At 59.7% G+C, this 54,838-nt stretch carries 46 protein-coding genes (1 of these 46 only partly in view); 17 read left to right on the top strand and 29 right to left on the bottom strand.

Annotated elements, in window-relative coordinates; genetic code table 11:
* Both cysS and PseuLF5_RS17915 read left to right on the top strand, forming a co-directional pair.
* On the top strand, positions 1 to 147 hold the 3' end of the coding sequence (gene cysS / locus PseuLF5_RS17910) for a cysteine--tRNA ligase (RefSeq protein ID WP_128614803.1). 1,236 nt of this gene lie to the left of the window's left edge; the window shows 147 of its 1,383 coding nt (coding positions 1,237–1,383); its start codon lies off the left edge, out of view; its stop codon occupies positions 145 to 147.
* Between the two features lie 472 nt (positions 148 to 619).
* Positions 620 to 1,837, top strand: coding sequence for an MFS transporter (locus tag PseuLF5_RS17915; RefSeq protein ID WP_340134183.1), 1,218 nt, complete (start codon positions 620 to 622; stop codon positions 1,835 to 1,837).
* Between the two features lie 189 nt (positions 1,838 to 2,026).
* Here the strand turns inward: PseuLF5_RS17915 and PseuLF5_RS17920 are convergent, their stop codons facing one another.
* Positions 2,027 to 3,877 carry a sigma-54-dependent Fis family transcriptional regulator gene (locus PseuLF5_RS17920; RefSeq protein ID WP_340134185.1) on the bottom strand — a complete coding sequence of 617 codons (1,851 nt, stop codon included), beginning with the start codon at positions 3,875 to 3,877 and terminating at the stop codon, positions 2,027 to 2,029.
* Between the two features lie 372 nt (positions 3,878 to 4,249).
* Here PseuLF5_RS17920 and PseuLF5_RS17925 point away from each other — a divergent pair, with 372 nt between their 5' ends.
* Genes PseuLF5_RS17925 through PseuLF5_RS17950 form a run of 6 tightly spaced genes read left to right on the top strand, consistent with a single transcriptional unit; the run spans position 4,250 to position 10,200 of the window.
* Positions 4,250 to 5,344 carry an ABC transporter ATP-binding protein gene (locus tag PseuLF5_RS17925; RefSeq protein ID WP_123462433.1) on the top strand — a complete coding sequence of 365 codons (1,095 nt, stop codon included), beginning with the start codon at positions 4,250 to 4,252 and terminating at the stop codon, positions 5,342 to 5,344.
* Positions 5,344 to 6,453, top strand: a complete 1,110-nt coding sequence (locus PseuLF5_RS17930; protein WP_340134187.1) for an ABC transporter ATP-binding protein — start codon at positions 5,344 to 5,346, stop codon at positions 6,451 to 6,453. The genes PseuLF5_RS17925 and PseuLF5_RS17930 overlap by 1 nt, the downstream gene beginning before the upstream one ends.
* Positions 6,450 to 7,316 carry a carbohydrate ABC transporter permease gene (locus PseuLF5_RS17935; RefSeq protein ID WP_007912484.1) on the top strand — a complete coding sequence of 289 codons (867 nt, stop codon included), beginning with the start codon at positions 6,450 to 6,452 and terminating at the stop codon, positions 7,314 to 7,316. Before PseuLF5_RS17930 ends, PseuLF5_RS17935 begins: the two co-directional genes overlap by 4 nt.
* 10 nt (positions 7,317 to 7,326) lie before the next feature.
* The gene (locus PseuLF5_RS17940; RefSeq protein WP_123450806.1) at positions 7,327 to 8,127 is read left to right on the top strand and encodes a carbohydrate ABC transporter permease; all 801 of its coding nucleotides are present in this window, start codon (positions 7,327 to 7,329) and stop codon (positions 8,125 to 8,127) included.
* Positions 8,128 to 8,137: 10 nt separating this feature from the next.
* The gene (locus tag PseuLF5_RS17945; protein ID WP_007912485.1) at positions 8,138 to 8,410 is read left to right on the top strand and encodes a DUF2160 domain-containing protein; all 273 of its coding nucleotides are present in this window, start codon (positions 8,138 to 8,140) and stop codon (positions 8,408 to 8,410) included.
* Positions 8,411 to 8,457: 47 nt separating this feature from the next.
* Positions 8,458 to 10,200, top strand: coding sequence for an ABC transporter substrate-binding protein (locus tag PseuLF5_RS17950; protein ID WP_123462437.1), 1,743 nt, complete (start codon positions 8,458 to 8,460; stop codon positions 10,198 to 10,200).
* 130 nt (positions 10,201 to 10,330) lie between these two features.
* Here PseuLF5_RS17950 and PseuLF5_RS17955 read toward each other — a convergent pair whose 3' ends face one another.
* Together PseuLF5_RS17955 and PseuLF5_RS17960 are read right to left on the bottom strand one after the other, a co-directional pair.
* Positions 10,331 to 11,764 (bottom strand): heavy metal sensor histidine kinase, encoded by a 1,434-nt coding sequence (locus tag PseuLF5_RS17955; RefSeq protein WP_340134189.1) that lies wholly within the window; start codon positions 11,762 to 11,764, stop codon positions 10,331 to 10,333.
* A complete protein-coding gene (locus PseuLF5_RS17960; protein WP_128614809.1) occupies positions 11,761 to 12,435 on the bottom strand; it encodes a heavy metal response regulator transcription factor in 675 nt (224 codons plus the stop codon). Before PseuLF5_RS17960 ends, PseuLF5_RS17955 begins: the two co-directional genes overlap by 4 nt.
* A 590-nt stretch (positions 12,436 to 13,025) precedes the next feature.
* Between PseuLF5_RS17960 and PseuLF5_RS17965 the strand changes: the two genes are divergently transcribed.
* The 6 genes from PseuLF5_RS17965 to PseuLF5_RS17990 all read left to right on the top strand — a co-directional run bounded on the left by PseuLF5_RS17965 (position 13,026) and on the right by PseuLF5_RS17990 (position 20,257).
* Positions 13,026 to 14,273 (top strand): TolC family protein, encoded by a 1,248-nt coding sequence (locus PseuLF5_RS17965; protein ID WP_340134190.1) that lies wholly within the window; start codon positions 13,026 to 13,028, stop codon positions 14,271 to 14,273.
* A 49-nt stretch (positions 14,274 to 14,322) separates the two neighbouring features.
* On the top strand, positions 14,323 to 15,516 hold the full coding sequence (locus PseuLF5_RS17970) for an efflux RND transporter periplasmic adaptor subunit (protein ID WP_340134192.1): 1,194 nt from the start codon (positions 14,323 to 14,325) through the stop codon (positions 15,514 to 15,516).
* Between the two features lie 15 nt (positions 15,517 to 15,531).
* Entirely contained in the window at positions 15,532 to 18,681 is a 3,150-nt protein-coding gene (locus tag PseuLF5_RS17975; RefSeq protein WP_340134193.1) for a CusA/CzcA family heavy metal efflux RND transporter, read from the top strand.
* A gap of 106 nt (positions 18,682 to 18,787) precedes the next feature.
* A complete protein-coding gene (locus tag PseuLF5_RS17980; RefSeq protein WP_340134194.1) occupies positions 18,788 to 18,991 on the top strand; it encodes a co-regulatory protein PtrA N-terminal domain-containing protein in 204 nt (67 codons plus the stop codon).
* A 78-nt stretch (positions 18,992 to 19,069) separates the two neighbouring features.
* Positions 19,070 to 19,402 (top strand): DUF2790 domain-containing protein, encoded by a 333-nt coding sequence (locus tag PseuLF5_RS17985; protein ID WP_340134195.1) that lies wholly within the window; start codon positions 19,070 to 19,072, stop codon positions 19,400 to 19,402.
* A 474-nt stretch (positions 19,403 to 19,876) separates the two neighbouring features.
* On the top strand, positions 19,877 to 20,257 hold the full coding sequence (locus PseuLF5_RS17990) for a DUF6124 family protein (RefSeq protein WP_340134196.1): 381 nt from the start codon (positions 19,877 to 19,879) through the stop codon (positions 20,255 to 20,257).
* A 451-nt stretch (positions 20,258 to 20,708) separates the two neighbouring features.
* Here the strand turns inward: PseuLF5_RS17990 and PseuLF5_RS17995 are convergent, their stop codons facing one another.
* The 25 genes from PseuLF5_RS17995 to PseuLF5_RS18115 all read right to left on the bottom strand — a co-directional run bounded on the left by PseuLF5_RS17995 (position 20,709) and on the right by PseuLF5_RS18115 (position 49,582).
* Positions 20,709 to 22,034 (bottom strand): OprD family porin, encoded by a 1,326-nt coding sequence (locus PseuLF5_RS17995; RefSeq protein ID WP_340134197.1) that lies wholly within the window; start codon positions 22,032 to 22,034, stop codon positions 20,709 to 20,711.
* 174 nt (positions 22,035 to 22,208) lie between these two features.
* Positions 22,209 to 22,523: a helix-turn-helix domain-containing protein gene (locus PseuLF5_RS18000; RefSeq protein ID WP_123462457.1), complete on the bottom strand. Its 315-nt coding sequence runs from the start codon at positions 22,521 to 22,523 to the stop codon at positions 22,209 to 22,211.
* Complete coding sequence (locus PseuLF5_RS18005; RefSeq protein ID WP_123462954.1) at positions 22,513 to 22,863, bottom strand: toxin; 351 nt, start codon at positions 22,861 to 22,863, stop codon at positions 22,513 to 22,515. Before PseuLF5_RS18005 ends, PseuLF5_RS18000 begins: the two co-directional genes overlap by 11 nt.
* A 579-nt stretch (positions 22,864 to 23,442) precedes the next feature.
* Entirely contained in the window at positions 23,443 to 24,906 is a 1,464-nt protein-coding gene (nuoN, locus tag PseuLF5_RS18010; protein ID WP_007920173.1) for an NADH-quinone oxidoreductase subunit NuoN, read from the bottom strand.
* Between the two features lie 7 nt (positions 24,907 to 24,913).
* Entirely contained in the window at positions 24,914 to 26,446 is a 1,533-nt protein-coding gene (gene nuoM, locus PseuLF5_RS18015) for an NADH-quinone oxidoreductase subunit M (RefSeq protein WP_016986254.1), read from the bottom strand.
* Positions 26,447 to 26,485: 39 nt separating this feature from the next.
* Complete coding sequence (nuoL, locus tag PseuLF5_RS18020; protein WP_222832562.1) at positions 26,486 to 28,339, bottom strand: NADH-quinone oxidoreductase subunit L; 1,854 nt, start codon at positions 28,337 to 28,339, stop codon at positions 26,486 to 26,488.
* Positions 28,336 to 28,644, bottom strand: coding sequence for an NADH-quinone oxidoreductase subunit NuoK (gene nuoK, locus PseuLF5_RS18025; RefSeq protein ID WP_003180046.1), 309 nt, complete (start codon positions 28,642 to 28,644; stop codon positions 28,336 to 28,338). Before nuoK ends, nuoL begins: the two co-directional genes overlap by 4 nt.
* 3 nt (positions 28,645 to 28,647) lie before the next feature.
* On the bottom strand, positions 28,648 to 29,148 hold the full coding sequence (gene nuoJ, locus PseuLF5_RS18030; protein ID WP_340134198.1) for an NADH-quinone oxidoreductase subunit J: 501 nt from the start codon (positions 29,146 to 29,148) through the stop codon (positions 28,648 to 28,650).
* A gap of 9 nt (positions 29,149 to 29,157) precedes the next feature.
* A complete protein-coding gene (nuoI, locus tag PseuLF5_RS18035; protein WP_003223795.1) occupies positions 29,158 to 29,706 on the bottom strand; it encodes an NADH-quinone oxidoreductase subunit NuoI in 549 nt (182 codons plus the stop codon).
* Between the two features lie 11 nt (positions 29,707 to 29,717).
* Positions 29,718 to 30,725, bottom strand: coding sequence for an NADH-quinone oxidoreductase subunit NuoH (gene nuoH / locus PseuLF5_RS18040; RefSeq protein ID WP_007964859.1), 1,008 nt, complete (start codon positions 30,723 to 30,725; stop codon positions 29,718 to 29,720).
* Positions 30,722 to 33,436, bottom strand: a complete 2,715-nt coding sequence (gene nuoG / locus PseuLF5_RS18045) for an NADH-quinone oxidoreductase subunit NuoG (RefSeq protein WP_340134199.1) — start codon at positions 33,434 to 33,436, stop codon at positions 30,722 to 30,724. The genes nuoH and nuoG overlap by 4 nt, the downstream gene beginning before the upstream one ends.
* A 136-nt stretch (positions 33,437 to 33,572) precedes the next feature.
* Positions 33,573 to 34,928: an NADH-quinone oxidoreductase subunit NuoF gene (gene nuoF / locus PseuLF5_RS18050; protein WP_123462465.1), complete on the bottom strand. Its 1,356-nt coding sequence runs from the start codon at positions 34,926 to 34,928 to the stop codon at positions 33,573 to 33,575.
* Complete coding sequence (gene nuoE, locus PseuLF5_RS18055; protein WP_003223804.1) at positions 34,925 to 35,422, bottom strand: NADH-quinone oxidoreductase subunit NuoE; 498 nt, start codon at positions 35,420 to 35,422, stop codon at positions 34,925 to 34,927. The genes nuoF and nuoE overlap by 4 nt, the downstream gene beginning before the upstream one ends.
* Before the next feature lie 2 nt (positions 35,423 to 35,424).
* Positions 35,425 to 37,209, bottom strand: a complete 1,785-nt coding sequence (gene nuoC / locus PseuLF5_RS18060) for an NADH-quinone oxidoreductase subunit C/D (protein ID WP_123462468.1) — start codon at positions 37,207 to 37,209, stop codon at positions 35,425 to 35,427.
* A gap of 74 nt (positions 37,210 to 37,283) precedes the next feature.
* Positions 37,284 to 37,958: a NuoB/complex I 20 kDa subunit family protein gene (locus PseuLF5_RS18065; protein WP_003223809.1), complete on the bottom strand. Its 675-nt coding sequence runs from the start codon at positions 37,956 to 37,958 to the stop codon at positions 37,284 to 37,286.
* Positions 37,959 to 37,968: 10 nt separating this feature from the next.
* Positions 37,969 to 38,382, bottom strand: a complete 414-nt coding sequence (locus tag PseuLF5_RS18070; protein WP_003223812.1) for an NADH-quinone oxidoreductase subunit A — start codon at positions 38,380 to 38,382, stop codon at positions 37,969 to 37,971.
* Positions 38,383 to 38,949: 567 nt separating this feature from the next.
* A complete protein-coding gene (gene aceA, locus PseuLF5_RS18075) occupies positions 38,950 to 40,275 on the bottom strand; it encodes an isocitrate lyase (protein ID WP_003223815.1) in 1,326 nt (441 codons plus the stop codon).
* A 477-nt stretch (positions 40,276 to 40,752) separates the two neighbouring features.
* Complete coding sequence (locus tag PseuLF5_RS18080; RefSeq protein ID WP_123462470.1) at positions 40,753 to 41,514, bottom strand: secretin N-terminal domain-containing protein; 762 nt, start codon at positions 41,512 to 41,514, stop codon at positions 40,753 to 40,755.
* 215 nt (positions 41,515 to 41,729) lie between these two features.
* The gene (locus PseuLF5_RS18085) at positions 41,730 to 42,155 is read right to left on the bottom strand and encodes a GNAT family N-acetyltransferase (protein ID WP_095138930.1); all 426 of its coding nucleotides are present in this window, start codon (positions 42,153 to 42,155) and stop codon (positions 41,730 to 41,732) included.
* On the bottom strand, positions 42,148 to 43,317 hold the full coding sequence (locus PseuLF5_RS18090) for a ribosomal protein uL16 3-hydroxylase (protein ID WP_123462472.1): 1,170 nt from the start codon (positions 43,315 to 43,317) through the stop codon (positions 42,148 to 42,150). Before PseuLF5_RS18090 ends, PseuLF5_RS18085 begins: the two co-directional genes overlap by 8 nt.
* Before the next feature lie 86 nt (positions 43,318 to 43,403).
* Positions 43,404 to 44,774, bottom strand: a complete 1,371-nt coding sequence (purB, locus tag PseuLF5_RS18095; protein WP_016987412.1) for an adenylosuccinate lyase — start codon at positions 44,772 to 44,774, stop codon at positions 43,404 to 43,406.
* Between the two features lie 127 nt (positions 44,775 to 44,901).
* Positions 44,902 to 45,525: a high frequency lysogenization protein HflD gene (gene hflD, locus PseuLF5_RS18100; protein ID WP_123462474.1), complete on the bottom strand. Its 624-nt coding sequence runs from the start codon at positions 45,523 to 45,525 to the stop codon at positions 44,902 to 44,904.
* Entirely contained in the window at positions 45,522 to 46,646 is a 1,125-nt protein-coding gene (gene mnmA, locus PseuLF5_RS18105) for a tRNA 2-thiouridine(34) synthase MnmA (RefSeq protein ID WP_340134202.1), read from the bottom strand. Before mnmA ends, hflD begins: the two co-directional genes overlap by 4 nt.
* 59 nt (positions 46,647 to 46,705) lie before the next feature.
* Positions 46,706 to 47,152, bottom strand: a complete 447-nt coding sequence (locus PseuLF5_RS18110; RefSeq protein ID WP_128614942.1) for an NUDIX hydrolase — start codon at positions 47,150 to 47,152, stop codon at positions 46,706 to 46,708.
* 204 nt (positions 47,153 to 47,356) lie between these two features.
* Positions 47,357 to 49,582 carry an NADP-dependent isocitrate dehydrogenase gene (locus tag PseuLF5_RS18115; RefSeq protein WP_340134203.1) on the bottom strand — a complete coding sequence of 742 codons (2,226 nt, stop codon included), beginning with the start codon at positions 49,580 to 49,582 and terminating at the stop codon, positions 47,357 to 47,359.
* Between the two features lie 481 nt (positions 49,583 to 50,063).
* On the opposite strand from PseuLF5_RS18115, the gene icd reads away from it, so the two are divergent.
* Positions 50,064 to 51,320: an NADP-dependent isocitrate dehydrogenase gene (gene icd / locus PseuLF5_RS18120; protein ID WP_034155137.1), complete on the top strand. Its 1,257-nt coding sequence runs from the start codon at positions 50,064 to 50,066 to the stop codon at positions 51,318 to 51,320.
* A 79-nt stretch (positions 51,321 to 51,399) separates the two neighbouring features.
* Here the strand turns inward: icd and cspD are convergent, their stop codons facing one another.
* Complete coding sequence (gene cspD, locus PseuLF5_RS18125; protein WP_340134206.1) at positions 51,400 to 51,681, bottom strand: cold shock domain-containing protein CspD; 282 nt, start codon at positions 51,679 to 51,681, stop codon at positions 51,400 to 51,402.
* A gap of 223 nt (positions 51,682 to 51,904) precedes the next feature.
* Between cspD and clpS the strand changes: the two genes are divergently transcribed.
* On the top strand, positions 51,905 to 52,288 hold the full coding sequence (clpS, locus tag PseuLF5_RS18130) for an ATP-dependent Clp protease adapter ClpS (RefSeq protein WP_016987405.1): 384 nt from the start codon (positions 51,905 to 51,907) through the stop codon (positions 52,286 to 52,288).
* A gap of 30 nt (positions 52,289 to 52,318) precedes the next feature.
* Entirely contained in the window at positions 52,319 to 54,589 is a 2,271-nt protein-coding gene (gene clpA, locus PseuLF5_RS18135; RefSeq protein ID WP_097088113.1) for an ATP-dependent Clp protease ATP-binding subunit ClpA, read from the top strand.
* Positions 54,590 to 54,838: the final 249 nt, after the last annotated feature.

Below are 54,838 nucleotides of genomic sequence, written 5' to 3' on the forward strand. Positions count from 1 at the left end.
GAGGTTGATGCACTGATTGCTGCACGTCTGGCGGCGCGGGCGGGGAAGGATTGGGCTGAGTCCGATCGTATCCGTGATCAGCTGACGGCGATGGGCGTTGTGTTGGAAGACGGTAAGGGTGGGACTACCTGGCGTCTGGCTGACTGATAGCTGTATTTAGCTTCAAAACAAAACCCGCCTTGTGCGGGTTTTTGTTTGGGCGCAAGAAAAGTCCCTCATCCTAACCCACCCGAAACGTCGGGCCGCCCGGAGGGAGAGGGGACCGATTGGGGGATGTTCAGGAAATACGCCGACTTGAACGTGCTGCTTTGAATCCACAATCGACTGGTTTTTTCAGGTCGATGTGCAACGCCAGACACCTCGGTCGGCTCCCTCTCCCGGAGGGAGAGGGGACCGAATGGGGGATGTTCAGGAAATACGCCGACTTGAACGTGCTGCTTTGAATCCATAATCGACTGGTTTTTTCAGGTCGATGTACAGCGCCAGACACCTCGGTCGGCTCCCTCTCCCTCCGGGAGAGGGCTGGGGTGAGGGTTGCTTTTGACGTTCGCGTAGGTCTTGATGTCGGCAACGCGTTCAGCCGGATGCTGAGCAGCGACGATCATGTAAGGGAAACACCATGGCCAATCACTATCGCGAACTGCTAACGACCCCAGGCGCCATCGGGTTAGTGCTCGCGAGTTCTATCGCGCGCTTGCCACAGGCAATGATCGGCATCGGCATCATCACCATGCTGGTGCAGCAAACCGGTGTGTACTGGCTGGCCGGTGCCGTCGCCGGGACTTTCACCCTGGCCAATGCGTTGCTCGGCCCACACATCTCCAGACTGGTTGATCAGCATGGCCAGAGCCGCGTGCTACCCGTCGTCACGGCGTTCAGCATTGCCATGTTGCTGGCACTGATCCTCGCGGTTTACATGCGGGCACCGGCCGCACTGCTGTTTGTTCTAGCGGCGCTGGCGGGGACGATGCCGAGCATGCCGTCGATGATCCGCGCCAGATGGACGCAGTTGTTCCGGGGCAAGCCGCAATTGCACACAGCGTTCTCGCTGGACACCGTCCTCACCGAGCTGGCCTATATCGTCGGCCCGCCACTGGCGATCGGTCTGAGCGTGAGTTTTTTCGCCGAAGCCGGGCCGCTGGTTGCGGTCGGGTTGTTGGCTATTGGGGTGACCGCGTTTCTGCTGCAACGCCAGACTGAACCTAAAGTTGTCGTGGGTCACGCCAGCCATAGCGGTTCAACCCTGCTGATCCCCGGCGTTCGCACCATTGTCCTCGCGTTGTTGGCGATGGGCGTCATTGGTGGCGCAATCGATGTCGCGGTCGTCGCCTTCGCCAATGCGCAGGGCTGGCCAGCGTCGGCGACCTTCATCCTTGCTGCCTATGCGTTTGGCTCATTGGTGGCGGGCCTGACGTTTGGTGCATTGCGGGTTTCCCTGGCGATTGAAAAACAGTTTCTGGTCGGGATATTGGTGACGGCGTTCACCGGTTTGCTGCCTGTTTTTGCAACGGATGTTTATGTGCTGACAGCGGCGCTGTTTATCGCGGGCATCTCGTTTGCTCCGACGATGGTCGTGGTGATGAAAATGGGGACGATCATTATTCCTCCGTCGCGGATCACCGAAGGGCTGACGTGGATGACCACGGGTATCAGCATTGGCGTTGCGCTAGGCGGCATGCTGGCGGGGCTGGTGATTGATGCGTGGGGCGCGCGGGCAGGGTTCGGCGTGGCGATTGGTGCAGGGTTGATGATGGTGGTGGTTGTGCTGGTGGGGTTGCGGACATTGGAGGCGGCTTCGGTTGCGCATGTTGAGCCAGAACTTTCGCCCTCACCCTAACCCTCTCCCCCAGGAGAGGGGACTGAATGGGGGATGCTCAATAGATACGCCGACCTGAACGTGCGGTACCGAATCCATAATCGCCACGATGTTTCAGGTCGATGTTCAGCGCCAGACACCTCGGTCAGCTCCCTCTCCTGGGGGAGAGGGCTGGGCGGGCGGCGTTCCGATGAGGGGAACGGGGTTCACTCAACCCTCAATCTGGCGCAGCCGCTTGTAAAGCGTATTCCGACTCACCCCCAACCGCCGCGCCAAATGGGAAATATTCCCCCCGGAAGCCTTCAGCTCCCGGTTCAAGGCTTCAACATCATTCAGAGCCAGCCCCAACGGCACCGCGCTCTCAACCGGCTCCATCTCCAGATCAACAAAAAAATCATCCGGTAAATGCTCAGGCCTCACCGGTTGCTCCTCAGCCATCGCCAGCGCCACTTGCATCACGCTGCTGACTTGCCGCAAATTCCCCGGCCACGGATGACGACTGAACAGCTCCAGCACTTCCTGGCTCAACCCCGCCCATTGCGTCGGCTCACGATGCTGTTCCCACAGTCGTTTAAACAATGCCTGCTTATCACTGCGCTCGCGCAGCGGCGGCAGTTCCAGGGTCAAACCGCCAATGCGGTAGTACAAATCCTCACGAAACCGGCCCAATTGCACCTGCTCGCGCAACGAACGGTTAGTCGCCGAGATAATCCGCAAATCCACCGGGAACAACTCGCTGCTACCCACCGGCTGCACGCAGCGCTCTTGCAGAACCCGCAATAACCGCGCCTGAGTCGGCAACGGCATATCGCCGATTTCATCAAGAAACAACGTGCCTTTATCCGCCTTGCGAATCAGCCCGATGCTGCCTTTCTGATTAGCACCGGTGAACGCGCCTTTCTCGTAGCCGAACAGTTCGGACTCCACCAGTTCGGCGGGGATCGCCGCGCAGTTGACGGCAATGAACGCCTGTTTGCTACGGGAGCTGGCCTGATGCAGGGCTTTGACGAAGACTTCCTTGCCGACGCCGGTCTCGCCGTGAATCAGCAGCGGAATATCCTTTTCCAGCAAACGCTCAGCCTGACGCACGGCTTTTTCCACGCGACTGTCGCCGAAGTGCAAGGTATTGAGGCTGATCGCGTTCGACGTTCTAACCGGTGGTTCCGCACGTTTCGGCTCGGCAAACACCCGCGGCTGGAGCGGCGCCTGTTGCGGCCGCTTCAACAGACACTGAAAACGGTTACGCCCGGAGGTGTGCAAAGCGAACGGCAAGCCATCCGGCTGATTGAGCAACTCCAGCAGCGACACCTTGAACAGGCTTTCGACGCTGACCCGCGACAGGCGCACACCGAGCAGATTGTCGGCGCGCCGATTGGCCGACAGCACCTGACCGTTCTCATCAAAGATCAACAACCCCGCCCACTGACTGTCGAGGTTGTTCAACCCGGTGTTGAAGGTCAGTTGAAAATGCTGGCCGTGGAACAGGTTGAGAATCAGCCGGTTTTCCACGGTCTGGCTCATCATCTTGACCATGCCCAGGGTGTGCGACGGCGGCAGGTAGCTGTCGCTGGACACGTCGAGCACCGCGATGACTTTGCGCTCGGCGTCGAAAATCGGTGCGGCGGAACCGGTCATGAAACGGTTGGCCTTGAGGAAGTGCTCGTCGTGCTCGATATGCACCGCCTGTTCGCAGGCCAGCGCGGTGCCGATCGCGTTGGTGCCGCTTGAGCGTTCCCTCCAGCTCGCGCCGGCCCGAAACCCCCGCGCCAGATTCGGTTCGATAAAGCGTTGCGTGCCCCACGACGTCAGCACCTGGCCCTGATTGTCGGCGAGCATGATCAGGCAATTGGAATTACTCAGGATGTTTTCGTAATAGGGCAGGACTTCCTGATGGGTGGTCTGCACCAGCGCATGGTGACTGTCGAGCAACTGCGCGATGCCGGCGGCAGGCAGTTGATCGAAGGCCGGGGTGCTGTGGTGGTCGAGACCGAAGGCACGGCAACGTTGCCAGGACGTCTGGACGATCGCGTCGTGGGACAGCGGCGGGGCAGGTGCGGCCATGGCGGGTCAGCCTCTGATGCAGCGTTTTTATTGTTGTTATGAACCCAAATCCCGAGAACCACACAGATCAACTGTGGGAGCGAGCTTGCTCGCGAAAGCGTCGTATCAGTCACCGAATCGGTTGAATGACACACCGCATTCGCGAACAAGCTCGCTCCCACAGGATCTCCGGTGTTCACCGAAATGAGTTCATAGAGTGTTGTTCACTATTGTTCATTGTCAATCGCTCAACTGTTCAAATGTGTTCAGCAATGAACGCCCGTTCGCCACGTTTTCGCCACTTTTCACGACAAATCAACCACTTGCCATTTCTGGCACGAATGTCGCTCTGATGCACAGGTCGCTTGACTCCAATAATAAAAAGGCCGAGCCATGTCACTCACCCTGGAGCACGTCAGCCGCACCGTCGAGGGCCAGACCTGGATCGACGATGCCTGCCTGAAATTCGAACCCGGTTCGTTCAACGTTTTGCTTGGGCGCACGCTGTCCGGCAAAACCAGCCTCATGCGGTTAATGGCCGGGCTGGACAAGCCCGACAGCGGGCGCATCCTGATGAACGGCGTCGATGTCACCCAGCGCCCGGTGCGGTTGCGCAACGTGTCGATGGTCTATCAGCAGTTCATCAATTATCCGACCATGACCGTGTTCGAGAACATCGCCTCGCCCCTGCGTCAGGCCGGGGTCTCGAAAGAAATCATTCAGAGCAAAGTGCTGGAAACCGCGAAGATGCTGCGCATCGAGAAGTTTCTGCAGCGCTATCCGCTGGAACTCTCCGGCGGCCAACAGCAGCGCACCGCCATGGCCCGCGCGCTGGTCAAGGATGCCGAGCTGATCCTGTTCGACGAGCCGCTGGTCAACCTCGACTACAAGTTGCGCGAGGAACTGCGTCAGGAAATGCGCGAGCTGTTCAAGGCGCGCCATACCATCGCGATCTACGCCACCACCGAACCCAACGAAGCGCTGGCACTCGGCGGCACCACAACCATTCTTCACGAAGGCCGGGTGATTCAGAGCGGCCCGTCGACTTCGGTCTATCACCAGCCGCAAACCGTGTTGGCGGCGGAATTGTTCTCCGAACCACCGATCAACCTGATGCCCGGACGCATCGCCGGCAACGAAGTCAGCTTCGCCAATTTTGTGCACTTCCCGTTGAACGTCGATCTGCGCCCGGTGGGTGAGGGCGAGTTCCGCTTCGGCGTGCGCCCCAGCCACATTTCGCTGGTGCCGAGCAACGATGACGATCTGGAACTGGCGGTCACCGTCGAAGTGGCGGAGATCAGCGGTTCGGAAACCTTCCTGCACGTGCGCAACGAGCATTTCCTGCTGGTGCTGCACCTGCCGGGTGTTCACGAATACGACGTCGATGCGCCGATCCGCATCTACATCCCGACCCATAAACTGTTTGTGTTCGATGCGCAGGGCCGTCTGGTGCAAGCACCGGGCCGGCGTGTCGCGAGGGTTGCCTGATGGCCGAAATCCGTTTGCAGCACCTCGCCCACAGCTACAGCAAAACCCCGAGCGGGGCGGAGGATTATGCCATCCGCGAGATGGATCACGTCTGGGAGCAGGGCGGCGCCTACGCTTTGCTCGGGCCGTCGGGTTGCGGCAAGTCGACGTTGCTCAACATTATTTCCGGCCTGCTCAGCCCCTCGCAGGGCCATGTGTTGTTCGACGGCAAAGCGGTGAATGACCTGACGCCGGAGAAGCGCAACATCGCCCAGGTTTTCCAGTTTCCGGTGGTGTACGACACCATGACGGTGTTCGATAACCTCGCCTTTCCGCTGCGCAATCAGGGCATGGCCGAGGCGAAAGTGCACAGCAAGGTGCAGGAAATTGCCGAAGTCCTCGACCTGCAAAACCTGCTGAGCAAAAAGGCCCGTAACCTCACCGCCGACGAAAAACAGAAAGTCTCCATGGGCCGTGGTCTGGTGCGTGACGACGTCTCGGCAATCCTCTTCGACGAACCGCTGACGGTGATCGACCCGCACCTGAAGTGGAAACTGCGGCGCAAGCTTAAGCAGATCCACGAGCAATTCAACATCACCATGGTCTACGTCACCCACGATCAACTGGAAGCCTCGACCTTCGCCGACAAGATTGCGGTGATGTACGGTGGCCAGATCGTCCAGTTCGGTACGCCAAGGGAATTGTTCGAGCGGCCGAGCCACACCTTTGTCGGCTACTTCATCGGCAGTCCGGGGATGAACCTGATCGACGTGCAGCCGCAACCCGGCGGCGTCGGTTTCGCCTCGACGCACCTGCCGTTGTCCGACGCCATGCAATGGCATATCGAGCACGGTCAGTGGAAAAATCTGAAGGTCGGCATCCGCCCCGAGTTCATTCATGTGTGGGACGAGCCGTTTGATGACGCGATGCAGGCCCGGGTCGTACACGTCGAAGACCTCGGCACCTACAAGATCATGACCCTCGACCTCGATGGCGCGCCGCTCAAGGTGCGCCTGACCGAAGACAAACCGGTGCCGCAGGGCACGGCGTACATCAGTTTTCCAGCGCAGTGGTTGATGGTCTATGCCGATGAATTTCTGCTTGAAGCCGGTGATGAGGTGCAGCCATGAACAAGGTGCAGAACAACAAGGCCTGGTGGCTGGTGTTGCCGGTGTTTCTGCTGGTGGCCTTCAGTGCGGTGATCCCGATGATGACCGTGGTCAACTATTCGGTGCAGGACATCTTCGACCAATCCAGCCGCTACTTCGTTGGCGCCGATTGGTACAAGCAAGTGCTGCTCGATCCACGTCTGCACGACTCGCTGCTGCGCCAGTTCATCTACTCCGCGTGCGTATTGCTGATTGAAATCCCGCTGGGCATCGCCGTCGCCCTGACCATGCCGACCAAGGGCCGCTGGTCGTCGGTGGTGCTGATCATTCTGGCAATCCCGCTGCTGATCCCGTGGAACGTGGTCGGCACGATATGGCAGATTTTCGGCCGCGCCGACATCGGTCTGCTCGGTTCCAGCCTTAACGCGATGGGCATCAGCTACAACTACGCGGCTAACACCATGGACGCCTGGGTCACGGTGCTGGTGATGGACGTCTGGCACTGGACTTCATTGGTGGCGCTGTTGTGCTTCTCGGGTCTGCGGGCGATTCCCGACGTGTATTACCAGGCGGCGCGCATCGACCGGGCGTCGGCGTGGGCAGTGTTCCGCCACATTCAGTTGCCGAAGCTGAAAAGCGTGCTGCTGATCGCGGTGATGCTGCGCTTCATGGACAGTTTCATGATCTACACCGAGCCGTTCGTGCTCACCGGCGGCGGGCCGGGTAACGCCACGACGTTCTTGAGCCAGACGTTGACGCAGATGGCGGTAGGGCAATTCGACCTCGGTCCGGCAGCGGCGTTTTCGCTGGTGTACTTCCTGATCATCCTGTTGGTTTCGTGGCTGTTCTACACCGCCATGACCCATTCCGACGCCAACCGCTGAGGGCCCGGCCATGAGCAAGAGAAAGCTGATTCCGCTGCTGGTGTACATCCTGTTCCTGCTGGTGCCGATCTACTGGCTGCTGAACATGTCGTTCAAGAGCAACACCGAAATCCTCGGCGGGTTAACCCTTTTCCCTCAGGACTTCACGCTGGCGAACTACAAGGTGATCTTCACCGATCCGAGCTGGTACAGCGGCTACATCAACTCGCTGTACTACGTCAGCCTGAACACGGTGATCTCACTGAGCGTGGCGTTGCCGGCGGCGTATGCGTTTTCGCGTTATCGCTTCCTCGGCGACAAGCACCTGTTCTTCTGGCTGCTGACCAACCGCATGGCGCCGCCGGCGGTGTTTCTGCTGCCGTTCTTCCAGTTGTATTCGTCGATCGGGCTGTTTGACACGCACATCGCCGTGGCACTCGCGCACTGCCTGTTCAACGTGCCGCTGGCGGTGTGGATTCTCGAGGGCTTCATGTCCGGCGTGCCCAAGGAAATCGACGAAACCGCCTACATCGACGGCTACAGTTTCCCCAAGTTCTTCGTGAAGATTTTTATCCCGCTGATCGGCTCCGGCATCGGCGTGACGGCGTTTTTCTGCTTCATGTTTTCCTGGGTCGAACTGTTGCTGGCGCGCACGCTGACCTCGGTGAATGCCAAGCCGATTGCCGCCGTGATGACGCGCACGGTCTCGGCCTCGGGCATCGACTGGGGCGTGCTGGCGGCGGCGGGGGTGTTGACTATCCTGCCGGGCATGCTGGTGATCTGGTTTGTTCGCAACCACGTGGCCAAGGGCTTTGCCCTCGGTCGGGTCTGAGGAGCTGATGATGGAATGGATGAGCTGGACTACACCTACCGCAGCTTTCTTCATCGTCATCGGCCTGATTCTGGTTGGTATGACGACATGGGAGTTGCGCTCGCCGAGCATCCTGCGGCGAGGTTTTCTGCCGATTGCCACCACCCGTGGCGATCGCTTGTTCATCGGTCTTCTCGGCAGCGCCTACCTGCATTTGCTGGTGATCGGCGCCACCGACTGGAGCATCTGGGTGGCGTCCGCGTTGTCCCTGGTGTGGCTGTTGGCTGTGATGCGTTGGGGCTAGTCGAGTCGTTCGGCAACGCGGCTCCACAACTTAAACAGGAGGTCTCTATGTTCGACAAAAACAATAAGCTGCGACATAGCATTTCATTGGCAGCCATGCTGGCACTCAGCGGTTTGAGCGCCGCCGCGTGGGCGGATGCCTACGAAGACGCGGCGAAAAAATGGATCGGCAGTGAATTCAAACCGTCGACCCTGACGGCGGAGCAGCAACTCGAAGAACTGAAGTGGTTCATCAAGGCCGCCGAGCCGTTTCGCGGCATGGAAATCAAAGTGGTTTCCGAGACCCTGACCACCCACGAATACGAGTCCAAGGTGCTGGCTAAGGCTTTCACCGAAATCACCGGGATCAAGCTGACCCACGACCTGCTGCAAGAAGGCGACGTGGTGGAAAAAATGCAGACGGTGATGCAGTCGGACAAAAACATCTACGACGGCTGGGTCAACGACTCGGACCTGATCGGCACGCACTTTCGCTACGGCAAGACCGAGTCGATCACCGACCTGATGGCCAACGAAGGCAAGAACTTCACCTCGCCGACCCTCGACATCAAGGACTTCATCGGCATCTCGTTCACCACCGCGCCGGACGGCAAGGTTTATCAGCTGCCCGACCAGCAGTTCGCCAACCTTTACTGGTTTCGCGCCGACTGGTTCGAGCGTGCCGATCTGAAAGCCAAATTCAAGGAAAAGTACGGCTACGAATTGGGCGTGCCGGTGAACTGGTCAGCCTATGAAGACATCGCGAAATTCTTCAGCGAAGACGTCAAGGAAATCGACGGCAAGCGCGTCTACGGGCACATGGACTACGGCAAGAAAGACCCGTCGCTGGGCTGGCGTTTCACCGATGCCTGGTTCTCCATGGCCGGTGGCGGCGACAAGGGCCTGCCCAACGGTTTGCCGGTGGACGAGTGGGGGATTCGCGTCGAGGACTGCCATCCGGTCGGTTCCAGCGTGACCCGTGGCGGCGACACCAACGGTCCGGCGGCGGTGTTCGCCACCACCAAGTATGTCGACTGGCTGAAGAAGTACGCGCCACCGGAAGCGGCAGGCATGACCTTCTCCGAATCTGGTCCGGTGCCATCGCAGGGCAACATCGCCCAGCAGATTTTCTGGTACACCGCGTTCACCGCCGACATGACCAAACCGGGCCTGCCGGTGGTCAACGCCGACGGCACGCCGAAATGGCGCATGGCGCCGTCGCCGCGCGGACCGTATTGGGAGGAGGGCATGAAGCTTGGGTATCAGGACGTGGGGTCGTGGACGTTCATGAAATCCACGCCTGAGAAACAGAAACTCGCGGCGTGGCTGTATGCGCAGTTCGTCACCTCGAAAACCGTTTCGCTGAAGAAAACCATTGTGGGCCTGACGCCGATTCGCGAGTCGGACATCAACTCGCAGGCGATGACCGATCTGGCGCCGAAGCTCGGTGGCCTGGTCGAGTTCTACCGCAGCCCGGCCCGCGTGCAATGGACTCCGACCGGGACCAACGTGCCGGACTATCCGCGTCTGGCGCAATTGTGGTGGAGCCACATCGCCGAAGCGGCCAGCGGCGAGAAGACTCCGCAGCAGGCGCTGGATGGCCTGGCCAAGGATCAGGACGCGATCATGACCCGCCTCGAACGCTCCAAGGCGCAAGCGGTGTGCGCACCGAAAATGAACCCGGAACGCGACGCGCAATACTGGTTTGATCAACCGGGTGCACCGAAACCGAAGCTGGCCAACGAGAAGCCGAAGGGCGAGACCGTGAGCTACAACGAACTGCTGAAATCGTGGGCGGATGCGCGCAAGTGATAGTGGCGCGGTGAAAGGCAAACGGCACCGCAAGGTGCCGTTTTCATTTGTGCTTGATCGACCGCCATCGCTGGCAAGCCAGGCTCCCACAGGTTTCTGTGGTGTGCACAAAACTCTGTGTACACGCAATTCACTGTGGGAGCTGGCTTGCCAGCGATGGGGCCATTGGTGTCGCCACAGGAAAGCCCAAGCGGAACACGGTCATGGCGCCGGGCAGGCTTTTCACCTCCGCCACCCCCTGATGCAGGCTCATGATCGAGCGCACAATCGCCAGCCCCAGCCCGGTGCTGCCCTGCGAACGCGAGCGGGCGCTGTCGACGCGGTAGAAACGATCGAACAGATGCGGCAGATGCTGCGCCTCGATCCCTGCCCCCGGATTGCTCACCAACAGCGAAGCCTGTGTCGCGCCTTGCTCGATCAGCAACGTCACGGTTTTCCCCTCCGGGCAGTGGCGCAGCGCATTCGACAGCAAATTGGAAACCGCCCGCTGAATCATCAACCGGTCACCCTGCACCGACGCGCTACCCACGACGTTCATGTGAATATTCTTTTCCTGCGCCGACAACGAAAACATTTCGGCCACTTTTGCGACCTCAGCCTCCAGCGCCACCGATTCAAACGGCGCCAGCGCCGACGGATGACTGACTTGCGCCAGAAACAGCATGTCCGAAACAATCCGCGCCACGCGCTCCAGCTCCTCGGTGCAGGACACCAATACGTCCTTGTATTCCTCGGTTGTGCGTTCGCGGGACAAGGTCACCTGGGCTTTGCCCATCAGATTGTTGATCGGCGTGCGCAGCTCATGGGCCAGGTCATCGGAGAACTGCGACAACTGCTGCACCCCGGCATCCAGCCGATGCAGCATGACGTTGATGCCCTGGGCCAGTTCGCTCAATTCCTGTGGCATGTTCACCACCGACAGCCGATGGTCCAGGTCCTGGGTCGAGACCATCGCCGCCACTTTGCGAAACTCGCGCATCGGCGTCAGGCCGCGCTGCACCGCACCCCACGCGGTGAGGCCGATGAACACCAGCAACAGCGGCAGGGCAATCAGCGTAGAGCGCAGATAGGCGCTGAGCAAGGCCTGATCGTGGGCGTTGTCCATCGACAGCAACACCGGCACGCGGCTGCCATCCTTGAGCCGAATCAACTTCGATGCGGTAAGGAATTTCGCCCCCTCGGCATCGGTACTGTCGCTGTAGGTCAACTGATCGGTCGCCGCTCGCACTGCCCGCAATTCGACCCGCGGATCCCTCAGCCCGGAGCCGGCTTTGAGCAATGGCGAACGCAGGTTCAAGCGGTCATAAATGGTCAGCGTCAGGTTGTCATGGCCCATGACCTGATCGAGCAGAATGTGCGGCTTGCCACTGACTTCCTTGGCGTCGACGTACAGCGACAGGCTGTGCTCCACCTGCGCCATCTTCTTTTGCAGGCTGTCGCGCGACAGCGCGTTGAGCTCATGGGTCAGGGCGAAATACGCCAGGATCGCCAGAAACACCACCAGCATCGCGCCGAGCGTACTCACCGTCAGACCGAGGCGCATCGACAGGCTGGCCGGCTTCATTCCCGCGCCTCCAGCACGTAACCGACACCGCGCAGGGTATGGATCAGCTTGTGCTCGAACGGGTCGTCGATTTTTGCCCGCAAGCGGCGGATCGACACTTCGACCACGTTGGTGTCGCAATCGAAGTTCATGTCCCACACCAGCGAGATGATCTGCGTGCGGGTCAGCACCTCGCCGGACTGGCGCATCAGCAGGTGCAGCAGGGCGAACTCCTTGGTGGTCAGGTCGATGCGCTGCGCGCCACGAAACGCCCGATGGCGGCCCGGATCGAGTTCCAGATCGGCGACTTTCAGTACCTGCGGCACCGGGATGTTTTCGCTGCGGCGCATCAAGGTGCGCACCCGCGCCAGCAGTTCGGGAAACTCGAACGGCTTGACCAGATAGTCATCGGCGCCCAGGTCCAGACCACGGATCTTGTCCGCCAGCCGCCCGCGCGCGGTGAGCATCATCACCCGCGTTGAGTGGGTGCGGCGCAGTTGTTCCAGCACGCCCCAGCCGTCCAGTTCCGGCAGGTTCACGTCGAGAATGATCAGGTCATAAGTCTGCTGTTGCGCCAGATGCAATCCATCGGCACCGGTGGCGGCGTGGTCAACGATATAACCACTTTCGGTCAAACCCTGATGCAAGTATTCGGCAGCTTTAAGCTCGTCCTCGACGACAAGGATTCGCATGATCTATCACCACTTTTATTTAATGGATATTTAATTAAGGTGGCCGGGAAAGTTATTGTTTTTGTAAGGTCTTCCGGACGTTGTTCTATAACGATAAGAAGCTCCTCACCCTAACCCTCTCCCAGAGGGAGAGGGTTAGGGTGAGGGGCTTCAGAACTGCACCGACGTGGAACATCTTTACGGAATCCATAGTCGACTTGATTTAACAGGTCGATGGAAAGTGTCATACACCTCGGTCGGCTCCCTCTCCCCCGGGAGAGGGCTGGGGTGAGGGGAAGTCCGGACAATAAAGGCTGTATTGGCTACAGGGTCAACCGCCAAGCGCTTTAAAACGGTGCTCTGCGACAGCCGGTCGCAGCACAAGCCACAAAATCCTTATGAGTTTGATTCCCGCAAGTGCTGTTCAGCAGATAACTATTGTGTTTTTGTTTCGATGTATTTCGATAGAACCGTTTGCACTTCGCATCCTAGAACAAAACAACTTCGGCAAACCGTGGATAACGGATTTGTAATCTTCCAGTCACCTTGTCGATAAGTTCAAAACTCTACCGTGGCGGCATCAAAGATTCTTGATTAAAGGAAGTCTTCCATTGCCCGGTTTAACAGAACTGATGGCGCGATCACGCCTGAAAAAAATAGCCAGCGGCATTCTGTTGCTGGCCACTGCAAACCTTGCGGTTGCATCGACCCTGACTCTGGAGCAGGCCCTGCAAACGGCCTTCGCCGGCAACCCGGATCTGGCCGCTGCGCAGTGGGAAATCGGGATTGCCGAGGGCGATCGCCAGCAGGCAGGCCTGATCCCCAACCCCGAGGTGTCGTGGGAGGCTGAAGACACCCGGCGCAACTCGCGCACCACCACGGTGATGCTCAGCCAGCCGATCGAACTGGGCGGCAAACGCGGCGCCCGCATCGACGTCGCCAGCCGCGCGCAGGACGCTGCCGGCATCGAACTGGAGCGCAAGCGCAATGCCTTGCGTGCCGATGTAATTCAGGCGTTCAACAGTGCGCAGACCGCGCAGCAGCGCTTGCAGCTGTCCCGGCAATCCCTGCAATTGGCCGAGCACGGTGTGCGCGTAGCCCAAGGGCGCATTGAGGCGGGTAAATCGTCGCCGGTCGAGGGCACGCGGGCGCAAGTGCAGCTCTCGGAAGTGCGCCTTGAACTGAGCCGAGCCGAACGCGATCAGGCCACCGCGTACCAACAACTGGCGCAGGTCATGGGCGCGCCGTTGCCGACGTTGACCAAGGTGCAGGTACCCACGCAAAGCATGCCGGCCGTTCCACCTCCGACAAAATTGCTCGAGCGTCTGAACGAGACCGCCGAACTGCGTCTGGCCACGTTGCAGATTGCGCAACGCGAAGCGTCGCTGGGCCTGGAAAAGTCCCAGCGCATTCCCGACCTCACCGTGAGTATCGGCAGTCAGTACAGCGAAACCGAGCGCGAGCGGGTCAACGTGGTCGGACTATCGATGCCGATCCCGCTGTTCAACCGCAATCAGGGCAACGTGCTGGCGGCGGCGCGGCGCAGCGATCAAGCGCGGGATCTGCGCAACGCCACCGAGCTGCGTTTGCGCACCGAAGTCCAGACCAGCCTCGAGCAATGGCAGACCGCCAACGGCGAAGTCAAAGCCTTCAATCAGACCATCCTGCCCGCAGCGCAAAGTGCGGTGGACAGCGCCACCCGTGGTTTCGAAATGGGCAAGTTCGGCTTCCTCGATGTGCTCGACGCCCAACGCACGTTGATCGCTGCGCGCAGCCAATACATCCAGGCCGTCAGCGAGGCGACCGACGCCCGCGTGCGCCTCGAACGGATCTTCGGCGACCTCAGTGTCAGCCCTTGAATTTGACTTTTCACATCACTGCGCGCAGGCACGGCGCAGAGGAGTTTGCATGGATAAAAAACTGATGGTGGTCGCGGTGGCGACCCTGGCGCTGGGCATTGGCATCGGCTCGATGTGGGCGGGCAATGCACCGCTCGAGGCTCACGCCGATGAGGCGGCAGAACATGCGGATCACGCCGAAGAAAACGCGGCAGCCGAAGGCGAGCATGACGAAGAGGGGCATATCGAATTGAGCGCCGAGCAGATCACCTCGGCGGGCATTCAACTGGCCGAGGCGCAGGCGCAGCGCTTCAGCCTCGGCCTGTCGTTCCCCGGTGAAGTGCGTTTCGACGAGGATCGCACCGCCCACGTTGTGCCGCGAGTGCCGGGAGTGGTCGAGTCGGTGGCGGTCAACCTCGGGCAACCGGTGAAAAAAGGTCAGTTACTGGCGGTGATTGCCAGCCAGCAGATCTCCGATCAGCGCAGCGAACAGGCGGCTGCGCAACGCCGTCTGGCCTTGGCGCGGACAACCTACGAGCGCGAGAAAAAACTCTGGCAGGACAAGATCTCCGCCGAACAGGATTTCTTACAGGCTCGCCAGGCACTGCAAGAAGCGGAAATCACCATGAACAACGCCCGACAGAAAATCAGTGTGCTCAGCGGCAGCGTGGTCGCCAGCGGCGGCAATCGCTACGAACTGCGCGCACCGTTCGACGGCGTGGTGGTGGAAAAACACCTGACACCCGGCGAGGTGGTCGATGAAAGCACGGCTGCTTTCACCCTGTCCGACTTGTCCCGTGTGTGGGTCACGTTCGGTGTTTCACCCAAGGACTTGACCAAGGTGCAGGTGGGCAAACCAGTCACCGTCAGCGCGCCTGAACTGAAAGCCGAAGTGACTGGCAACGTGGCCTACGTCGGCAGTCTGCTCGGTGAACAGACCCGCACCGCGACCGTTCGCGTGACGCTGGAAAACCCGCAGGGCTCATGGCGCCCGGGGCTGTTCGTCAGCGCACGGGTAGCCACCGACAGCCGCGAAGTGAAAGTCGCTGTGCCGGAGACCGCGATCCAGACCGTCGAGGACAAACCTACGGTGTTCGTCCGAACCGATGATGGCTTCAAGGCGCAAGCGGTGGAGCTGGGCGGCCGTGCAGCCGGCCACGTCGAAATCACTCAGGGGCTGGAACCGGGCGCGCAAGTCGCCAGCGCCGGCAGCTTCGTCCTCAAGTCGGAGCTGGGCAAAGCCTCGGCCGAGCACAGCCATTAATTCTGGAAGGTCCTCATGTTCGAACGCCTGATCCAGTTTGCCATCGAGCAGCGCATCATTGTGCTGCTCGCCGTTCTGCTTATGGCCGGCCTCGGCATCGCCAGTTATCAAAAGCTGCCGATCGACGCCGTGCCCGACATCACCAACGTCCAGGTGCAAATCAACACCGGCGCCGCCGGATTTTCGCCGCTGGAAACCGAGCAGCGCATCACCTTCCCGATTGAAACCGCCATGGCCGGTCTGCCGGCACTCGAACAGACCCGTTCGCTGTCGCGTTCGGGGCTGTCGCAAGTGACGGTGATCTTCAAGGACGGCACTGACCTGTTCTTCGCCCGTCAATTGGTCAACGAGCGTTTGCAGATCGCCAGGGAGCAATTGCCTGAAGGCGCAGAGGCGGTGATGGGGCCGATCTCTACCGGGCTCGGCGAGATTTTCCTGTGGACGGTTGAGGCGAAGGACGGTGCGCTCAAGGACGACGGCACCGCGTACACGCCGACCGATCTGCGGGTGATTCAGGACTGGATCATCAAGCCGCAACTGCGCAACGTCCCGGGCGTGGCCGAGATCAACACCATCGGTGGTTTCGCCAAGGAATATCAGATCGCGCCGGACCCGAAACGCCTGGCCGCGTACAGGCTGACCCTCACCGATCTGGTCACCGCGCTGGAGCGCAACAACGCCAACGTCGGCGCCGGTTATATCGAGCGCAGCGGCGAGCAGTTGCTGATCCGCGCACCGGGGCAAGTGGCGAGCACCGAGGACATCGCCAACATCGTCATGGCCAACGTCGACGGCACGCCGATCCGGTTGAAGAACGTCGCCAGCGTCGAAATCGGCCGTGAATTGCGCAGCGGCGCGGCCACCGAAAACGGTCGGGAAGTGGTGCTGGGCACCGTGTTCATGCTGATCGGCGAGAACAGCCGTACCGTGTCGCAAGCGGTCGCGAGCAAGCTCGAACAGATCAATAAATCCCTGCCCCAAGGGGTGATTGCCGTGCCGGTGTATGACCGCACGCACCTGGTCGACAAAGCCATTGCCACGGTGAAAAAGAACCTCGTTGAAGGCGCGGTCCTGGTCATTGCGATTCTGTTCCTGTTCCTCGGCAATATCCGTGCGGCGCTGATTACCGCGATGGTGATTCCGCTGTCGATGCTGTTCACCTTCACCGGCATGTTCAGCAACAAGGTCAGTGCCAACCTGATGAGCCTCGGCGCGCTGGACTTCGGGATTATTGTCGACGGCGCGGTGGTGATCGTCGAAAACACCCTGCGCCGCTTGGCCCATGCGCAGCAGCATCACGGCCGCTTGCTGAGCCGTGCCGAGCGTTTCAGGGAAGTCTTTGCCGCAGCGAAAGAGGCGCGGCGGCCGCTGATTTTCGGCCAGTTGATCATCATGGTGGTGTACCTGCCGATCTTCGCCCTGAGCGGCGTCGAAGGGAAAATGTTCCACCCGATGGCGTTCACCGTGGTCATCGCGTTGCTCGGTGCCATGTTGCTTTCCGTAACCTTCGTGCCGGCGGCGATTGCGCTGTTCGTCACCGGCAAGGTCAAGGAAGAAGAGGGCGCGGTGATGCGTGGCGCGCGCCGGGTGTATGCGCCGGCGCTGGCGTGGGTGATGAGTCATCGGGCAATCGCAGTGGGCGCGGCGTTGGCCGTGATCGTGCTCAGCGGCGTGCTCACCAGTCGCATGGGCAGCGAGTTTGTGCCGAGTCTCAGCGAAGGCGATTTTGCCCTGCAAGCGTTGCGCGTGCCGGGCACCAGCCTGACGCAGTCGGTGGACATGCAGCAGCGGCTGGAGACCTTGATTCTGGCGAAAGTGCCGGAAGTCGAACGTGTCTTTGCCCGCACCGGCACCGCCGAAATCGCTTCCGACCCTATGCCACCGAACATCTCCGACAGTTACGTGATGCTCAAACCCATAGACCAATGGCCAGACCCGAAAAAGTCCCGTGAAACCCTGATGGCTGAACTGCAAGCCGCTGCCGCGACGTTGCCGGGCAGCAACTATGAACTGTCGCAGCCGATCCAGTTGCGCTTCAACGAACTGATCTCCGGCGTGCGCAGCGATGTCGCGGTCAAGGTGTTCGGCGATGATATGGATGTACTCAACGCCACGGCGGCGAAGATTGCGGCAGCGATGCAGAAGGTCAGCGGCGCGTCTGAAGTGAAGGTCGAGCAGACCACCGGGTTGCCGGTGTTGACCATTAACATCGACCGCGACAAGGCGGCGCGTTATGGCCTCAACGTTGGCGATGTGCAGGACACCATCGCCGTCGCAGTGGGCGGGCGTCAGGCCGGCACCTTGTACGAGGGCGATCGGCGTTTCGACATGGTGGTGCGCTTGTCCGATGCCATGCGCAAGGACATCGACGGCCTGGCGGCGTTGCTGATTCCGGTGCCGGCGCTGAGCGGTGCGGCGAATCAGATCGGTTTTATCGCGCTGAAGGACGTCGCCAGCCTCGACCTGGTGCTCGGGCCGAATCAGGTCAGCCGCGAAAACGGCAAGCGTCTGGTGATCGTCAGCGCCAACGTGCGCGGGCGCGATATCGGTTCGTTTGTCAGCGAGGCCGGTGAGGTGATCGAGCGCGATGTGCAGGTCCCGGCCGGTTACTGGACCCGTTGGGGCGGGCAATTCGAGCAACTGCAATCGGCGGCCAGGCGCTTGCAGATTGTGGTGCCGGTGGCGTTGCTGCTGGTGTTCGGGTTGCTGTTCATGATGTTCAACAATCTCAAGGACGGCTTGCTGGTGTTTACCGGGATTCCGTTTGCCTTGACCGGCGGCGTCATGGCGCTGTGGTTGCGCGATATTCCGTTGTCGATTTCGGCTGGCGTGGGGTTTATCGCATTGTCCGGGGTGGCGGTGCTCAACGGGTTGGTGATGATCGCGTTCATTCGCAATTTGCGTGAAGAGGGAAGGTCGCTGGCGGAGGCGATTAATGTCGGCGCGCTGACGCGTTTGCGGCCGGTGTTGATGACGGCGCTGGTGGCGTCGCTGGGCTTTATTCCGATGGCACTTGCGACAGGCACCGGCGCGGAAGTGCAGCGGCCGTTGGCGACGGTGGTGATTGGCGGGATTCTGTCTTCGACGATCCTCACGTTGCTGATCTTGCCTGCGCTGTACCAGATCGCCCATCGCCGGGATGAGGACGCCGTTCCAATTCAATAGTTAATCCCCCTGTGGGAGATAACGGATATGTAATTTCCCCGCCACCGTCACGAAAGGTGCGCCTTGTTACCTTGATCCCGTCAGTTACTTAAACGAGGAATCAAAGATGAAAGTCGTACAGATGGGTGCTTTTGTTGTGGCGTTGGCGATCTCTTCCGTGGCCCTGGCCGAAGGCGGCGGCGACCGCACGTTCGAGCGGATGATGACCAGCCACGACCGCTCTATGGAACTCTTCGTCGCCAAGGAAAAAGCCGCCGGCAACCCGGTAGTCGTCAACGACAAGAAAGATGACATAACCCGCGATCTGTAAGCCTTCTGCACCTGAACAAGCCCGATATCGCGCATCGATGCCGGGCTTTTTTTACGCCCGGACGGGAAGGAAAGAGATATGAAAGTACTCAAGTTGATCGCATTCGCTGCTGTCATGGCGATGTCTGTGAATGTGCTGGCCGAAGGCGGTGGTGACCGCACCTTTGAACGCGCGCTCAGCGCCAACAGCAAAGCCATGGAACAGTACGCCGCCAACCAGGGCAAAGCACCGCCGGTGGTGAAGGATTACACCTACGGAATGAAGCTGGACGTGGCCAAGGTGGTGAGTGTTGTGAAGCCGCAGCCTGCGTGCAAAGTGGTGCCCACCGCGATGACCTACGAGGACTCCAAAGGTCTGCTCAATACCATCAAGTACAACGTGATGGGCGTGTGTCGAAACGGCGGTAGCTGAATCTGTAACGTCTGAACGCGGTCCCCTGTAGGAGCTGCCGAAGGCTGCGATCTTTTGATCTTGATCTTAAAAATCAAAGTCAAAAGATCGCAGCCTTCGGCAGCTCCTACAGGGCCGAATTTCAATATCACGATGCGTATTTCAATTCGTGATGTTTAAAGGCTGTGTTGGAAGTACGGAACCTTCCCACAATGTTTTCAGGTTGTCCGTCGGACGTCCGCTCTCTAGCCTGTGTGGGTCGCTGCCAATTCAGCGATCGGGATTGGAACCCCACGGCTCAACTGAAGCCAAACGCACTGTTCATGACGTATGCTTGCGCACTTTCATGTGTGCACTCCGTTATGGCGGCTGTGCGCGGGAGACTTCGAGTCTGTCGGGTTTGCTCAGTTGCCCGGGTTCCAACCTGCGTACAGCTGCCACCCTTTCGCGTGGAACCGAAAGGGCCAGCTCCACCTTCAAGCTGAGTAAAACATTATGAAAAAGCCAACACCCAATCCCCCCGAAGCAGACGCAATCCCCGACGCCAACTCAACATCCCCTTACGCCTCCGTCGACACCCGAAAACTCCACGAAGCCGCCGACCGCGCCCTCGACTTCTACCTCAAACCGTCGGCCGCCATCATGTCCGCACCGTACATCCCCAACCAGATGTTCCTGGTCAATCCCAAAGCCGACACCGAATCATTACTGGCCAACGCCAGCGAATCCCTGGCCTCGGCCACGGTAATGCTCGGTGACTTCGCTGCGCTGCTGAACGGTACCCATCGCAAGACCCTGCTCGGTATCGCGCAGGTGGTCATGCTTGGCGAACTGGCGGTGAACAAGGCGCTGGATAACGTCGAGCCTGCAGCGTAGCTATCAATGGCCGGGTTTTATCCGTTGTTTGTGTGTTGAACTCACAATCCTGCCCCCTCACCCCAGCCCTCTCCCCCGAGGGGGCGAGGGGGAAAGGGAGCAGATCTTCAAGCCATTCAAAACCAAAGTACGCCCCGGTTTTTCAGGTCGATGCATCTTCAACAACCAGCTCGGTCAGTCCCCTCTACTCGAGGGGGAAGGGAGCAGGCTTTCAAGCCATTCAAAACCAGAGTACGCCCCGGTTTTTCAGGTCGATGTATCTGCAACAGCCAACTCGGTCAGTCCCCTCTACCTCTGGGAGAGGGCTAGGGTGAGGGCCGGGCCTAAACCTGGAAAACATAACCACGGCAAAACGCAAAGCAAAAAAAAGCGCCCCGAAGGACGCCAAAGGATTCACCTCTTACCAAAGGAGCAAGGAGCTTCTAAAGGTGAATTTGCATCAACCGAGCAGTCAGAGAATGGCCAGCGGGTATTCGACAATCACCCGCACTTCATCCAGATCCGACTCGAACGCCGTGGCGCGTGTCGTCGCCTGGCGCAAGCGCAATGACAGGTCTTTCATCGAACCGCTCTGCACCACGTATTTGACTTCGATATTGCGCTCCCAGCGCTTCTGGTCGGTCAGCGGATTGCCCTCGGCGTCGCGGCGCATGTACACGGCATTGGCGTTGCTGTAATCGGCATCGGTGCCGCGCGCATATCGGGTCATGAACGACAGACCGGGCACGCCGTAAGTGCTCATGTCGAGGTCATAACGCACCATCCACGAACGTTCTTGCGGCGAGTTGAAGTCGCTGTACTGAATGGAGTTGTCGAGAAAGATCGAGTCGGACTGGCGCAGGTAATCGAAGTCGTCATTACCGTTGTTGCGCTGATGGGAGAGGGCGACGGAGTGGGCGCCGAGCTTCATACCGACCCGGCCGCTCCAGATGTTGTTGTCGAACTCGCCAAGCAGTTGTTTGCCTTCGTCGACCGCCTTGTAATAGTTCAGGCCGCCGAACAGCGAGAGGTCGTCAGACAGGGGATAGGTCCATGCGGTGCCGGCGTAGTATTGATTCCAGGCATCCTTGAGGCGACTGGAGTACAGGCTGAAACTGAGGTTCTTGTTCAGCACGTAGTCGACACCGCCGTAAGCGATCCACGGCGAATTGACCGGGCCGCCGTAGAAGGTGGCGAAGTTTTCGCGCAGGTCGCTGGACACCGGTTGGCTCATCGCATGCAAACGCCCGCCCTGAATCGACAGGCCCGCAATGCTGGTGTTGGTCGCCGTCACCCCGCGAAAGCTTTCCGGCAGCAGGCGCGAGTCACCGGCCGCCACCATCGGGTTGGCCGGGAACACATCACCGACCTTGACCACTGTATCGAACGCCCGCACTTTGGCGGCGCCACCGATTTTGGTGTATTCGTCCCGTGCCTGGCCGTCTCGGTTGACCGGCAACACATCGAACGAACTGCGCCCACCGTTGCGCCCGTCACCGGTGTCGAGTTTCAAACCGATCATGGCAAACGCATCGACCCCGACCCCGACGGTGCCTTGGGTGAAACCGGATTCGAACTTGCTGATCACCGCATGCGCCCAGGCTTCGGAATAACCATTGCCGGTAGGGCTGGACTGGCCGTTACGGTGATCACGATTGAAGTAGAGGTTACGGTTGAGCACCGTCAGGCTGCTGCCTTCGACAAAGCCTTCGGGCTTGTCCTCTGCAAACACCAGGGACGGCCCTGAACCGACCACCACCGCTAAAGCGGCCAACGATATTTTTGTAGGGTTAACCATCAAACACTCCTTGGGTTCGGCAGAACGGGAACGTGCGTCGGCGTGGGTTTTATTGTTCGACGGGCAAGGGCCCGTCGGCATGGGTCGCCGGGTGACATCGTTGCAAGCTGCGGATAACGCCAAGGTGATGGGGGAATTACAATTTGGTCATGTGGGCGGGGTGGAAATACTGTGTCAGGTCAGGGCTGCGAGTTGTTCGATCGTTTGTGGGAAACGTTCGACCAGACGGATCAGGGTGGTGGCCTGAGCATTGGGTGTCGCTCGTCCTTGTTCCCAGTTTTCCAGCGTTCGCGTGTTGGTGCGCAGATACATTGCGAATACTGACCGGGACAGATTCAGTTGCTGACGGATGGCGACGACTTCATCCGCAGTGATCGGCATCAGTTTTGGCAACTGAACCTTGTGGGTACGCAAGGTGATTTTGCCTTGGCGTTCATCGGCCAGTGCTTCCAGTCCATCCATCAGTTCGGAAAAAATGTCACGTTTCATAGTGGGTTCTCGCGTTGAGTTCTTTATCCAGTGTCTTTCTGAAAAGTTTTTTCTGGGCAGGCGTCAAATTGTCCTGCTCGTTTTTGCTGTAGACGGTAAAGAGCCAGAACTGATCGAAGCCTGACCACCAGTAATAAATCACTCGTAATCCGCTACGTTTACCTTTCCCTCTTCGTTGGTCGCTAAAGCGAATTTTACGAAGCCCGCCTGTGTCCTCGATGAGATCGCCCGCTTCCGGATTTTTCAGCAACTCCAGTTGCAAGCTGCGAAACAGATCGTCATCCAGATAGTCGTCTCGGTGCTTCTGAAACACAGGCAATTCGATAAATAGAGCATCCATGTTCTGTACGTTACCTGCGTATAGTGTTGTCTCGATAATCGAATCGGTCAAGGCCTCCTGGCCTTGCTTTTCGTCCCTTTTTTAACGGTAGACGCCGGTCGTAAAAACACCTGTAGGACGAATCGCCGCGAGTGGTGAGAACGTTCGATGGATCTATGAAGAAGCTTCGCAACTGGCGTGTCAGAACAATCGCGCAGCAGTGTCCAGCGCCGAATGGCGATAGCGGCGGGGTGTCAGGTTATGAAGAGGTTGAGTGTGCCGACGCCTTCGCGGGCAAGCCACGCTCCCACAGTCATCCGGGAAGACACAGAATCTGACAACGACACACAACCTGGAGCGAGCCTGCTCGCGATAGCGGATTGTCAGGCAATGAAGATGTTGAATGTCCCAACACCTTCGCGAGCCGGCTCACTCCCACAGTGGTTTTCAGATGTGCCCGAATGATGTGAGCGGCACACAAACCTGTGCGAGCCGGGCTTGCCCGCGGTGAGGCCAGTGCAAGCGCTTGAGATGTTGATTCCCGCAAAAACAAAAACGGCACCCGAAGGTGCCGTTTCCGTTTTGTAGCCCGCCAGGCAATCAGCCCGCCAGACCCGCCTGCTGAACCAGAGTCAGCAATGGCTGCGGGTACACACCCAGGAAGAACGCAACCAGGGCGATAGCCAGCAGCATCACGCCGCCTGCCTTCTGTTCCCAGTGCAACTGGGCGTCGTGGCGACGCAGGTTTGGCTCGATCAGGTACAGGGTGACCATCACGCGCAGGTAGTAGAAGACGCCGATGGCGCTGCCCAGAACCAGCGAGCCGACCAGCCACCATTGGTGCGATTCAACACCGGTAGCGATGATGTAGAACTTGCCGATGAAGCCCGCGGTCAGCGGGATACCGGCCAGGGACAGCATCATCACGGTCAGAACGGCGGTCAGGTACGGACGGCGCCAGAACAGGCCGCGGTATTCGTACAGAGCGTCTGCGTCACGGCCGTTGTACGGCGAGGACATCAGGGTGATCACGCCGAAGGCGCCGAGGCTGGTGATCACGTAGGTGACCAGGTAGACGCCAATGGCTTCCACCGCCAGACCCTTGCTCGCCACCAGAGCGATCAGCAGGTAGCCGAAGTGCGCGATGGACGAGTAACCGAGCAGACGCTTGAGGTTGCTCTGGGTCAGGGCCAGCAGGTTACCGAACAGGATCGAGGCAATCGCGATCACGGTCAGCACGTCGCTCAGCACGCCGCTGCTGGCAGCAGGGGAGATCTGGAACAGACGCACCATCACCGCGAACACCGCAACCTTCGAAGCGGTCGCGAGGAACGCCGCCACCGGTGCCGGAGCACCTTCGTAGACGTCCGGCGTCCACAGGTGGAACGGCACCAGCGACAGCTTGAACGCCAGACCGATCAGCATCATGCCCAGGCCCAGTTGTGCCAGCGAACTCGGCAGGCCAGTTGCGGCCAGCGCCTGACCGATGCCAACGAAGCTCAGCGAACCCGAGTCGGCGTACAGCAGGGCCATACCGAACAACAGGAACGCGGAACCGGCGGCCGACAGCACCATGTACTTGATGCCGGCTTCCAGCGAACGCTTGTTGAAGAAGGCGTAAGCCACCAGACCGTAAACCGGTACCGAGAGCAGTTCCAGACCGATGAACAACCCGGCCAGGTGCTGCGCGCTGACGAGAACCAGGCCACCGGCGGCGGCCATCAGGATCAGCAGGTAAAGTTCTTCACGGTTGCCCGGGTAACCCGAACCGCCATCGCCCAAATAGGCGTGGGCGAGGGTGACGCAGGCGAGGGTGGCGACCAGGATCAGCGCCATGTACAGGCAAGCAAAGGTGTCGATCTGCAGCAATGGGGTCACGGCCAGAGGCGCGACTTTCAGGGCTGGCAGGATCGACAGCAGGGCCAGGTTCAGACCGGCGACCGAGATCAGGAAGGTCTGCGAGTGGTTGCGGCGCCAGGCGATTGCCAGCATCACCACGATAATGGTGAGGCTGGTGATCAACAGTGGCGCAAGCGCAATAAAGTGTTGAATCGTGAATTCCATAGCGCTCTTACCGGGCCGAAGCGAGTTGAGTGAAGGCGGTGCCGAGCCACTGCTGCACGCCATGCATCGTGGCGGCAGACGTGTCGAGGAACGGTTGCGGGTAAACGCCGAGGTAAACCAGCAGTACCGCAAGGCCCAGCACCATGATCAGTTCGCGAGCGTCCATGCCGTGCAGGATCGAATCCGACTTGGACGGACCGAAGTAGGCACGGTGGATCATGATCAGCGAGTAGACCGAACCGAACACCAGACCGGAGGTGGCAATCGCAGTGATCCAAGGCCAGCTGGCGAAAGAGCCGATCAGGATCAGGAACTCACCGACAAAGTTACCGGTACCCGGCAGACCCAACGAAGCGGCTGCAAAGAACAGGCTGATCGCCGGCAGGTAAGCGATACGCGACCACAGACCGCCCATCTCACGCATGTCACGAGTGTGCAGACGCTCGTACAACTGACCGCTGAGGATAAACAGTGCTGCCGCCGACACACCGTGCGCCAGCATCTGGATCACTGCACCTTGCAGCGCCAGTTGGCTGCCGGAGTAGATGCCGATCAACACGAAGCCCATGTGGGACACGGAAGAGAAGGCGATCAGACGCTTGATGTCGGTTTGTGCGAAAGCGAGGAACGCACCGTAGAAGATCCCGATCAGACCGAGGGTCATGGCGATCGGCGCAAACTCGGCCGACGCATTCGGGAACAGCGGCAGGGCGAAGCGCAGCAGACCGTAGGCCGCGGTTTTCAGCAGGATACCGGCGAGGTCGACGGAACCGGCAGTCGGCGCCTGGGCGTGGGCATCAGGCAACCACGAGTGGAACGGAACCACCGGCAGCTTGACCGCGAAGGCGATGAAGAAGCCGAGCATCAGGATGTACTCGGTGGTCATCGACATCTTGGTTTTCAACAGATCGGCGTAGTTGAAGGTAATCACGCCGGTGTTGTTGAAGTTGACCAGTACCAGACCGAGGATCGCCACCAGCATGATCAGGCCGGAAGCCTGAGTGAAGATGAAGAACTTGGTCGCTGCGTAGATCCGGGTTTTCTTGCCGTCCGAAGAACTGTGACCCCAGAGCGCGATGAGGAAGTACATCGGCACCAGCATCATTTCCCAGAAGAAGAAGAACATGAACAGGTCGAGGGCGAGGAACACGCCGACCACGCCGCCCAGGATCCACATCAGGTTCAGGTGGAAGAAGCCAACGTGACGTTGAATCTCTTTCCACGAGCAGAGTACCGAGAGGATACCCAGCAGGCCGGTCAGCAGGATCATCAACAGCGACAGGCCGTCGAGGGCCAGGTGCACGTTGATGCCGAAGCGCTGGATCCAGACGTGCTTGAACTCAAGCGCCCAGGTCGGATCGGCGCCAGGCGCCGGAGCAAATGAATAGTCACCGTGGGCCCACAGCCAGAGGCCGAGGGCGAGTTCCAGGGTCATGGTCAACAGCGCAATCCAGCGGGGGAGGGTAGCGCCGAAGCGCTCACCCATCCAGCACAGCAGGCCGCCGATGAAGGGGATCAGGATTAGCCAAGGCAGAATCATGACGGGCTCGTTTCCTTTCGCAAATTCGCAAGGTTCATATCAGACCGCTACCAGCACGATGGCGCCGATAACCAGCACGGCACCAGCAGCCATCGAAGCAGCGTACCAACGCAGTTGACCGGTCTCGGTGCGGCTCAGGGCAGTGTGACCACCCTTGGCCATACGCGGGATCAGACCGATGGTCTGGTCGAGCGGGTCTTTGCGCAGTACGTGGCTGATCGCCAGGTAAGGCTTGACGAACAGTTTGTCGTAGATCCAGTCGAAGCCCCAGGCAGCGAACCACCAGGCCGAAAGGAAACGGCCGATGCCGCTGTTGGCAATCGCCGTCACGAAGCGACGCTTGCCGAGGAACAGCAGGGCCGCCAGCAGGATACCGGCCAGGGCAATGGCGCCCGAGGCGATTTCCAGACTGTGCTTGGCTTCGCCACCGGCATGCCCAACGCTTTCTGGCAGTACGCCGTGCAGCGGTGGCACGATCATGGCGCCGACGAAGGTCGACAGCACGATCAGCACCGACAGCGGCAGCCAGTGAGCGATGCCGTGACCGGCGTGGGCTTCAGTCTTGGCTTCACCGTGGAACGTGATGAAGATCAGGCGGAAGGTGTACAGCGACGTCATGAACGCGCCGACCAGACCTGCATAGAGCAGACCGTGGTTGCCGCTGGCGAACGCTTCCCAGAGGATTTCGTCCTTGGAGTAGAAGCCTGCGGTGACCAGTGGCAGAGCGGCCAGCGCCGCGCCGCCGACGATGAAGCTGGCGTAGGCCAGTGGCAGTTTTTTCCACAGACCGCCCATCTTGAAGATGTTCTGCTCGTGGTGGCAGGCAACGATCACCGCACCGGAAGCAAGGAACAGCAGGGCCTTGAAGAAGGCGTGGGTCATCAGGTGGAAAATCGCGCCATCCCAGGCGCCAACGCCCAGCGCCAGGAACATGTAGCCGATCTGGCTCATGGTCGAGTAGGCGAGGATACGTTTGATGTCGGTCTGTACCAGTGCGGCGAAGCCTGCGAGAACCAGGGTCACACCACCAACGATGCCGACCAGGTGCAGGATGTCCGGCGCCAGGGTGAACAGTCCGTGGGTACGGGCGATCAGATAGACACCGGCGGTCACCATGGTTGCAGCGTGGATCAGTGCCGACACCGGGGTCGGGCCGGCCATCGCGTCCGCGAGCCAGGTTTGCAGTGGCAGTTGCGCCGATTTACCGACCGCACCACCCAGCAGCATCAGGGTCGCCAGAGTGATCCAGAAGTCGCCGACCTGGAATTTCTGCGGTGCCAGCACCAGCAGTTCCTGGATGTTTAACGTGCCCACTTGCTGGAACAGGATGAACAGGCCGATGGCCATGAACACGTCGCCGATCCGGGTGACGATGAAGGCCTTGAGTGCGGCGTTACCGTTGTTGCGGTTGCTGTAGTAGAAACCGATCAACAGGTACGAGCACAGGCCCACGCCTTCCCAGCCGAAGTACAGGAACAACAGGTTATCGCCGAGTACCAGGAACAGCATGCTGGCGATAAACAGGTTGGTGTACGAGAAGAAGCGCGAGTAACCCGCTTCGCCGCGCATGTACCAGGACGCGAACAGATGGATCAGGAAACCGACGCCCACCACCACGCCGAGCATGGTGATCGACAGGCCGTCGATGTAGAGGGCGAAGTCAGGCTTGAAGCCTTCGACCGCCATCCACTTCCACAGCACCAGGGTGTAGTGACCGCCTTCGGGAGGCGCGACGTTGAATTGCCAGATGACGTAGGCGGCGACAATCGCCGACAAGCCAATGGAACCCACGCCGATCAGCGCCGAGAGGTTTTCCGACCAGCGTCCACGGGAGAACGACAGCAGCAGGAAACCGATCAGAGGGAATACGAAAGTCAGAAAGATTAGGTTCATCCGCGCATCTCACTGGCAGCGTCGATATCGAGCGTGTGGAAGCGGCGATACAGTTGCAGCAGGATCGCCAGGCCAATACTGGCTTCGGCGGCTGCCAGGCTGATCACCAGGATGAACATGATCTGTCCATCCGGTTGCGCCCAGCGGGCGCCCGCAACGATGAAGGCCAGTGCAGAGGCGTTCATCATCACTTCCAGACTCATCAACACGAACAAAATGTTGCGGCGGACCATCAGGCCGACCAGACCAAGGCAGAACAGGATGCCGGCAACGGCCAATCCATGCTCGAGAGGGATAGCAGGCATGTCTTACTCCTTCGCCTCGTTACGGCCCAAATGGAACGCCGTGACGGCTGCGGCGAGCAGCAGCATCGAGGCGAGTTCGACCACCAGCAGGTACGGACCGAACAGGCTGATGCCCACGGTTTTCGCGTCTACGGTGGTGTGGCCGATGGCCTGACCGCTCTGGTGAGCGAACAGCACATACAGCAGTTCGGCCAGCAGCAGGGCGGCGAGAATCACCGGTCCTGCCCAGATGCCGGGCTTGAGCCAGGTGCGTTCCTGCTGAACCGAGGCGGGCCCCAGGTTCAGCATCATCACCACGAACACGAACAGCACCATGATGGCGCCGGCGTAGGCGATCACTTCCAGCACGCCGGCGAATGGTGCGCCGAGTGCGAAGAAAGTCATGGCCACGGCGATCAACGAGATGATCAGGTAGAGCAGGGCGTGCACAGGGTTGGTGTTGGTGACCACACGTAGCGTGGACACAACAGCGATACCCGATGCGAAATAGAAAGCGAATTCCATCGTTCTTCCTTAAGGCAGCAAGCTCTTCACGTTGATCGGTTCGGCTTCGTTCTGCGCAGAGCCTTTCGGCTTGCCAGCGATTGCCATACCTGCAACACGATAGAAGTTGTAATCAGGGTTTTTGCCGGGGCCGGAGATCAAAAGATCTTCTTTCTCGTACACCAGGTCCTGACGTTTGAACTCGGCCATCTCGAAATCCGGAGTCAGCTGGATTGCGGTGGTCGGACAGGCTTCCTCGCAGAGACCGCAGAAAATGCAGCGCGAGAAGTTGATACGGAAGAAGTCCGGGTACCAGCGACCGTCTTCGGTTTCAGCTTTCTGCAGCGAGATGCAACCCACCGGGCACGCCACGGCGCACAGGTTGCAGGCTACGCAACGTTCTTCACCATCGGGGTCACGGGTCAGGACGATGCGACCACGGTAGCGTGGTGGCAGGTAGACCGGCTCTTCCGGGTATTGCAGGGTGTCGCGCTTGCGGAAGCCATGGCCGAAGACCATGACCAGGCTGCGCAACTGGGTACCAGTACCCTTAACGATGTCGCCAATATATTTGAACATGGGTCAAATCCTCACTGAACCGCAACCGCAGGTGTGTTCCACAACACAACCGCAGCGGTTATCAGCAAATTGATCAGGGTCAGTGGCAGGCAGAATTTCCAGCTGAAATCCATCACCTGGTCATAACGCGGACGCGGAATGGAAGCGCGCAGCAGGATGAACAGCATGATGAAGAACGCGGTCTTCAGTGCGAACCAGACGAAGGACAGTTGCGGCAGGATGCCGAACGGACCGTGCCAGCCACCGAAGAACAGGGTGACCAGCAGCGCCGAGATCAGGATGATGCCGATGTATTCACCGACGAAGAACATGCCCCATTTCATACCGGCGTATTCAATGTGGTAACCGTCGGCCAGTTCCTGTTCCGCTTCCGGCTGGTCGAACGGGTGACGGTGAGTCACGGCCACGCCAGCAATGAAGAAGGTACAGAAGCCGAAGAACTGCGGAATGATGAACCACAGGTTCTGCGCCTGGTACTCGACGATGTCGCGCATGTTGAACGAGCCGACCTGCACCACGATGCCCATCAGGGCCAGGCCCATGAACACTTCGTAGGACACGGTTTGCGCCGAGGCACGCAAGCTGCCGAGCAGGGCGAACTTGTTGTTACTCGACCAGCCGGCGAACAGCACCGCGTAGACCGACAGACCGGCCATGGCGAAGAAGAACAGCAGGCCGATGTTCAGATCCGCGACGCCCCAGGTCGGGGTGATCGGGATGATCGCAAAGGCGATCAGCAGGGCGGACATGGCCACCACCGGTGCCAGGGTGAAGATCACCTTGTCGGCAAACGGCGGGGTCCAGTCTTCCTTGAAGAACATCTTCAGCATGTCGGCGGCGATCTGGAACATGCCGAACGGGCCAACGCGGTTCGGACCGTAACGGTCCTGCCACCAGCCCAGCAGGCGACGCTCGACAAAGCTGAGCAACGCGCCTGCGACCACAACGGCCAGCAGAATCACGATGGCTTTGATGACCGTCAGGATCACGTCGATCACTTCAGGGGTGAACCAGGTCATTGCGCTGCCTCCTGCAGACCGTCGACGGACACGCCGGCGAATGCCGGTGGAATGCCGGCGATGCCCGCAGGCAAGGCCACCAGACCCGCGCCCAGTTCTTCATTAATGCGCAGCGGCAGACGCAGGGTCTGGCCGGCCACGTTCAGACTCAGCAGGGCACCGTCGTTGACGCCCAGGCGATCCGCTTCGGATTTGGCCAGTGCCACGTATGGAGCCGGGATGCGTTCCTGTACCGGTGCGGCTTTCGACGAGGTCTCGTCGCTGCCGAACAAGTGGTAGAACGGCACGGCTTGCCAGGTGCCCGGCGCCGGATTGAACGCACGCGGAGCGGCAGCGAACCAGTTCAGCGAATCGCCCGTGCTTTCGATCAGGCGGGTGCCCGGGTCGCCAGCGCGCAGGTGACCACCGACTTCGTCCTGGAACTTGTTCCACGCTTGTGGCGAGTTCCAGCCCGGCGACCAGGCGAATGGCACTTGCTGACGTGGTTCAGCCGAACCCGAGTAACCTTCCATGGAGAAGGCGAACGCGGTGTCTTGGTCTTGCGGGGTACGCGGTTCGTGAACGCTGATGTCGGCGCGCATCGCGGTGCGACCGGAATAACGCAGCGGCTCACGCGCCAGTTTCAGACCCTTGATGCGGAACGCGGCCGATGGGGCTGCGTCGACGATACGCGCCAGTTGCTCGGTGCTCGAGGCAACGGCAGCGGTGACGTGGTCGAGTTGCGTCCAGTCGATCGGCTGGTTCAGCAGGGTCGAGCGCAGGGCGTGCAGCCAGCGCCAGCCTTCGTGAACCAGGATGCTCGCATCCATGTATTGCGGATCGAAAACCTGGAAGAAGCGCTGGGCGCGGCCTTCCTGGCTGACCAGCGTACCGTCGCCTTCAGCGAAGCTCGCCGCTGGCAGAACCAGTTGCGCGCGGTCGGTGGTGGCGGTCTTCTGGTGGTCGGCAACGATCACCACTTGCGCAGCGTTCAGGGCTGCGTCGACCTTGGCTTTCGAGGTGCGGGTGTACAGATCGTTTTCCAGCACGACGATGGCGTCGGCCTTGCCGTCGATCACGGCTTGCAGCGCTGCGTCGACCGATTCGCCACCGAGCATGGCCAGGCCAAGGCTGTTGGCTTCCGGCACGATCAGGCTGATCGAACCGTTTTTCTCGCGCAGCTTCAGGGCTTTGGCGATGTTCGCCGCCGCTTCGATCAGCGCTTTCGAACCCAGCGAAGTACCGGCGATGATCAGCGGACGCTTGGCCGCGAGCAGGGCGTCGGCGATGCGCTTGGCCAGCTCCAGGGCTTCGGCGTCCAGACCTTCAACGGCCGGGGCGCTGGCGTCCAGCGCGTGAGCAACGGCGAAACCGATGCGCGCCAGGTCATCCGGAGCGGCGTGTACGCATTCTTCGGCGATGTCGTCGAGCTTGGTTTCAGCGAGGCTGGCGATGAACAGCGGGTTCAGTTCGTGCTGACCGATGTTCTTCACCGCCGCGTCGAGCCACGGCTGAACGCGCATGGCTTCGGCCATGTCTTCAGCCTTGCCCTTGACCGACTGACGCAGGGCCAGGGCCATACGCGCTGCGGTCTGGGTCAGGTCTTCACCGAGGACGAAGATCGCGTCGTGGTCTTCGATGTCGCGCATGTTCGGCACGGGCAGCGGGCTGTCTTTCAGCACTTGCAGGACCAGACGGATGCGCTCCAGCTCGGAGGCTTCGATACCGGAGTAGAAGTGCTCGGCGCCGACCAGCTCACGCAACGCGTAGTTGCTTTCGAGGCTGGCACGCGGCGAACCGATACCGACGATATTGCGCCCGCGCAGCAGATCGGCAGCCTTGTCCAGCGCCTGATCCAGGCCCAGCTTGGTGCCGTCGGCCAGCATTGGCTGACGTGGACGGTCGGTGCGGTTGACGTAGCCATAACCGAAACGGCCACGGTCGCACAGGAAGTACTGGTTCACCGAACCGTTGAAACGGTTTTCGATGCGACGCAGCTCGCCGTAACGTTCGCCCGGGGAGATGTTGCAACCGCTCGAGCAGCCATGGCAGATGCTCGGCGAGAACTGCATGTCCCACTTGCGGTTGTAGCGCTCGGAGTGCGTCTTGTCGGTGAACACACCGGTCGGGCAGACCTCGGTGAGGTTGCCGGAGAACTCGCTTTCGAGGGTGCCGTCTTCAACGCGACCGAAGTACACGTTGTCGTGGGCACCGAACACACCGAGGTCGGTGCCGCCAGCGTAATCCTTGTAGAAACGCACGCAGCGGTAGCAAGCGATGCAGCGGTTCATTTCGTGGGAAATGAACGGGCCCAGTTGCTGGTTCTGGTGGGTGCGTTTGGTGAAGCGATAACGGCGCTCGTTGTGGCCGGTCATCACGGTCATGTCTTGCAGGTGGCAGTGACCGCCTTCCTCGCACACCGGGCAGTCGTGCGGGTGGTTGGTCATCAGCCATTCGACAACACTGGCGCGGAACGCCTTGGATTCTTCATCGTCGATGGAGATCCAGGTGTTGTCGGTGGCAGGCGTCATGCAGGACATGACGATGCGACCACGGGTGTCGTTCTCGTCGGTGTACTGCTTGACCGCGCACTGGCGGCAGGCCCCGACGCTACCAAGCGCGGGGTGCCAGCAGAAATAAGGGATGTCGAGGCCCAGCGACAGACATGCCTGTAACAGGTTGTCTGCCCCGTCGACTTCGAGCGCTTTGCCGTCTACGTGGATAGTGGCCATGGTTCAAAGTTCTTCGTTGGCCCGGTGTCAGCGGGCGTGGCTAATGGAATCTTGTTATTCGTCCGAATCCAGTCAGCCCCGAAAGGCGTCATCGGACGAAAGGCGAAGGGCACGGACCCTTCGCCTTTTTAAGCGTTTACGCGCCGACTACGATCGGCCTTGCCAGAGGCGGGACGGCGGCGCTGACTGGCGCGATACCGGCTTCGAACTCTGGACGGAAGTATTTGATGGCACTGCCCAAAGGCTCCACGGCACCCGGTGCGTGAGCACAGAAGGTCTTGCCTGGGCCGAGGAAGCCGACCAGACCCAGCAGGGTCTCGATGTCGCCTGGCTGACCGCGGCCTTCTTCGATGGCCATCAAGAGCTTGACGCTCCATGGCAGGCCATCACGGCACGGGGTGCAGAAGCCGCAGGATTCGCGGGCGAAGAACTGCTCCATGTTGCGCAGCAGCGACACCATGTTGACGCTGTCGTCCACCGCCATCGCCAGGCCGGTACCCATCCGGGTGCCCACTTTGGCGATGCCGCCGGCGTACATCTGTGCGTCGAGGTGTTCTGGCAACAGGAAACCGGTACCGGCACCGCCTGGCTGCCAGGCCTTGAGTTTGTAACCGTCGCGCATGCCGCCGGCGTAGTCTTCGAACAGCTCGCGAGCGGTCACGCCGAATGGCAGTTCCCACAGGCCAGGGTTCTTGACCTTGCCGGAGAAGCCCATGAGCTTGGTGCCCATGTCTTCGCTGCCTTCGCGGGCCAACGATTTGTACCAGTCAACGCCGTCGGCAATGATCGCCGGCACGTTGCACAGGGTTTCCACGTTGTTCACGCAGGTCGGCTTGCCCCACACGCCCACGGCGGCAGGGAAGGGCGGCTTGGAGCGCGGGTTGGCGCGGCGGCCTTCGAGGGAGTTGATCAGTGCGGTTTCTTCACCGCAGATGTAACGCCCGGCGCCGGTGTGGACGAACAGCTCGAAATCGAAGCCGCTGCCCAGAATGTTTTTACCCAAAAGGCCAGCAGCCTTGGCTTCTTCCACGGCACGGTTGAGGTGCTTGGCGGCGGTGGTGTACTCGCCACGCAGGAAGATGTAGCCACGGTAGGTTTTCAGGGCGCGGGCACTGATCAGCATGCCTTCGATCAGCAGATGGGGCAGTTGCTCCATCAGCATGCGGTCTTTCCAGGTGTTCGGCTCCATCTCGTCCGCGTTGCACAGCAAGTAGCGGATGTTGATGGATTCGTCCTTGGGCATCAGGCCCCACTTCACGCCCGTGGGGAAGCCTGCACCGCCGCGACCTTTCAAGCCTGCGTCCTTCACGGTCTGGACGATGTCGTCCTGAGCCATGTCGGCGAAGGCCTTGCGCGCAGCGGCGTAACCGTTCTTGGCCTGGTATTCGTCGAGCCACACGGCTTCGCCGTCGTCACGCAGACGCCAGGTCAGCGGGTGAGTCTCGGCCGAACGCTTGATGCGGTTGGCAGGACCGAAAGATGTCAGGGTCATACGTAGCCCTCGAGCAGTTTGGCCACGCCGGCAGGCTGCACGTCGCCAAAGGTGTCGTCGTCGATCATCAGCGCCGGTGCCTTGTCGCAGTTGCCGAGGCAGCAGACAGGCAGCAGGGTGAAACGACCGTCGGCGGTGGTCTGACCCAGGCCGATGCCCAGATTGTTCTGGATTTCGCTGACCACCGACTCGTGGCCGCCGATGTAGCAGACCATGCTGTCGCAGACGCGAATGATGTGGCGGCCGACCGGCTGACGGAAGATCTGGCTATAGAACGTCGCCACGCCTTCAACGTCGCTGGCCGGGATGCCGAGGATCTCGCCGATCGCGTACAGGGCGCCATCCGGCACCCAGCCGCGTTCCTTCTGAACGATCTTCAGGGCTTCGATCGACGCCGCGCGCGGGTCTTCGTAGTGATGCAGCTCGTGCTCGATGGCCGAGCGCTCGGTTTCACTCAAGGTGAAACGGTCTGTCTGGATAAGCGTGCTGTTCATGCTTAGCGGTCCACGTCGGCCATAACGAAGTCGATACTACCCAGGTACGCAATCAAGTCCGCGACCATGCTGCCTTTGATCACCGAAGGGATCTGCTGCAGGTGCGGGAAGCTCGGAGTACGGATCCGGGTACGGTAGCTCATGGTGCCGCCGTCGCTCGTCAGGTAATAACTGTTGATGCCCTTGGTCGCTTCGATCATCTGGAAGGATTCGTTGGCCGGCATGACCGGGCCCCACGAAACCTGCAGGAAGTGCGTGATCAGGGTTTCGATGTGCTGCAGCGTGCGCTCTTTCGGCGGCGGCGTGGTCAGCGGGTGATCCGCCTTGTACGGGCCTTCCGGCATGTTGCGCATGCACTGGTCGATGATCTTGATGCTCTGGCGCATCTCTTCGACGCGGACCATGCAGCGGTCGTAGGCATCGCCGTTGGCAGCCAGCGGTACTTCGAACTCGAAGTTCTCGTAGCCGGAGTACGGGCGCGCTTTACGCAGGTCGAAATCGCAACCGGTCGAACGCAGGCCGGCACCGGTGACGCCCCATTCCAGGGCCTCTTTGGTGTTGTACTGGGCAACGCCGATGGTCCGACCCTTGAGGATGCTGTTCTGCAGGGCGGCCTTGGTGTACTCGTCGAGGCGTTTTGGCAGCCACTCAACGAAGTCTTTCACCAGTTTTTCCCAGCCGCGCGGCAGATCGTGCGCGACGCCGCCGATGCGGTACCAGGCCGGGTGCAGACGGAAGCCGGTGATGGCTTCGATCACCGTGTACGCCTTCTGGCGGTCGGTGAAGGTGAAGAACACCGGAGTCATCGCACCAACGTCCTGAATGTAGGTGCCCAGGAACAGCAGGTGGCTGGTGATCCGGAAGAACTCGGCCATCATGATGCGGATGACGTCGACCTTTTCGGGCACCTTGATGCCGGCCAGCTTCTCGACCGAGAGCACGTACGGCAGGTTGTTCATCACGCCGCCGAGGTAGTCGATACGGTCGGTGTACGGGATGAAGCTGTGCCACGACTGACGCTCGGCCATCTTCTCGGCACCACGGTGGTGGTAACCGATGTCCGGCACGCAGTCGACGATCTCTTCACCGTCCAGTTGCAGGATGATGCGGAACGCACCGTGCGCGGAAGGGTGGTTCGGGCCCAGGTTGAGGAACATGTAGTCCTCGTTGGCACCGGAACGCTTCATGCCCCAGTCTTCAGGACGGAAGCGCGCGGCTTCTTCCTCAAGCTGTTGCTTGGCGAGGTTGAGGCTGAACGGATCGAATTCGGTGGCGCGTGCCGGGAAGTCCTTGCGCAGCGGGTGACCTTCCCAGGTCGGCGGCATCATGATGCGCGACAGGTGCGGGTGGCCTTTGAAGTCGATGCCGTACATGTCCCAGACTTCACGCTCGTACCAGTTGGCGTTCGGCCAGATGCTGGTGACGGTCGGCAAGCTCAGGTCGCTTTCGGACAAGGCGACTTTGATCATCACGTCACTATTACGCTCGAGCGACATGAGGTGATAGAACACGGTGAAGTCGGCGCCCGATGGCAGCCCTTGACGCTTGGTGCGCAGACGCTCGTCCACGCCGTGCAGGTCATAGAGCATGACGTACGGCTTGGGCAGGTTGCGCAGGAAGGTCAGGACTTCGACAAGTTTGGCGCGCGCCACCCACAGCACCGGCATGCCGGTGCGGGTCGACTGAGCGGTGAACGCTTCGGCGCCAAAACGGTTGTTCAATTCGACGACCACATCCTGGTCGTCTGCCTTATAAGGCGGGATGTACAGAGCGCTGCCTGTAGTCATGGTTATTTTTTCGCTTTCGGTCAACGTAAAGAATGAAGCCAGCTTCTCGTTTCTTTTGTAAGAACAGATCTGGATCAGACTTCGTCAGGGCTGCGCAGGTTGGTGACTGCGATTCGCTGTTCGCGGCGCTGTTCTTTCTGCGAAGGCATGTCGGCGCGATAAACGCCTTGATCACCAACGACCCAGGACAGTGGGCGACGCTCCTGGCCAATCGATTCCTGCAACAGCATCAAGCCTTGCAGAAATGCTTCTGGACGGGGCGGGCAGCCAGGTACGTAGACGTCCACGGGCAGGAACTTGTCCACCCCTTGAACTACGGAGTAGATGTCGTACATGCCACCGGAGTTGGCGCACGAACCCATGGAGATTACCCACTTCGGCTCGAGCATCTGCTCGTAGAGACGCTGAATGATCGGCGCCATCTTGATGAAGCAGGTACCGGCGATAACCATGAAGTCGGCCTGACGCGGTGATGCCCGGATAACTTCGGCGCCGAAGCGCGCGATGTCGTGGGGCGCCGTGAAGGCGGTGGTCATTTCCACGTAGCAGCACGAAAGGCCGAAGTTGTACGGCCACAGGGAGTTTTTACGCCCCCAGTTGACCGCGCCACTCAGCACGTCTTCGAGCTTGCCCATGAAAATGTTTTTGTGGACTTGATCCTCTAACGGATCGGAAACGGTTTCCCGTTCGCCAATCGGATACTGCTCGTTAGGAGCATCGGGGTCGATTCTGGTGAGATTGTATTGCATTGCCAAAGCCTCATTGTTTCAGCTTCGCCTGCCGCTTGCGACGAGCTTCCGGAGCCCAGTCAAGGGCGCCCACTCGGAACAGGTAGACAAGACCTGCCAACAGAATTGCTATGAAAACGAGAGCTTCGACGAATCCGGTCCAGCCGCTTTCGCGGACGGACACAGACCATGCAAAGAGAAAGAGGGCTTCGATATCGAAGATCACGAACAGCATCGCGACCAGATAGAATTTGGCTGAGAGCCGCAAGCGGGCGCCACCGGTAGGTAGCATGCCGGACTCGAACGGTTCGTTTTTGCTGCGGCCCCAGGCTTTTGACCCGAGGAGGCTGGAGACGCCGAGCATGAAGGCACACAGGCCGACTACACCCAGAAGGAAAATGGCAAAGCCCCAGTTGTGGGCCATGAGTCCTGTCGCTTCGGGCATGCTGGTAATCCTTAACAGAGAGCAAAGGTCTCTGAGCTTGATAAAGAAATAAGGCAGTGACGATATGTCGCAGCAATCAATCGCGCTGATTTTATGGCTAAACACCCTGCAAGTAAAATTCCTATAGCGAAATTATTTATTGGAATAAGGACATAGCGCACCTCCAATGCCCTGCAGCCCATGCATTGCGGGCATTAGCCGGGTTTGTGTGAATTATGTTTTGTAGGAAATGTAACGAACATAGTTGCTGCTAAATGATAATTGATATCGTTTGGAGTGCTTTTGTAACTGTTTAGCGGTGCAGTAAACAGAAAGTTGTCTTATATGTCTGTTACTGCAAGTAGCGGTGGCGTCCGTTTTAGCGGATTTTTCTGACATCTGTACCGCTCTGGATCAATGTTTTCTCCGGACGACACCGATCCCTGCAGGCTCACTCCTACAGGGATTTGTGGTGGTCATTGAATCCTGGGCAAAAAAACGCCCCGAATCAGTCGGGGCGTCAGTCTTGCGGCTTTGCGGTTAGCTTTCTATACGATCCGCAAAGGCCGTTTGCTCAGCGAAGCAGAATCAGTGGAACTGTTCTTCTTCGGTCGAACCGGTCAGCGCGGTCACCGAGGACGAGCCACCCTGAATCACGGTGGTCATGTCGTCGAAGTAGCCGGTGCCCACTTCCTGCTGGTGAGCCACGAAGGTGTAACCCTTGGCGGCGTCGGCGAATTCCTGCTCTTGCAGCTTCACGTAGGCAGTCATGTCGTTGCGGGCGTAGTCGTGCGCCAGGTTGAACATGCTGTGCCACATGTTGTGAATGCCGGCCAGGGTGATGAACTGATGCTTGTAACCCATGGCGGACAGTTCGCGCTGGAACTTGGCGATGGTCGCGTCGTCCAGGTTTTTCTTCCAGTTGAAGGAAGGCGAGCAGTTGTACGACAGCAGTTGGTCCGGGTATTCCTTTTTGATCGCTTCAGCGAAGCGACGGGCTTCTTCCAGATCCGGCTTGGCGGTTTCGCACCAGATCAGGTCGGCATACGGCGCGTAAGCCAGGCCACGGGCGATCGCTTGGTCCAGGCCAGCGCGAACCTTGTAGAAACCTTCCTGAGTACGCTCGCCAGTCACGAACGGCTGGTCGTAGGGGTCGCAGTCGGAAGTCAGCAGGTCAGCCGCGTTGGCGTCGGTACGAGCCAGAATGATGGTCGGAGTACCGGCAACGTCGGCAGCCAGACGGGCAGCGGTCAGCTTCTGTACGGCTTCCTGAGTTGGAACCAGTACTTTGCCGCCCATGTGACCGCACTTCTTCACGGAAGCCAGCTGGTCTTCGAAGTGAACGCCGGCGGCGCCTGCTTCGATCATGCTCTTCATCAGCTCGTAGGCGTTCAGAACGCCGCCGAAACCGGCTTCGGCGTCAGCCACGATTGGCGCGAAGTAGTCGATGTAGCCTTCGTCGCCCGGGTTCTTGCCGGCTTTCCACTGGATCTGGTCAGCGCGACGGAACGAATTGTTGATGCGCTTGACCACGGTTGGCACTGAGTCCACCGGGTACAGCGACTGGTCCGGGTACATGGATTCGGCGGAGTTGTTGTCCGCAGCCACTTGCCAGCCCGACAGGTAGATCGCCTGGATACCGGCCTTGACTTGCTGAACAGCCTGGCCGCCGGTCAGGGCGCCCATGCAGTTGACGAAATCTTTCTCTGGGCGGAAGGACGGCTTGGCACCCTGGGTGACCAGGTTCCACAGCTTCTCGGCGCCCATTTTCGCGAAAGTGTGCTCAGGTTGAACCGAGCCACGCAGACGGACGACGTCAGCAGCGGAATAAGTGCGAGTCACGCCTTTCCAGCGCGGGTTTTCAGCCCAGTCTTTTTCAAGGGCTGCAATTTGCTGTTCGCGTGTCAGTGCCATGGAGATAAACCTCGTCGCGTCTTTATGAAAAGTTGTTCTGCGGTGGAAAATTCCTGCGCTCGCTGACCAGAAGCTTAGGTGGTCAAGTCGGGTTCGGCGGGGGAGGCGACGGGATGAACGATGGGCTCGAGGGGAAAGTGAGCAGGTAAAGGCGAACTGGCGGGCGCAATCGGGGCGTCGTGGGCCTTTCATACGAACTGCAGTGTGGTGCCGGGTTACCTAATAACGCTTCCGTCCCTCGGGACAACTTCGTTCCAGTCGACAACCTCGTCAAACACACCTTGTGGGCGGTACAGACACGAAGCGGTTCGCGGGGTAGGTGCGAACGTCGCTTCGAAGGCCCTTGCCAGGGCCTCTGATTAGCGGGAGCGAGGCCATCATGCCTTTGCTTTTTTGCCTCGTCAAACGTTTTGTAGTGCTTTTTTTCAAGCACTACATCTTTGGTCTAATACGACTAATCAGTCAGTTTTCGGTGCTTTAGTCCAGCGCGTCGACTTTGACCCGCAAGGTCATGTCATCCCGGCCTTGAGTCGAGTAGCTGCGGGTCAGGCCCTGTTGGTCGGCCTGAGTCTGGCGATTGACGCCGGCGAGGGTGATCCATTCGCCGAGGCGTCCGCTGACGGTTGTGTCGGTGCTTTGCACGTTCACTACATCGGGACGTTCCTGGCTCATGCGGTCACGGTTGGTACTGATTGCCAGGTGAACGATGTCGCCGGTGACGCTGGCCGTCACGTAAAAACCCTGGGTGACGTTGCGATATTGCGTCTGGCTGCTGTAATCGCCATAGGAGTTGGTCTGGCTGCTGGTGATCGGCACGCTCTGGCCAACCTGGATCAGCGCCGGCATGCCGTCGGTGGCCTGTACCTGCTGCACGCCGCCGTCGCGGCTGGCGGTGCTGCGGCTGATGATCCGGGTCTGGTTCGGCGGCGCGCCGTTGACCGAGTAGCCTTCATCGCCACGGCCGTTGTTTTCGTTGGTGTCGACCGTGATCAACAAGCGTTTGGGTGCAGTGTCGAGCTGGGTGACCAGCGCCTTGAGCTCCTGAATCTTGTCCGGCTCGGCCTTGATGATCAGTTGATTGCCATAGGCGCTGACCTGGCCGTCCTTGCCGATGAAGTCTTGCGCCATCGGCAGCATGTCGGCGCTGGTGCGGTACTTGAGGGGCACGATTTCTGTGGCTGCCATCACCGACAGGCTGCAACCGAGCAGCAGGGTGGTGAGCAGGGTGCGTAGGGACATGTCCGTTATCTCCGCTTTCGAAAGGCTTGATATTGCCAGTTTGTCGGCCCGCGGTGGTGCAAGTTGAATCGTAGACAGCAAAACGCCCCGGCATCGGCGGATGTCGGGGCGTTTTGTGGTGTGCTTGCGGGCCTCTTCGCGAGCAGGCTCATTCCTACAGGGAATCGCATTTCAATTGTAGGAGTGAGCCTGCTCGCGATCGCCGCGCCGCGGTCTCAAGCCGAATGGCGAACCATATCGACATGCGGAATCCCGGCTTCAAGGAATTCCTCACTGACCAGGCTAAAGCCCAAGCGCTCATAGAACGCCGTGGCCTGTACCTGCGCACTGAGCATCTGCTGCTGCAGGCCACGCGCTTCAGCTTCAGCAATCACCGCTTGCATCAGCGCATCACCAACCTTCATCCCGCGCCAGTCTTTCAGCACGGATACCCGGCCAATGTGCCCGTCGGGCAACAGGCGCGCAGTGCCAATCGGAAAGTCGCCTTCAAACGCCAGAAAATGCACGGCGGTCGCGTCATCCGCGTCCCATTCCAGCTCGGGTGGCACCGATTGTTCGGCGATGAACACCGTTTCACGAATGCGCCGGATCTCGGCGATGTCCTTCTGCCAGTCTGCGACACGTACGCGAATCTTATTCATCGGCGAACCCCAGGCTGCCTTGCTTGACCAGTTCGCACAGCAGGCCGCGACCGTCTTCGTCGTCCAGCCAGTCGCCGAGGTTGTCGGTGTGCAGGGCGTCGGCGGCGCAGATCAGCTTCAGCAGTTCGCGCAGTTTGCCCGGCAGATAACGGCTCTGGCCGCTGGCGAACAGCAGCAGGTCGTCATCGACTTCCGACCAGGCCAGGCGCGCGCTCGGGTTGCGGATCAGTACCGCGCCGTCCTGCAGCGCAGCGAGGAAGTCTTCTTCTTCAACTTCTTCCGGGCCCACCACCAGTTCCGGATAGCGCGGCTCGGTCATGTACTGGCCGAACCAGGTCAGCAGCAGACGCTCGTCGCTCATGTGCTCGGCGAGCAGGGCTTTCAGGCGATCCAGTGCGTCGTGTTGAATCTGATGCGGGTCAGCGGCCGGTTGTGCGTCGGCATCGGTGTAGCGCTCTTCGTCAGTCAGGAACTGGCTGAGGAAGTCGGTGAAGTGGGTCAGCACTTCAGAAGCGCTCGGTGCGCGGAAGCCGACCGAGTAGGTCATGCAGTTGTCGACCGCGACACCGCAATGGGCCAGACGGGGCGGCAGGTAGAGCATGTCGCCCGGCTCCAGTACCCACTCTTCGGTCTCGTGGAATTCGGCGAGGATGCGCAGGTCGGCGTGTTGCAGCAGCGGGCTCTCGGAATCGCACATCTGGCCGATTTTCCAGTTGCGCTTGCCGTGGCCTTGCAGCAGGAACACGTCGTAGTTGTCGAAGTGCGGACCGACGCTGCCGCCCGGGGCGGCGAAGCTGATCATCACGTCGTCGACGCGCCAGCTCGGCAGGAAGCGGAAGTTTTCCAGCAGTTCGCTGACTTCCGGGACGAACTGGTCAACGGCCTGCACCAGCAGGGTCCACTCTTTTTCCGGCAGCTTGCTGAATTCGTCTTCGGCAAACGGGCCGCGACGCAGTTCCCATGGGCGCTCGCCGTGTTCGATCACCAGACGCGATTCGACTTCTTCTTCCAGGGCCAGGCCGGCCAGTTCGTCGGCGTCGATCGGGCTTTCGAAGTCAGGAATCGCCTGACGGATCAGCAGTGGCTTTTTCTGCCAGTAGTCGCGCAGGAATTCGCGTGCTGTAAGGCCGCCCAGAAGTTGAAGAGGAATATCGGAATTCATATGTAACCTATTGAAAAAAAGCACTTTTCAGACGGGAATAAAAACGCCCGGCGCGGCCGGGCGTCTCAAACGGATCAAGCGGTCGATCAGATGCGTTTGGCTTGCGCTACAGCGTTGCCGATGTAGTTGGCCGGGGTCAGTTGCTTGAGCTCGGCTTTCGCTTGCGCTGGCATGTCCAGGCCGTCGATGAAAGTCTGCAACGCTTCAGGGCTGATGCCCTTGCCGCGGGTCAGTTCTTTCAGCTTCTCGTACGGGTTTTCGATGTTGTAGCGGCGCATCACGGTCTGGATCGGCTCAGCCAGGACTTCCCAGCAAGCGTCGAGGTCAGCGGCAATCTTCTGCTCGTTGAGTTCCAGCTTGCTGATGCCTTTGAGGCTGGCTTCGTACGCGATCACGCTGTGGGCGAAGCCGACACCGAGGTTGCGCAGTACGGTGGAGTCGGTCAGGTCGCGCTGCCAGCGGGAAATCGGCAGTTTGCTCGCCAGGTGCTGGAACAGGGCGTTGGCGATACCCAGGTTGCCTTCGGAGTTTTCGAAGTCGATCGGGTTGACCTTGTGCGGCATGGTCGACGAACCGATTTCGCCAGCGATGGTGCGCTGCTTGAAATAACCCAGGGAGATGTAGCCCCAGATGTCGCGGTCGAAGTCGATCAGGATGGTGTTAAAGCGCGCAATGGCGTCGAACAGCTCGGCGATGTAGTCGTGCGGTTCGATCTGCGTGGTGTACGGGTTGAAGCCCAGGCCCAGTTCGTCTTCGATGAAGGCGCGGGCATTGGCTTCCCAGTCGATCTGCGGGTAGGCCGACAGGTGTGCGTTGTAGTTGCCGACAGCGCCGTTGATTTTGCCCAGCAGCGGTACGGCAGCGACTTGAGCGATCTGACGCTCGAGACGGTACACCACGTTCGCCAGCTCTTTACCCAAAGTCGTCGGGGAGGCCGGTTGACCGTGGGTGCGCGACAGCATTGGCACGTCAGCGAAACGGATCGCCAGTTCGCGGATGGCATTGGCGGTCTGGCGCATCAGCGGCAGCATCACGTCGTCACGGCCTTCGCGCAGCATCAGGGCGTGGGACAGGTTGTTGATGTCTTCGCTGGTGCAGGCAAAGTGGATGAACTCGCTGACCTTGGCCAGCTCCGGCAGCTTGGCCGCCTGCTCCTTGAGCAGGTATTCGATCGCCTTGACGTCGTGGTTGGTGGTGCGCTCGATCTCTTTGACGCGCTCGGCGTGCTCCAGCGAGAAGTTTTCAGCCAGTTCATTGAGAACGGCGTTGGCCTCGGCGGAGAAGGCTGGCACTTCCGGGATACCGGCGTGGGCGGCCAGGCGCTGGAGCCAGCGCACTTCAACCAGGACGCGGGCACGGATCAGGCCGTACTCGCTGAAAATCGGGCGCAGGGCCTGGGTTTTGCCGGCGTAGCGGCCGTCAACAGGGGAAACCGCAGTGAGCGAAGAGAGCTGCATGGGGTGTTCTCGGACAGTCGGGCAACGAAATGGGGCGCGTATCATACATGAAAAAATCCGCCGGTCCGTTGCCAACTGACCGGCGTATTACGCGCTACAGACTACAAAACTTTTATTGCGCGACGATTTACTCGCTGCGCATCAACGGATACAGCTCTTTGAGCAGCTTGCGCCGGCTGATCACCAACTGCCAGCGGTGCCCGCCAAGCTGACGCCACAGGCGCGCCGAACGGATGCCGGCGAGCAGCAGGGCGCGGATCTTCGAGGCGTTGCTCGGTTGCTGCAGGTTGCGCATGTCGCCGTGCACCTGAATGCGTTGGCGCAAGGTGCTCAGGGTGTCCTGATACAGCGCGCCGCATGCAGCGACCACGTTTTCGTGGGCCGGGCCGAAGTGTTCGACCTGCGACTGGATCTGCGGCAGGCGCTTGCCGATGGTGTCGAGCATGTCGCCACGCTTGGCCAGTTGCCGCTCCAGGCCGAGCATCGACAGCGCATAACGCAACGGCTCGCGCTGCAAGGTGCTCGGGTCGCGTTCAAGGGCGCCGATCAACGCACGATAACCTTCGCGCAGATTGATATCGTCGCCGCCGTATACGTCGAGCGTGTCCTTGGGGTCGCGTACCAGCAGGCTGCCGAGCATGCAGCTCAGGCCGGCCTCGTTGGTCTGGCCGGTCTTGGCGATGCGGTCAACCAGCACGGCGGCGAGAAACACGCCGCCCAGCGCGGTCAGTTGCTCCTGGGTCGGGCTCATGCCTGGCCGCTCCACGGCTCGGCGACTTCGATCACGCCGCCACCGAGGCAGATTTCACCGTCGTAGAACACCACGGACTGGCCTGGAGTGACCGCACGTTGCGGTTCGTCGAACACGGCGCGGTAGCCGCTGGCGGTTTTTTCCAGGCTGCAGGCCTGGTCGCTCTGGCGATAACGCACTTTGGCGGTCAGGCGCAGCGGCTGGCTCAGGTCGATCGGGTTGACCCAATAGATTTCCGAAGCGAGCAGGGCGCTGGAGAACAGCCACGGATGGTTGTTGCCCTGGCCGACGATCAGCTCGTTGGTGTCCAGGTCCTTGCGCAGCACGTACCACGGCTCGTCGCCGGCGTCTTTCAAACCGCCGATACCGAGGCCCTGGCGCTGACCGATGGTGTGGTACATCAAGCCGTGGTGACGGCCGATGACTTCGCCTTCGGTGGTCTTGATTTCGCCCGGTTGCGCCGGCAGGTATTGCTTGAGGAAGTCGCTGAAGCGGCGTTCGCCAATAAAGCAGATCCCGGTGGAATCCTTCTTCTTGGCGGTCGCCAGCTCGTATTTCTCGGCAATCGCGCGGACTTCAGGCTTCTCCAGTTCGCCGACCGGGAACAGGGTCTTGGCAATCTGTTCGCCGCCGACGGCGTGCAGGAAGTAGCTCTGATCCTTGTTCGGGTCGAGGCCCTTGAGCAGTTCGGTGCGGCCTTCGATGTCGCGGCGACGCACGTAGTGGCCGGTAGCAATCAGGTCGGCGCCGAGCATCATGGCGTAGTCGAGAAACGCCTTGAACTTGATCTCGCGGTTGCACAGGATGTCCGGGTTCGGCGTACGGCCGGCCTTGTATTCGGCGAGGAAGTGCTCGAACACGTTGTCCCAGTACTCGGCGGCGAAGTTGGCGGTGTGCAGCTTGATACCGATTTTGTCGCAGACAGCCTGGGCATCCGCCAGGTCGTCCATGGCGGTGCAGTACTCCGTTCCGTCGTCTTCTTCCCAGTTCTTCATGAACAGGCCTTCCACCTCGTAACCCTGCTCGATCAGCAGGAGAGCGGAAACGGAAGAGTCCACGCCGCCGGACATGCCGACAATGACGCGCTTCTTGGATGTGTCAGAAGGGGCTGGATCACGCATAGGGATTCAATGAGTGTCTTGAAAAAGGACGCGATTCTATCAGGCTCACGGCCTCAAGGCTAAAGAGAAGGGCGGATCAGTTCGAGACTGAAGTGATGACCGGCCAGATAATCGTCGATGCAGCGGATGATCAGCTCGCTGCGCCAGTTGTCGCGCTGGGCGATTAATTCGCTGCGGGTCAACCACTTGGCGCCGACGATGCCATCGTCCAGTTGGTAGTCCGGGTGGTGTTTCACCGCTTTGGCGCTGAAGCACACACGCTGGTAAGTCACGCCGTTGCTCGGCGCGGTGTACAGGTAAATGCCGATCACGCCGGTGGGTTCGACGTCCCAGCCGGTTTCTTCGAGGGTCTCGCGCACGGCGGCGTCGATCAGGGTTTCGTCCGGGTCGAGGTGACCGGCGGGTTGGTTCAGCACGTTACGCCCGGCCTTGTGCTCTTCGACCATCAGGAAGCGGCCGTTGTCCTCGACGATGGTGGCGACGGTGATGTGGGGGAGCCATTCCATGAGTAGACCTCGGTGTTGAATATTGAAACCCGAACCCTGTGGGAGCTGGCTTGCCAGCGATAGCAATGGATCAGTCACATCAATGTTGAATGATAAACCGCCATCGCTGGCAAGCCAGCTCCCACAGGGTTTTGTGGTGATCATAAAACCCGGAAACACAAACCCCGGCACAAGGCCGGGGTTTGTGATGTTCCCTTTACAACCTTAAACCAGCGCAGCAATCGCCGCGTTGAAGGTTGCGCTTGGGCGCATGGCCTTGCTGATCAGCTCGGCATCGGCGTGGTAGTAACCACCGATGTCCACTGGCTTGCCCTGAACGGCGTTGAGCTCGGCAACGATGGTCGCCTCGTTCTCGGTCAGGGTTTTGGCCAGGGTCGCGAACTGCGCTTGCAGTGCAGCGTCTTCGGTCTGGGCGGCCAGGGCCTGAGCCCAGTACAGCGCCAGGTAGAAGTGGCTGCCGCGGTTGTCGATGTTGCCGACTTTGCGCGATGGCGACTTGTTGTTGTCGAGGAACTGGCCGGTGGCCTGATCCAGGGTTTTCGACAGCACCAGCGCTTTCGGGTTGTTGTAGTTCACACCCAGGTGCTCAAGGGACGCTGCCAGTGCGAGGAATTCGCCCAGCGAATCCCAACGCAGGAAGTTCTCTTCAACCAGTTGCTGCACGTGCTTCGGTGCCGAACCGCCGGCGCCGGTTTCGAACAGGCCACCGCCGTTCATCAGCGGCACGATCGACAGCATCTTGGCGCTGGTGCCCAGTTCCATGATCGGGAACAGGTCGGTCAGGTAGTCGCGCAGGACGTTGCCGGTTACCGAAATGGTGTCCTTGCCTTCGCGAGTGCGCTGCAGGGTGTACTTCATGGCATCGACCGGCGCCATGATCTGGATGTCCAGACCGGTAGTGTCGTGATCCTTCAGGTAAGCCTGAACTTTCTCGATCACCACGCCGTCGTGGGCGCGCATCGGGTCCAGCCAGAAGATCGCCGGGGTGCTGCTGGCGCGAGCACGGTTGACGGCCAGTTTGACCCAGTCCTGGATCGGCGCGTCTTTGGTCTGGCACATGCGGAAGATGTCGCCGGCTTCAACAGCCTGCTCCATCAGCAGCTTGCCCTTGCTGTCGGTCACGCGAACCACGCCGTCAGCCTTGATCTGGAAGGTCTTGTCGTGCGAACCGTACTCTTCGGCTTTCTTCGCCATCAGGCCAACGTTTGGCACGCTGCCCATGGTGGTCGGATCGAACGCACCGTTGGCTTTGCAATCTTCGATCACGGCCTGGTAGATGGTCGCGTAGCAACGATCCGGGATCACTGCCTTGGTGTCGTGCAACTGACCGTCGGTGCCCCACATCTTGCCGGAGTCACGGATCATTGCTGGCATCGAGGCGTCGACAATGACGTCGCTCGGCACGTGCAGGTTGGTGATGCCTTTGTCGGAGTTGACCATCGCCAGCGCAGGGCGAGCGGCGTAGACCGCTGCCATGTCGGCTTCGATCTGTGCTTGCTGCTCGGCCGGCAGGGCCTTGATGCGTGCGTACAGGTCGCCGATGCCGTTGTTCAGGTTGAAGCCGATCTGGGCCAGCACGTCAGCGTGCTTGGTCAGGGCGTCTTTATAGAACTCGGCAACGATCTGGCCGAACATGATCGGGTCGGAAACCTTCATCATGGTCGCTTTCAGGTGCACCGACAGCAGCACGCCTTGGGCCTTGGCGCTGTCGATTTCAGCGGCGATGAATGCGCGCAGAGCGTTTTTGCTCATTACGGCGCAGTCGAGGATCTCGCCGGCCTGAACGCTGGTTTTTTCTTTCAGAACGGTAGCAGTACCGTCCTTGGCGATCAGCTCGATCTTCACGGCGTCAGCGGCGTCGATCAGGGCAGCTTTTTCGCTGCCGTAGAAATCGCCGGTGCTCATGTGAGCCACGTGGGACTTGGAGTCTTTGGCCCAGGCGCCCATTTTGTGCGGGTGCTTGCGCGCATAGTTTTTAACCGACAGCGGAGCGCGGCGGTCGGAGTTGCCTTCACGCAGAACCGGGTTCACGGCGCTGCCCTTGACCTTGTCGTAACGCGCCTTGGCTTCTTTCTCGGCATCGTTGGTCACGGCTTCCGGGTAGTCCGGCAGGTTGTAACCCTGGGCTTGCAGCTCTTTGATCGCGGCTTGCAGCTGTGGCACCGAAGCACTGATGTTCGGCAGCTTGATGATGTTGGCTTCAGGCGTAACGGCCAGGTCGCCCAGTTCGGCGAGGTGGTCGGCTACGGCTTTGTCGCCCAGTTGCTCGGGGAAGCTGGCCAGAATACGTGCTGCAAGAGAGATATCGCGGGTTTCCACGGCGATATCGGCCGAGGCGGTGTAAGCCTCGATGATCGGCAGCAGGGAATAGGTGGCGAGGGCTGGAGCTTCGTCGGTGAAGGTATAGATGATCTTCGAGCGGGTGGGCATATTCGGATTAACTCTCTCTTCTTTGCTAAAGCGTGCGCAGAAACTCGAGGGGCGCCGGGTAAGCGCGTTCGTTCAAAGTCATCCATGAACCGAATGTCGAGATTCTTCGCGGTGATGTTGGGTGCATCAGTAGAGCGTCAAGCAGTCGGACTGCGGTAACAACCCGACCAATCAGGCGGAAAGTCTCGTGCTAGAGAGGCCAGCCGTCGTGACCCTTTGGTCAGCGGGCGGCATTATACATAGGTAGCTGGCAATCTGCCGATGGTTCATATGCAACGATTCTCGTCCATTGGTCTAAAGGTCGCAGGGCGGGGTGGGGCGTAGAGTCGTCGCGAATGCTTGAGTTTGGCGCTTTTCCCTTTGCTTTCAGGCTTGTACGAAACGAGATGTAGGCGCGCCACGAACAGAGGGTTTGCGTGTTGATTTAACTGGGTTACGCTCGAACCAAGCCAGATGTTCAATCCAAACAATGGAGTTCAGCATGGGTTACAAGAAGATTCAGGTTCCAGCCGTCGGCGACAAAATCACCGTCAATGCAGACCATTCTCTCAATGTTCCTGATAACCCGATCATCCCCTTCATCGAAGGTGACGGCATTGGTGTCGACATCAGTCCGGTGATGATCAAGGTGGTCGATGCTGCAGTTCAAAAGGCATACGGCGGTAAACGCAAGATTTCCTGGATGGAAGTCTACGCTGGGGAAAAAGCCACTCAGGTTTACGATCAGGACACCTGGCTGCCTCAGGAAACCCTGGATGCAGTCAAGGATTACGTGGTTTCCATCAAAGGCCCGCTGACCACTCCCGTCGGTGGCGGCATCCGCTCGCTGAACGTGGCCCTGCGTCAGCAACTCGACCTGTACGTCTGCCTGCGCCCGGTGCGCTGGTTCGAAGGTGTGCCAAGCCCGGTTAAAAAGCCCGGCGACGTCGACATGACCATCTTCCGCGAGAACTCCGAAGACATCTACGCTGGCATCGAGTGGAAGGCCGGTTCGCCGGAAGCCACCAAGGTCATCAAATTCCTTAAAGAAGAAATGGGCGTCACCAAGATCCGTTTCGACGAAAACTGCGGTATCGGCGTCAAGCCGGTTTCGCTGGAAGGCACCAAGCGTCTGGCGCGCAAGGCTCTGCAATATGTGGTCGATAACGACCGCGATTCGCTGACCATCGTGCACAAAGGCAACATCATGAAGTTCACCGAAGGTGCCTTCAAAGAGTGGGCCTATGAAGTGGCGGCCGAAGAATTCGGTGCGACCCTGCTCGACGGTGGCCCGTGGATGCAGTTCAAGAATCCGAAAACCGGCAAGAACGTTGTGGTCAAGGATGCCATCGCCGATGCCATGCTCCAGCAGATCCTGCTGCGCCCGGCCGAATACGATGTGATCGCGACCCTGAACCTCAACGGCGACTACCTCTCCGATGCCCTGGCGGCGGAAGTGGGGGGTATCGGCATTGCACCGGGCGCCAACCTGTCAGACACCGTGGCGATGTTCGAAGCGACCCACGGCACCGCGCCGAAGTACGCCGGCAAGGACCAGGTCAACCCGGGTTCGCTGATTCTCTCGGCGGAAATGATGCTGCGTCACATGGGCTGGACTGAGGCGGCGGATCTGATCATCAAAGGCACCAACGGCGCCATTGGTGCGAAAACCGTGACCTATGACTTCGAGCGTCTGATGGATGGGGCCAAGCTGGTTTCGTCTTCGGGCTTCGGTGATGCGCTGATTTCGCATATGTAAATGAAAGCGGCTGTAACCAAAAACGCCCGGCTCGAGTGATCGAGCCGGGCGTTTTTTTCTGGCAGGTGGTTCAGTCGAGTCAGCTGGTTACCGATTGCTGCTGGACGGCAGTCGAGACGGCGTCTCCCACGGTCTCGACGCTTTCAATCTTGGTCGCATGCAGGCCTTTGGGGCCTTGCACAATCTCAAACCTGACGGCTTGCCCTGCCTTGAGGGTTCTGTACCCGTCCATCTCGATGGCGGAGTAATGCGCAAAGAAGTCGATCTCTTTGCCATCCTCATCGCGGCCTTCACGGGCATCGGTATTGATAAAGCCGAATCCCTTGGCATTGTTGAACCACTTGACCTTGCCGACAGCCATGCTCAAATCCCTCTGCACCAGACTCCATCGCTGGAGTATCATCCAATTCATCCGCAATCTAATCCGTAAAAGAATTGACTCCGCGGATCTTTTTTACCCACTGTGGGCTCTATTGGTTGTAACACCGTTTTCCCGATAGTCAAGGTGACCGGGCAGTCGGAGTTGAAAACGTGGACAGCCGCCCCCACCACTGTATTTGCACAACTGAAGAACCTTTCTTTCCATGCATGCAATCAGCCAGATTCGACTAACATTCAATCAGGATCGCCCGCTTCTCCAAAAGGATCTTCCAGAGGAGCACGACGACGATTCGGCAGGCGTTGCTGTTCAGGAAGCAAAGCCTGCGTTACAGGCGCCGCCGATGTACAAGGTGGTTTTGTTTAATGATGACTACACACCGATGGATTTCGTCGTCGAAGTGCTCGAGGTGTTTTTTAACCTGAATCGCGAGCTGGCGACCAAGGTCATGCTGGCCGTCCACACAGAAGGACGGGCAGTATGTGGAGTGTTTACCCGCGACATCGCCGAGACAAAGGCCATGCAGGTCAACCAGTACGCCAGGGAAAGCCAGCATCCGCTACTCTGTGAAATCGAGAAGGACGGTTAATCGCCGACCACTTGGGTATGAGGTGAAGCTATGTTAAACCGCGAGCTCGAAGTCACCCTCAATCTAGCCTTCAAGGAGGCTCGTTCGAAGCGTCATGAATTCATGACCGTCGAACACCTTTTGCTGGCCCTATTGGACAATGAGGCTGCCGCCACCGTTTTGCGTGCCTGCGGCGCAAACCTCGACAAACTCAAGCATGACCTGCAGGAGTTCATCGACTCCACCACGCCATTGATCCCCGTTCATGACGAAGATCGCGAAACCCAGCCAACCCTGGGCTTCCAGCGTGTACTGCAACGTGCTGTTTTCCACGTACAGAGCTCGGGCAAACGCGAAGTAACCGGCGCTAACGTGCTGGTTGCAATCTTCAGTGAGCAAGAGAGTCAGGCCGTGTTCCTGCTGAAACAGCAGAGCGTGGCGCGCATTGATGTCGTCAACTACATCGCTCACGGCATTTCCAAAGTGCCGGGGCATGGCGATCACTCTGAAGGTGAACAAGATATGCAGGACGACGAGGGCGGTGAGTCTTCTTCTTCAGGCAATCCTCTGGATGCTTATGCCAGCAACCTCAACGAACTTGCGCGCCAGGGTCGCATTGACCCGCTGGTCGGCCGCGAAATGGAAGTCGAGCGTGTGGCGCAGATTCTTGCGCGCCGGCGTAAAAACAATCCGCTGCTGGTCGGCGAGGCGGGCGTGGGTAAAACCGCGATTGCCGAAGGTCTGGCCAAGCGCATTGTCGACAACCAGGTGCCGGACCTGCTGGCCAACAGCGTCGTGTATTCCCTCGACCTCGGTGCTCTGCTCGCGGGCACCAAGTATCGCGGCGATTTCGAGAAGCGCTTCAAGGCGCTGCTCAATGAACTGAAAAAACGTCCGCAGGCGATCCTGTTCATCGACGAAATCCACACCATCATCGGTGCGGGTGCTGCGTCCGGTGGCGTGATGGATGCCTCGAACCTGCTCAAGCCATTGCTCTCGTCTGGTGACATTCGTTGCATCGGTTCGACCACGTTCCAGGAATTCCGCGGCATCTTCGAGAAGGATCGTGCCTTGGCGCGTCGCTTCCAGAAAGTCGATGTGGTCGAGCCGTCGGTGGAAGACACCATCGGTATCCTGCGTGGCCTGAAAGGGCGTTTCGAGCAGCACCACAATATCGAGTACAGCGATGAGTCGTTGCGCGCCGCTGCTGAACTGGCATCGCGCTACATCAATGACCGGCATATGCCGGACAAGGCCATCGACGTGATCGACGAGGCGGGCGCCTACCAGCGTCTGCAACCGGTCGAGATGCGCGTCAAGCGTATCGAAGTGCCGCAGGTCGAAGACATTGTGGCGAAAATCGCGCGGATTCCGCCAAAACACGTCACCAGTTCCGACAAGGAACTGCTGCGTAACCTGGAGCGCGACCTGAAGCTGACGGTGTTTGGTCAGGACGCAGCGATCGACTCGCTGTCGACTGCGATCAAGCTGTCGCGTGCCGGGCTCAAGTCGCCTGACAAGCCAGTCGGTTCATTCCTCTTCGCAGGTCCTACCGGTGTCGGTAAAACCGAGGCCGCGCGGCAATTGGCCAAGGCCTTGGGGATCGAGCTGGTGCGCTTCGACATGTCCGAATACATGGAGCGTCACACCGTATCGCGTCTGATTGGTGCGCCTCCGGGTTATGTCGGGTTCGATCAGGGCGGTCTGTTGACCGAAGCGATCACCAAGCAGCCGCACTGCGTGTTGTTGCTCGACGAAATCGAGAAGGCGCACCCCGAAGTCTTCAACCTGCTGTTGCAGGTAATGGACCACGGTACGCTGACCGACAATAACGGGCGCAAGGCGGACTTCCGCAACGTGATCGTGATCATGACCACCAACGCCGGTGCCGAAACGGCGGCGCGTGCTTCGATCGGTTTCACCCATCAGGACCACTCGTCTGATGCGATGGAAGTGATCAAGAAGAGCTTTACGCCGGAGTTCCGTAACCGTCTGGACACCATTATCCAGTTTGGTCGCCTCAGTCATGAGGTCATCAAAAGCGTGGTGGACAAGTTCCTTACCGAGCTTCAGGCGCAGCTGGAAGACAAGCGTGTGCTGCTTGAGGTCACTGATGCCGCGCGTAGTTGGCTGGCGGCGGGTGGTTATGATTCGGCGATGGGCGCACGTCCGATGGCGCGTCTGATCCAGGACAAGATCAAGCGTCCGCTGGCGGAGGAGATTCTGTTTGGCGAGCTGGCCGAGCATGGCGGTGTGGTGCACATCGACATCAAGGATGGTGAGTTGACGTTTGACTTCGAAACTACCGCAGAAATGGCCTGACGGCCTTAGATCAAGAGGGCGCCTTCGGGCGCCTTTTTGTTGTCTGGGCTTTTTGGGTGAATATCCGTTGCTGCGGTGATGGCTTATTACGGTTTCGCCCTTACGGCGACTCACTTTTTTTACAAACCGGTACGTGTCAAGGTAACTGTCGCCTTGGTCTTACGGTTGCTAGTCCATTGCGCCCTTAATTTCAGGGCGCTCAGGATTTAAGTAAACGGCATCTGCCAGCTTCCAGTTGCGTGTGCGAGT

This window comes from Pseudomonas sp. LF-5 (assembly GCF_037626295.1).
GTDB classification, from domain to species: domain Bacteria; phylum Pseudomonadota; class Gammaproteobacteria; order Pseudomonadales; family Pseudomonadaceae; genus Aquipseudomonas; species Aquipseudomonas monsensis.

What these genes read in the sequence shown, in the direction of transcription:
- PseuLF5_RS17915 (WP_340134183.1), top strand. Translation starts at nt 620, where the DNA reads ATGGCCAATCACTATCGCGAACTGCTAACGACCCCAGGCGCCATCGGG.
- PseuLF5_RS17920 (WP_340134185.1), bottom strand. Translation starts at nt 3,877, where the DNA reads ATGGCCGCACCTGCCCCGCCGCTGTCCCACGACGCGATCGTCCAGACG.
- PseuLF5_RS17925 (WP_123462433.1), top strand. Translation starts at nt 4,250, where the DNA reads ATGTCACTCACCCTGGAGCACGTCAGCCGCACCGTCGAGGGCCAGACC.
- PseuLF5_RS17930 (WP_340134187.1), top strand. Translation starts at nt 5,344, where the DNA reads ATGGCCGAAATCCGTTTGCAGCACCTCGCCCACAGCTACAGCAAAACC.
- PseuLF5_RS17935 (WP_007912484.1), top strand. Translation starts at nt 6,450, where the DNA reads ATGAACAAGGTGCAGAACAACAAGGCCTGGTGGCTGGTGTTGCCGGTG.
- PseuLF5_RS17940 (WP_123450806.1), top strand. Translation starts at nt 7,327, where the DNA reads ATGAGCAAGAGAAAGCTGATTCCGCTGCTGGTGTACATCCTGTTCCTG.
- PseuLF5_RS17945 (WP_007912485.1), top strand. Translation starts at nt 8,138, where the DNA reads ATGGAATGGATGAGCTGGACTACACCTACCGCAGCTTTCTTCATCGTC.
- PseuLF5_RS17950 (WP_123462437.1), top strand. Translation starts at nt 8,458, where the DNA reads ATGTTCGACAAAAACAATAAGCTGCGACATAGCATTTCATTGGCAGCC.
- PseuLF5_RS17955 (WP_340134189.1), bottom strand. Translation starts at nt 11,764, where the DNA reads ATGAAGCCGGCCAGCCTGTCGATGCGCCTCGGTCTGACGGTGAGTACG.
- PseuLF5_RS17960 (WP_128614809.1), bottom strand. Translation starts at nt 12,435, where the DNA reads ATGCGAATCCTTGTCGTCGAGGACGAGCTTAAAGCTGCCGAATACTTG.
- PseuLF5_RS17970 (WP_340134192.1), top strand. Translation starts at nt 14,323, where the DNA reads ATGGATAAAAAACTGATGGTGGTCGCGGTGGCGACCCTGGCGCTGGGC.
- PseuLF5_RS17975 (WP_340134193.1), top strand. Translation starts at nt 15,532, where the DNA reads ATGTTCGAACGCCTGATCCAGTTTGCCATCGAGCAGCGCATCATTGTG.
- PseuLF5_RS17980 (WP_340134194.1), top strand. Translation starts at nt 18,788, where the DNA reads ATGAAAGTCGTACAGATGGGTGCTTTTGTTGTGGCGTTGGCGATCTCT.
- PseuLF5_RS17985 (WP_340134195.1), top strand. Translation starts at nt 19,070, where the DNA reads ATGAAAGTACTCAAGTTGATCGCATTCGCTGCTGTCATGGCGATGTCT.
- PseuLF5_RS17990 (WP_340134196.1), top strand. Translation starts at nt 19,877, where the DNA reads ATGAAAAAGCCAACACCCAATCCCCCCGAAGCAGACGCAATCCCCGAC.
- PseuLF5_RS17995 (WP_340134197.1), bottom strand. Translation starts at nt 22,034, where the DNA reads ATGGTTAACCCTACAAAAATATCGTTGGCCGCTTTAGCGGTGGTGGTC.
- PseuLF5_RS18000 (WP_123462457.1), bottom strand. Translation starts at nt 22,523, where the DNA reads ATGAAACGTGACATTTTTTCCGAACTGATGGATGGACTGGAAGCACTG.
- PseuLF5_RS18005 (WP_123462954.1), bottom strand. Translation starts at nt 22,863, where the DNA reads ATGGATGCTCTATTTATCGAATTGCCTGTGTTTCAGAAGCACCGAGAC.
- nuoN (WP_007920173.1), bottom strand. Translation starts at nt 24,906, where the DNA reads ATGGAATTCACGATTCAACACTTTATTGCGCTTGCGCCACTGTTGATC.
- nuoM (WP_016986254.1), bottom strand. Translation starts at nt 26,446, where the DNA reads ATGATTCTGCCTTGGCTAATCCTGATCCCCTTCATCGGCGGCCTGCTG.
- nuoL (WP_222832562.1), bottom strand. Translation starts at nt 28,339, where the DNA reads ATGAACCTAATCTTTCTGACTTTCGTATTCCCTCTGATCGGTTTCCTG.
- nuoK (WP_003180046.1), bottom strand. Translation starts at nt 28,644, where the DNA reads ATGCCTGCTATCCCTCTCGAGCATGGATTGGCCGTTGCCGGCATCCTG.
- nuoJ (WP_340134198.1), bottom strand. Translation starts at nt 29,148, where the DNA reads ATGGAATTCGCTTTCTATTTCGCATCGGGTATCGCTGTTGTGTCCACG.
- nuoI (WP_003223795.1), bottom strand. Translation starts at nt 29,706, where the DNA reads ATGTTCAAATATATTGGCGACATCGTTAAGGGTACTGGTACCCAGTTG.
- nuoH (WP_007964859.1), bottom strand. Translation starts at nt 30,725, where the DNA reads ATGACCTGGTTCACCCCTGAAGTGATCGACGTGATCCTGACGGTCATC.
- nuoG (WP_340134199.1), bottom strand. Translation starts at nt 33,436, where the DNA reads ATGGCCACTATCCACGTAGACGGCAAAGCGCTCGAAGTCGACGGGGCA.
- nuoF (WP_123462465.1), bottom strand. Translation starts at nt 34,928, where the DNA reads ATGACCCTGACATCTTTCGGTCCTGCCAACCGCATCAAGCGTTCGGCC.
- nuoE (WP_003223804.1), bottom strand. Translation starts at nt 35,422, where the DNA reads ATGAACAGCACGCTTATCCAGACAGACCGTTTCACCTTGAGTGAAACC.
- nuoC (WP_123462468.1), bottom strand. Translation starts at nt 37,209, where the DNA reads ATGACTACAGGCAGCGCTCTGTACATCCCGCCTTATAAGGCAGACGAC.
- PseuLF5_RS18065 (WP_003223809.1), bottom strand. Translation starts at nt 37,958, where the DNA reads ATGCAATACAATCTCACCAGAATCGACCCCGATGCTCCTAACGAGCAG.
- PseuLF5_RS18070 (WP_003223812.1), bottom strand. Translation starts at nt 38,382, where the DNA reads ATGCCCGAAGCGACAGGACTCATGGCCCACAACTGGGGCTTTGCCATT.
- aceA (WP_003223815.1), bottom strand. Translation starts at nt 40,275, where the DNA reads ATGGCACTGACACGCGAACAGCAAATTGCAGCCCTTGAAAAAGACTGG.
- PseuLF5_RS18080 (WP_123462470.1), bottom strand. Translation starts at nt 41,514, where the DNA reads ATGTCCCTACGCACCCTGCTCACCACCCTGCTGCTCGGTTGCAGCCTG.
- PseuLF5_RS18085 (WP_095138930.1), bottom strand. Translation starts at nt 42,155, where the DNA reads ATGAATAAGATTCGCGTACGTGTCGCAGACTGGCAGAAGGACATCGCC.
- PseuLF5_RS18090 (WP_123462472.1), bottom strand. Translation starts at nt 43,317, where the DNA reads ATGAATTCCGATATTCCTCTTCAACTTCTGGGCGGCCTTACAGCACGC.
- purB (WP_016987412.1), bottom strand. Translation starts at nt 44,774, where the DNA reads ATGCAGCTCTCTTCGCTCACTGCGGTTTCCCCTGTTGACGGCCGCTAC.
- hflD (WP_123462474.1), bottom strand. Translation starts at nt 45,525, where the DNA reads ATGAGCCCGACCCAGGAGCAACTGACCGCGCTGGGCGGCGTGTTTCTC.
- mnmA (WP_340134202.1), bottom strand. Translation starts at nt 46,646, where the DNA reads ATGCGTGATCCAGCCCCTTCTGACACATCCAAGAAGCGCGTCATTGTC.
- PseuLF5_RS18110 (WP_128614942.1), bottom strand. Translation starts at nt 47,152, where the DNA reads ATGGAATGGCTCCCCCACATCACCGTCGCCACCATCGTCGAGGACAAC.
- PseuLF5_RS18115 (WP_340134203.1), bottom strand. Translation starts at nt 49,582, where the DNA reads ATGCCCACCCGCTCGAAGATCATCTATACCTTCACCGACGAAGCTCCA.
- icd (WP_034155137.1), top strand. Translation starts at nt 50,064, where the DNA reads ATGGGTTACAAGAAGATTCAGGTTCCAGCCGTCGGCGACAAAATCACC.
- cspD (WP_340134206.1), bottom strand. Translation starts at nt 51,681, where the DNA reads ATGGCTGTCGGCAAGGTCAAGTGGTTCAACAATGCCAAGGGATTCGGC.
- clpS (WP_016987405.1), top strand. Translation starts at nt 51,905, where the DNA reads ATGCATGCAATCAGCCAGATTCGACTAACATTCAATCAGGATCGCCCG.
- clpA (WP_097088113.1), top strand. Translation starts at nt 52,319, where the DNA reads ATGTTAAACCGCGAGCTCGAAGTCACCCTCAATCTAGCCTTCAAGGAG.